The 57671-nt window shown below is 62.3% G+C and carries 53 protein-coding genes, 1 pseudogene and 1 riboswitch (2 of these 55 cut by a window edge); of the genes and pseudogenes, 39 read left to right on the top strand and 15 right to left on the bottom strand.

The window, feature by feature from the left end; translation table 11 throughout:
• The 12 genes from F0M17_RS16620 to F0M17_RS16565 all read left to right on the top strand — a co-directional run.
• Positions 1-174 carry the final stretch of a hypothetical protein gene (locus tag F0M17_RS16620; protein WP_149597623.1) on the top strand. 210 nt of this gene lie to the left of the window's left edge, so 174 of the gene's 384 nt are visible here — the last part of the coding sequence; its start codon lies off the left edge, out of view; the stop codon is at positions 172-174.
• Between the two features lie 63 nt (positions 175-237).
• Positions 238-1077 carry a hypothetical protein gene (locus tag F0M17_RS16615; RefSeq protein WP_149597622.1) on the top strand — a complete coding sequence of 280 codons (840 nt, stop codon included), beginning with the start codon at positions 238-240 and terminating at the stop codon, positions 1075-1077.
• A gap of 101 nt (positions 1078-1178) precedes the next feature.
• Entirely contained in the window at positions 1179-1526 is a 348-nt protein-coding gene (locus F0M17_RS16610) for a hypothetical protein (protein ID WP_149597621.1), read from the top strand.
• 26 nt (positions 1527-1552) lie between these two features.
• The gene (locus tag F0M17_RS16605) at positions 1553-1927 is read left to right on the top strand and encodes a hypothetical protein (RefSeq protein ID WP_149597620.1); all 375 of its coding nucleotides are present in this window, start codon (positions 1553-1555) and stop codon (positions 1925-1927) included.
• 89 nt (positions 1928-2016) lie between these two features.
• Entirely contained in the window at positions 2017-5631 is a 3615-nt protein-coding gene (locus F0M17_RS16600) for a phage tail tape measure protein (RefSeq protein ID WP_149597619.1), read from the top strand.
• Between the two features lie 27 nt (positions 5632-5658).
• Entirely contained in the window at positions 5659-8205 is a 2547-nt protein-coding gene (locus F0M17_RS16595; RefSeq protein ID WP_149597618.1) for a fibronectin type III domain-containing protein, read from the top strand.
• Positions 8206-8208: 3 nt separating this feature from the next.
• Positions 8209-9309: a hypothetical protein gene (locus tag F0M17_RS16590; protein ID WP_149597617.1), complete on the top strand. Its 1101-nt coding sequence runs from the start codon at positions 8209-8211 to the stop codon at positions 9307-9309.
• A gap of 235 nt (positions 9310-9544) precedes the next feature.
• Complete coding sequence (locus F0M17_RS16585; protein WP_149597616.1) at positions 9545-11680, top strand: right-handed parallel beta-helix repeat-containing protein; 2136 nt, start codon at positions 9545-9547, stop codon at positions 11678-11680.
• A 5-nt stretch (positions 11681-11685) separates the two neighbouring features.
• The gene (locus tag F0M17_RS16580) at positions 11686-12144 is read left to right on the top strand and encodes a hypothetical protein (protein WP_149597615.1); all 459 of its coding nucleotides are present in this window, start codon (positions 11686-11688) and stop codon (positions 12142-12144) included.
• An 83-nt stretch (positions 12145-12227) separates the two neighbouring features.
• A complete protein-coding gene (locus F0M17_RS16575; protein WP_149597614.1) occupies positions 12228-13166 on the top strand; it encodes a peptidoglycan-binding protein in 939 nt (312 codons plus the stop codon).
• An 11-nt stretch (positions 13167-13177) separates the two neighbouring features.
• On the top strand, positions 13178-13441 hold the full coding sequence (locus F0M17_RS16570) for a holin (RefSeq protein ID WP_149597613.1): 264 nt from the start codon (positions 13178-13180) through the stop codon (positions 13439-13441).
• A 211-nt stretch (positions 13442-13652) separates the two neighbouring features.
• Positions 13653-15170 (top strand): acetyl-CoA hydrolase/transferase family protein, encoded by a 1518-nt coding sequence (locus F0M17_RS16565; protein WP_210416670.1) that lies wholly within the window; start codon positions 13653-13655, stop codon positions 15168-15170.
• A gap of 93 nt (positions 15171-15263) precedes the next feature.
• On the opposite strand, the gene F0M17_RS16560 is transcribed toward F0M17_RS16565, so the two are convergent.
• The 4 genes from F0M17_RS16560 to F0M17_RS16540 form a co-directional block, all read right to left on the bottom strand.
• Positions 15264-16322, bottom strand: a complete 1059-nt coding sequence (locus F0M17_RS16560; protein ID WP_149597611.1) for a sorbosone dehydrogenase family protein — start codon at positions 16320-16322, stop codon at positions 15264-15266.
• A 7-nt stretch (positions 16323-16329) separates the two neighbouring features.
• Positions 16330-16920 (bottom strand): dihydrofolate reductase family protein, encoded by a 591-nt coding sequence (locus F0M17_RS16555; RefSeq protein WP_121867705.1) that lies wholly within the window; start codon positions 16918-16920, stop codon positions 16330-16332.
• 491 nt (positions 16921-17411) lie between these two features.
• Positions 17412-17828: a PaaI family thioesterase gene (locus F0M17_RS16545; protein WP_149597610.1), complete on the bottom strand. Its 417-nt coding sequence runs from the start codon at positions 17826-17828 to the stop codon at positions 17412-17414.
• Positions 17829-17843: 15 nt separating this feature from the next.
• Entirely contained in the window at positions 17844-19451 is a 1608-nt protein-coding gene (locus tag F0M17_RS16540) for an AMP-binding protein (protein ID WP_149597609.1), read from the bottom strand.
• A 237-nt stretch (positions 19452-19688) separates the two neighbouring features.
• On the opposite strand from F0M17_RS16540, the gene F0M17_RS16535 reads away from it, so the two are divergent.
• The 7 genes from F0M17_RS16535 (at position 19689) to F0M17_RS16505 (ending at position 28389) form a co-directional block, all read left to right on the top strand.
• Positions 19689-20861 carry a helix-turn-helix domain-containing protein gene (locus F0M17_RS16535; RefSeq protein WP_246857094.1) on the top strand — a complete coding sequence of 391 codons (1173 nt, stop codon included), beginning with the start codon at positions 19689-19691 and terminating at the stop codon, positions 20859-20861.
• A gap of 112 nt (positions 20862-20973) precedes the next feature.
• A complete protein-coding gene (locus F0M17_RS16530) occupies positions 20974-22770 on the top strand; it encodes an NAD(P)-binding domain-containing protein (protein ID WP_371737253.1) in 1797 nt (598 codons plus the stop codon).
• Between the two features lie 287 nt (positions 22771-23057).
• A riboswitch (SAM riboswitch) is annotated at positions 23058-23175 on the top strand.
• Positions 23176-23269: 94 nt separating this feature from the next.
• A complete protein-coding gene (locus F0M17_RS16525; protein WP_073707159.1) occupies positions 23270-23770 on the top strand; it encodes a flavin reductase family protein in 501 nt (166 codons plus the stop codon).
• A gap of 856 nt (positions 23771-24626) precedes the next feature.
• Entirely contained in the window at positions 24627-25982 is a 1356-nt protein-coding gene (gene dnaB / locus F0M17_RS16520) for a replicative DNA helicase (protein ID WP_038992790.1), read from the top strand.
• Positions 25983-26043: 61 nt separating this feature from the next.
• A complete protein-coding gene (locus F0M17_RS16515) occupies positions 26044-26781 on the top strand; it encodes a ZIP family metal transporter (protein ID WP_149597608.1) in 738 nt (245 codons plus the stop codon).
• A gap of 23 nt (positions 26782-26804) precedes the next feature.
• Positions 26805-28187, top strand: coding sequence for an MFS transporter (locus tag F0M17_RS16510; protein WP_149597607.1), 1383 nt, complete (start codon positions 26805-26807; stop codon positions 28185-28187).
• A complete protein-coding gene (locus F0M17_RS16505) occupies positions 28168-28389 on the top strand; it encodes a hypothetical protein (RefSeq protein WP_210416669.1) in 222 nt (73 codons plus the stop codon). The genes F0M17_RS16510 and F0M17_RS16505 overlap by 20 nt, the downstream gene beginning before the upstream one ends.
• A 10-nt stretch (positions 28390-28399) precedes the next feature.
• Here F0M17_RS16505 and F0M17_RS16500 read toward each other — a convergent pair whose 3' ends face one another.
• On the bottom strand, positions 28400-28732 hold the full coding sequence (locus F0M17_RS16500; RefSeq protein ID WP_121867700.1) for a GNAT family N-acetyltransferase: 333 nt from the start codon (positions 28730-28732) through the stop codon (positions 28400-28402).
• 17 nt (positions 28733-28749) lie between these two features.
• The gene (locus tag F0M17_RS16495; RefSeq protein ID WP_149597606.1) at positions 28750-29751 is read right to left on the bottom strand and encodes a pirin family protein; all 1002 of its coding nucleotides are present in this window, start codon (positions 29749-29751) and stop codon (positions 28750-28752) included.
• 169 nt (positions 29752-29920) lie between these two features.
• Between F0M17_RS16495 and F0M17_RS16490 the strand changes: the two genes are divergently transcribed.
• The 3 genes from F0M17_RS16490 (at position 29921) to F0M17_RS16480 (ending at position 31220) form a co-directional block, all read left to right on the top strand.
• Entirely contained in the window at positions 29921-30382 is a 462-nt protein-coding gene (locus F0M17_RS16490; protein WP_073707156.1) for a MarR family winged helix-turn-helix transcriptional regulator, read from the top strand.
• Positions 30383-30467: 85 nt separating this feature from the next.
• Positions 30468-30725 carry a hypothetical protein gene (locus tag F0M17_RS16485; protein WP_052253948.1) on the top strand — a complete coding sequence of 86 codons (258 nt, stop codon included), beginning with the start codon at positions 30468-30470 and terminating at the stop codon, positions 30723-30725.
• Between the two features lie 45 nt (positions 30726-30770).
• The gene (locus F0M17_RS16480; RefSeq protein WP_038992801.1) at positions 30771-31220 is read left to right on the top strand and encodes an SRPBCC domain-containing protein; all 450 of its coding nucleotides are present in this window, start codon (positions 30771-30773) and stop codon (positions 31218-31220) included.
• Positions 31221-31223: 3 nt separating this feature from the next.
• Here the strand turns inward: F0M17_RS16480 and F0M17_RS16475 are convergent, their stop codons facing one another.
• The gene (locus F0M17_RS16475) at positions 31224-31607 is read right to left on the bottom strand and encodes a nuclear transport factor 2 family protein (RefSeq protein ID WP_073707155.1); all 384 of its coding nucleotides are present in this window, start codon (positions 31605-31607) and stop codon (positions 31224-31226) included.
• Between the two features lie 29 nt (positions 31608-31636).
• The gene (locus tag F0M17_RS16470; RefSeq protein WP_038992802.1) at positions 31637-32401 is read right to left on the bottom strand and encodes an SDR family oxidoreductase; all 765 of its coding nucleotides are present in this window, start codon (positions 32399-32401) and stop codon (positions 31637-31639) included.
• A 199-nt stretch (positions 32402-32600) separates the two neighbouring features.
• Between F0M17_RS16470 and F0M17_RS16465 the strand changes: the two genes are divergently transcribed.
• Both F0M17_RS16465 and F0M17_RS16460 read left to right on the top strand, forming a co-directional pair.
• On the top strand, positions 32601-33617 hold the full coding sequence (locus F0M17_RS16465; protein WP_149597605.1) for an AEC family transporter: 1017 nt from the start codon (positions 32601-32603) through the stop codon (positions 33615-33617).
• A gap of 106 nt (positions 33618-33723) precedes the next feature.
• Positions 33724-34059: a LuxR family transcriptional regulator gene (locus tag F0M17_RS16460; RefSeq protein WP_038992804.1), complete on the top strand. Its 336-nt coding sequence runs from the start codon at positions 33724-33726 to the stop codon at positions 34057-34059.
• Between the two features lie 68 nt (positions 34060-34127).
• Here the strand turns inward: F0M17_RS16460 and F0M17_RS16455 are convergent, their stop codons facing one another.
• Positions 34128-36401: an ABC transporter permease gene (locus tag F0M17_RS16455; RefSeq protein ID WP_210416668.1), complete on the bottom strand. Its 2274-nt coding sequence runs from the start codon at positions 36399-36401 to the stop codon at positions 34128-34130.
• 172 nt (positions 36402-36573) lie between these two features.
• Here F0M17_RS16455 and F0M17_RS16450 point away from each other — a divergent pair, with 172 nt between their 5' ends.
• Positions 36574-37227 (top strand): TetR/AcrR family transcriptional regulator, encoded by a 654-nt coding sequence (locus tag F0M17_RS16450; RefSeq protein WP_168202053.1) that lies wholly within the window; start codon positions 36574-36576, stop codon positions 37225-37227.
• Positions 37228-37335: 108 nt separating this feature from the next.
• Here the strand turns inward: F0M17_RS16450 and F0M17_RS16445 are convergent, their stop codons facing one another.
• Entirely contained in the window at positions 37336-37530 is a 195-nt protein-coding gene (locus tag F0M17_RS16445) for a hypothetical protein (RefSeq protein ID WP_066142901.1), read from the bottom strand.
• A gap of 322 nt (positions 37531-37852) precedes the next feature.
• On the opposite strand from F0M17_RS16445, the gene uraD reads away from it, so the two are divergent.
• The 4 genes from uraD to F0M17_RS16425 all read left to right on the top strand — a co-directional run bounded on the left by uraD (position 37853) and on the right by F0M17_RS16425 (position 41312).
• A complete protein-coding gene (gene uraD, locus F0M17_RS16440; RefSeq protein WP_066142904.1) occupies positions 37853-38347 on the top strand; it encodes a 2-oxo-4-hydroxy-4-carboxy-5-ureidoimidazoline decarboxylase in 495 nt (164 codons plus the stop codon).
• A 69-nt stretch (positions 38348-38416) separates the two neighbouring features.
• Complete coding sequence (gene uraH / locus F0M17_RS16435; protein WP_038993376.1) at positions 38417-38773, top strand: hydroxyisourate hydrolase; 357 nt, start codon at positions 38417-38419, stop codon at positions 38771-38773.
• 4 nt (positions 38774-38777) lie between these two features.
• On the top strand, positions 38778-39701 hold the full coding sequence (gene pucL, locus F0M17_RS16430) for a factor-independent urate hydroxylase (protein WP_038992811.1): 924 nt from the start codon (positions 38778-38780) through the stop codon (positions 39699-39701).
• Between the two features lie 75 nt (positions 39702-39776).
• Positions 39777-41312, top strand: coding sequence for a nucleobase:cation symporter-2 family protein (locus tag F0M17_RS16425; RefSeq protein ID WP_066142908.1), 1536 nt, complete (start codon positions 39777-39779; stop codon positions 41310-41312).
• A 173-nt stretch (positions 41313-41485) separates the two neighbouring features.
• Here the strand turns inward: F0M17_RS16425 and F0M17_RS16420 are convergent, their stop codons facing one another.
• On the bottom strand, positions 41486-41917 hold the full coding sequence (locus F0M17_RS16420) for a hypothetical protein (RefSeq protein WP_149597603.1): 432 nt from the start codon (positions 41915-41917) through the stop codon (positions 41486-41488).
• Between the two features lie 306 nt (positions 41918-42223).
• On the opposite strand from F0M17_RS16420, the pseudogene F0M17_RS16415 reads away from it, so the two are divergent.
• A pseudogene (locus tag F0M17_RS16415) lies at positions 42224-43397 on the top strand (IS3 family transposase).
• A gap of 284 nt (positions 43398-43681) precedes the next feature.
• On the opposite strand, the gene F0M17_RS16410 reads toward F0M17_RS16415, so the two are convergent.
• The 3 genes from F0M17_RS16410 to F0M17_RS16400 all read right to left on the bottom strand — a co-directional run bounded on the left by F0M17_RS16410 (position 43682) and on the right by F0M17_RS16400 (position 46383).
• Positions 43682-44104, bottom strand: a complete 423-nt coding sequence (locus tag F0M17_RS16410) for a zinc-binding dehydrogenase (RefSeq protein WP_210416667.1) — start codon at positions 44102-44104, stop codon at positions 43682-43684.
• A 428-nt stretch (positions 44105-44532) separates the two neighbouring features.
• Positions 44533-45345 carry a DUF4184 family protein gene (locus F0M17_RS17870; protein ID WP_168202051.1) on the bottom strand — a complete coding sequence of 271 codons (813 nt, stop codon included), beginning with the start codon at positions 45343-45345 and terminating at the stop codon, positions 44533-44535.
• 612 nt (positions 45346-45957) lie between these two features.
• Positions 45958-46383, bottom strand: coding sequence for a MarR family winged helix-turn-helix transcriptional regulator (locus F0M17_RS16400; protein WP_053799505.1), 426 nt, complete (start codon positions 46381-46383; stop codon positions 45958-45960).
• 58 nt (positions 46384-46441) lie between these two features.
• Between F0M17_RS16400 and F0M17_RS16395 the strand changes: the two genes are divergently transcribed.
• Positions 46442-46813, top strand: coding sequence for a VOC family protein (locus F0M17_RS16395; RefSeq protein ID WP_053799095.1), 372 nt, complete (start codon positions 46442-46444; stop codon positions 46811-46813).
• Between the two features lie 602 nt (positions 46814-47415).
• On the opposite strand, the gene F0M17_RS16390 is transcribed toward F0M17_RS16395, so the two are convergent.
• A complete protein-coding gene (locus F0M17_RS16390; protein ID WP_210416666.1) occupies positions 47416-48225 on the bottom strand; it encodes an NADP-dependent oxidoreductase in 810 nt (269 codons plus the stop codon).
• A gap of 428 nt (positions 48226-48653) precedes the next feature.
• Between F0M17_RS16390 and F0M17_RS16385 the strand changes: the two genes are divergently transcribed.
• From F0M17_RS16385 to mmsA, 8 genes are all read left to right on the top strand, one after another.
• Complete coding sequence (locus F0M17_RS16385) at positions 48654-49031, top strand: helix-turn-helix domain-containing protein (RefSeq protein ID WP_210416665.1); 378 nt, start codon at positions 48654-48656, stop codon at positions 49029-49031.
• 488 nt (positions 49032-49519) lie between these two features.
• Complete coding sequence (locus tag F0M17_RS16380; RefSeq protein ID WP_149597600.1) at positions 49520-49843, top strand: TIGR02391 family protein; 324 nt, start codon at positions 49520-49522, stop codon at positions 49841-49843.
• A gap of 308 nt (positions 49844-50151) precedes the next feature.
• Positions 50152-51153 carry a substrate-binding domain-containing protein gene (locus tag F0M17_RS16375; protein WP_246857093.1) on the top strand — a complete coding sequence of 334 codons (1002 nt, stop codon included), beginning with the start codon at positions 50152-50154 and terminating at the stop codon, positions 51151-51153.
• A gap of 165 nt (positions 51154-51318) precedes the next feature.
• A complete protein-coding gene (locus F0M17_RS16370; RefSeq protein ID WP_149597598.1) occupies positions 51319-52932 on the top strand; it encodes a xylulokinase in 1614 nt (537 codons plus the stop codon).
• Positions 52933-52957: 25 nt separating this feature from the next.
• On the top strand, positions 52958-53674 hold the full coding sequence (locus tag F0M17_RS16365; protein ID WP_149597597.1) for an L-ribulose-5-phosphate 4-epimerase: 717 nt from the start codon (positions 52958-52960) through the stop codon (positions 53672-53674).
• Positions 53675-53681: 7 nt separating this feature from the next.
• Entirely contained in the window at positions 53682-55193 is a 1512-nt protein-coding gene (gene araA / locus F0M17_RS16360) for an L-arabinose isomerase (RefSeq protein WP_149597596.1), read from the top strand.
• Between the two features lie 176 nt (positions 55194-55369).
• Complete coding sequence (chvE, locus tag F0M17_RS16355; protein ID WP_052253952.1) at positions 55370-56539, top strand: multiple monosaccharide ABC transporter substrate-binding protein; 1170 nt, start codon at positions 55370-55372, stop codon at positions 56537-56539.
• Between the two features lie 93 nt (positions 56540-56632).
• On the top strand, positions 56633-57671 hold the 5' portion of the coding sequence (gene mmsA, locus F0M17_RS16350) for a multiple monosaccharide ABC transporter ATP-binding protein (protein WP_038992820.1). The gene runs 500 nt beyond the window's last position; only the first 1039 of its 1539 coding nucleotides appear in the window; the start codon lies at positions 56633-56635; its stop codon lies beyond the right edge, outside the window.

Below are 57671 nucleotides of genomic sequence, written 5' to 3'. Positions count from 1 at the left end.
CTCGACCTGATGGATGAGGCGGACCGGCGCATGATGGCGCTGGCAGGCTCGGGCTTCGAATCCAGGTTCGTGGACGATGTCCGCCTGCTCTTCCACCCGTCGGTGGAGCCGTACGCGAACACCGGGCTGCACCAGGCCACGGCCACGTACACCATCGACATCCGGCCCCAGTAATCACATCGTTCGACAGCAGTCGTCACAAGGCGACTGCTTGTTTCATATGGAAGGAGATCCGACATGGATCTGAAAGACAAGCTGGACGCGAGTTCAACCAACCTGCGCAAGTGGCCGGACCAGATCATGATGATCTTCGCTCCGGACGCTGTGCTCCCCGAAGCCTGGTTCGACGAGAGCTTCCTGCCGGTCATCCCGGCCGGAGGCAAGGACATGGGTTTCATCACCACCGACGGCATCCAGCACGAGGAGTCGCTGAGCTCCGCGAATACCTCGGTGCTCCAGCGCCTGCGCCCGCAGCGCAGCGACCTGGAAGGCATCGAGGAATCGCTGACGGTCGCATTCTCCGAGGACAATGCCTGGGTCCAGTGCCTCGTGAACTTCGTGCCGTTCGAAGACTGGCCTGAGACGAAGGACGGACCGTGGCAGATCAACCGCGGCAACGTCACCCAGCTGCCGGAGTACCGGATGGTGCTCCTCGCACAAGACGGCGTGGGTTCGGCCGCGCGCTACCGCGTGATCGTCGGCTACCGCATCAAGGTCAGCACCAAGGCCGCTCGCACCATGAGCCGCACCGCGGACGAGACCCACGGCGTAACGCTGGCGTTGCTGGAAGACGAGCTGCTCAAGAGCACCTCGGACGAGTTCCAGAACGGCCCGGCGTACCTGCCGACCGATGCGACAGCCGTGGCTTCTCTGATCGCCGACGGTGTCGGCTCGGTGACCATCACCAAGACCGGCAGCGGGTACACCGTGGCCCCATCGGTGGAGTTCACCGGCGGCGCCGGGTCGGGCGCTACCGCGACCGCGGTCATCGAGGGCGGCAAGGTGACCGAAGTGAACGTCACCGCGCCGGGCACCGGGTACACCAGCCCGCCGGCCGTGGCGTTCACCCGCGCCTAACTGAACTGGTCTGGGCGGTGCTGCTGAGGGGACGCACAGCACCGCTCGGACCCTAAACCATCCTGTCCCGTCGCCCCCATTTGAAAGAAAGAGGAATTCTCATGTCTAAGAGCATCCGTATGGATCAGTTCGTGAAGCAGCTCGACGAGGTCGGAGTCGGAGAACTCCAGAAGGTCGAGGTGTCCAAGGACTCCGCGGTATGGATCAAGCTCAACGTGGGCATCGACAGCGCTGACATCAAGGCGTTCCACGACAAGGTGATGGCTGCAGACACTTCCGAGGAAGCAGCGCTGGAGATCCTGAACCACCATCCGAGCATCAGCGCCGAAGACCAGCTCAAGACCTACCTGGACGCCGGATACACCACCGACCAGCTGGTAGCGGTATGGGCCGCGGCCGGCGCCTCGATGCGAGATGAAATGGGAAAAGTTCGGCCGAAGAGGTCCTAGGCCTTATCGGGGAGCACCCGGAAGCGGTGGAAGCCGCGCTCATGCAGGCGTATCCAGGACACGGGAACCCGGTCATCAATGCGCTGAAGGGGAAGATCAGCACCCGCCAGCTGCGGGTCATGATCGAGCATTTGCCCAGGCCGAACGCAGTGACCCGGGAAATCGCTGGGGATCACTGGCACGACGTGGAGTGGATGCTCTGGGATGTCAGCACGCAACTTCGGTTGCTGCGCACGAACTTCTACAACGCGAATCGCGGTAGCGAAGCGCCTGCGGAGAAGTTCGAGCCGTTGCCGAATCCCAAGACATTCAAGCAGCAGACGACTGAGGCGCGGACTCCTGAGAAGGTCGCCTCCGACAGAGCGCACTTCCGTGCGGTATTGAACCGCAATCAAAGCTGACTGGCCGCCACGACCTGCGCACGGGGTTCCCCAAAGACCCGGTGCAGGCCGTGGCGGTGGGTCTTTAACGAACAGTGAGGTGGCGCGACGTGGCCGACGAGCTATGGATTGACGTTCTGCCGTCCATGAAGGGGTTCCAGCCGAAGCTGGCCAAGGAGACCGGCGCGGCGGCGAAGAGCGCCGGGCAGAAAGCCGGCAAGGAATACTCGGCCGCGTTCTCCTCCGGCGCCGACGGCGCCACCTCGGCCAGCGTGGCCGAACTGGAAACAGCGCAGAAGCAGGCCGCCGGGCTCGTCTCCAAGCTCTCGCAGGACGTGAGCAAGGCGCGCCAGGCTCAGCAGAAGTCAGCGGCCGCGGTCATCGACGCCGAGGTGAAGCTGGCCGCCGCCGTGGAGAAGTCCGGCGCGGACTCCGATCAGGCGCGGGCCGCCGCGCTTCGCCTGGATGCCGCGCGCGGCAAGGCGGAGGACGACACCAGGAAGTTTGCGAACTCCGAGGAAGCACTCAAGCAGGCGCACAACGCTTCGGAAGAAGCCGCCAAGCAGCTGGAGAAAGCCCAGAAGGGGCTGGGCGAGGAGATCGCCGAGCAACCGAAGAAGTGGGGCAAGTTCGGCGATGCGATCAGCACCGTGGGCGGCCGCTTCGAGGACTTCTCAGGAAGCGTCGGCGGCACCGTCACGCAGATCGCTGGCGCGGTCGGCGGCGCGGCGCTGCTCACCGAAGCCTTCGGCACCGCTTTGGAGGGCGACACCGCGGTGGACCGCATCAGTGCGGCGCTCGGTGCGACTCCGGAGCAGGCCGAGGTCTACGGCGCGGCTACGGGCGAGCTGTACAAGAACGGCTTCGGCGAATCCATGGAAGACGTCGGCAACTCGGTGGACGCCGTGGTCTCATCGATGGCGGGCATGCGCGACGCATCGCAGGCCGACATCGAGAAGATCACCGGCTACGCCATGAACTTGGCCGGCGCGTTCGATGTGGACGTGGCCGAGTCGGCGACCACCGCCGGATCCATGATCAAGAACGGTCTTACATCCGACGCGACCGGAGCCTTCGACCTGATTACCGGCGCCATGCAGCAGATCCCGCAGAGCCTGCGTGGGGAAGTCCTGCCGGTCATGGACGAGTATGGCAAGCACTTCGCCGCCCTCGGCATCGACGGCGAGACCGCCATGGGCATGATCGTCGCGTCTTCTGCCGACGGGGCCATCGGCATGGACAAGATGGGTGACGCACTCAAGGAATTCACGATCCGCGCGACCGATATGTCCAAGGGCACGAGCGCAGTGTACGACTCGCTGGGCCTCGACATGCAGGACATGACCACCAAGCTTCTGGCTGGCGGGGAAACCGCTGAGGGTGCCATGGCTCAGATCGTGCACGGGCTGCAGGGGATCAAGGACCCCGGCGAGCAGGCCGCGGCGTCGCTCGCCCTGTTCGGCACCCCGCTGGAAGACCTCGGCACCGACCAGATCCCGAACTTCCTGGGCATGGTGGACCCGATGGGCGACGCCTTCGGATCGCTGGAAGGCAAGGCGGAGTCGATGGGGCAGACCCTCAACGATAACGCCGGCACCAGCATCGAGACGATCACCCGCTCATTCATGGGCCTGATTACCGACGGCATCGTGCCGGCGCTCGGCCCGCTGCAGTCCGTCATGGACTGGGCCACCAACACCCCGGGTGTGCTCGAAGGTGTGGGTATCGCCCTCGGTGTCGTGGCGCTCGCCTGGGGCTATCTGACCCTCGCGGCCTCGCCGTGGCTGGCCATCGCTCTGGGTATCGGCGCAGCCATCGCCGGGCTGGTGCTGGTCATCATGAACTGGGGCACCATCATGGACTGGCTCAAGGCGAACGTGCTGGAACCCTTCCTGAACTGGATCGCCCCGGCGTGGGATGCGGTCATGGCCGGCATGGGCTGGGCCTGGACGAACATCCTCAAGCCTGCCTGGGACGGGATCGCGAAGGCCGCCGACTGGCTGTACCGAACGATCCTGCAGCCGGTGTTCAAATGGATCGGCGAGGCCTGGACCAACTGGACGAACAACGCGAAGTGGGCGTGGGAGAACATCCTGAAGCCAGCCTGGAACGCTGTCGCCGCCGGTGGCAAGTGGCTCTGGGACAACGCGCTGAAACCGGCCTTCGGGTGGATCAAGAGCGGCTGGGAAACTATGATTTCCGGCATTGGTTGGGCTTGGACGAATATCCTCAAGCCGATCTGGGACGGGGTCAGCGCCGGCGCGAAGTGGCTCTACAACCACGGCATCAAGCCTGCCATGGGCTGGATCAGCGACAAGTGGAACGCCATGGTCGACGGCATCGGACGCATCTGGGACAAGTACGGCAAGCCGGTGTTCTCCGCCATCAGCAGCCTGGTCAAGGGAGACTTCGTGTCTGCTTTCGAGCACGGCAAGAAAGCGGTCAAGAACATCTGGGAAGGCGTGGCGAACATCGTTCGCAAGCCGATCAACTTCGTGATCAACACCGTGTACAACGACGGGCTCAAGTCGATGTTCAACGGGATCGCGGAGAAGCTCGGCCTGTCCTGGCGGCTGCCGGACGTGGACGGCCTGCCGGCGTTCGCCAAGGGCGGTTACCACAAGGGCGGTTGGGCGCTGGTTGGTGAGGAAGGTCCGGAGCTGGTGAACTTCAGCTCCCCGGGCCGGGTCTACACCGCGGCCCAGACTCAGGACATGCTGGCCGGTCGGGAGCAGGCGCCGGACGGTTCGTTGCAGATGCTGGCCGGTGCCAAGCCAGCCGAGGCCATGCTGCCCGCCGGGGGGTTCTGGGGCGACGTCTGGGGCGGTGTCACCAAGGCGGTGGGCACCGCGAAGGACTGGGTCGTCGGCAAGATTGCCGAAGGGGTCCGAGCCCTCACCAACCCGCTCAAGGACTCCATCAGCTCGTTCCTGCCTGGGGCGGGAATCAACGAGTTGATCCGCGGCGGTGCCCACAAGGTCATCGACGACATGGTCGGGTGGGCTGTCGGCGCCGACGACAAGAAGGCGTTGGAGCAGGCGGCCGCCTCGGGCGGCGCGGTCTACGACGGGCCTCTGGGCGCGTTCCACCGCCCGTCCAAGGGTCCGTTCACCTCGATGTACGGTCCGCGCTGGGGTGGCTTCCACACCGGTGTCGATATTGCAGGCGGCGGTCCGACCTACGCGGCACTGCCTGGTGTGGTGCAGCGCGTCGGCTGGAACACAGTGCCGGGCAAGACCGGCATCGGCATTTACCTGAACCACGGCCCGGGCTTGTGGACGTACTACGGGCACAACCCGGTAGGCGGCCCGCAGGTGAAGGTCGGCGACCAGGTGAAGGCCGGCCAGCATATCGGCTACCAGGGCGCGACCGGCAACGTGACCGGCGTGCACACCCACTTCGAGGTGCACGAGGGCCGCGTCAACGGCACGGTCAACCCGATGAAGTACATGAAGTACGACAACGGAGGGTACCTGCAGCCGGGCGTGACTCCGACACTGAACGCGACGGGGAAGCCCGAACCGGTGCTGACCTCGAACCAGTGGTCGGTAGCGGAGCGTGCCATCAAGATGGCCTCGCAGGGTGCCCAGCTTCCCGAGAAGCTGACACTCGTGGTCGACGGGTACGAGTTCACCGCTTATGTGTCTGATGTGGCGGATGGGCGGATGCGCCAGGCGAAGCGTGAAGCCAGGCGTGGCAACCGGCAGATGACCGGGCAACGGTAGATAACAACGATTTGAGGAGGTACCCCGATGGCGATTACTTGGGGAAGCTACCAGAACAACAGTTCGGGCAACGGCATGCGCCTGGGCTACGAGTTCTCGCAGTCACCATCGACTGTCAGCTCGGGAACCTCCTCTGTTACCGTTACCGTCGACATTTGGGTGCAGACCAAAGCATCGGTTTCGGACTCCACCAACAACCTGTCAATTAGCGGTTCGTGGTCTTCGTCCGGGGCTGTGAGCATCAGCCACGGCTCCGGCGGCGGCACAACCAAGGTACGCACCCTGTCGCGGACGGTGTCGACTTCCTATAGCGGGAACGTGTACACGAGCTTCACTGCGGAACTGTCGGGGATCAACGCGATCCCCGGCACCGCGTCGGTGTCCGGGCAGCACACGACCGCCCGCCGCCCGTACCAGAAGCCATCAGCACCATCGAACGTCAGCCTGTCGCTGTACGGAAGCGGTGGGCGTGTTACGTGGACTCGCAGGCCATCCAGTTCGGCACCGTACGACAGCATCGAGCTGAACTACCAACGCAACGACGGCGTGTGGCAGGACTCCGCGACCCTGTCTGGTGGTGCGTCCTCGTACATCACCGGGGCTTTTGCGAGGAATGCCGACTACCAGTACCGTGTCCGCGCCCGCAACAGCAGCGGAGTGTCCTCCTGGGCATACTCGAACACGGTGCACACGCCACCGGATCCTCCGGCGGCACCGTCGAACGCGACGGTGACCCGCTCCTCGGACACCCGGCATGTGGTGTCCTGGACTAGGGGCAGCAGCTCTACTGCTTCCCCGATTACGCAGCAGGAGATCCGGCGTTGGGACATCGCTTCCGGCGCGTACAAGACCATCGCCACCGTGTCCGGATCCGTGTCGAGCTTCACCGACTCGACCACGGTCGCGAATCAGCAGTACCGGTACGCGGTCCGTTCGAAGAACTCTTCCGGGTCCAGTAGCTTCGCCTACACCCCGTATATCGCCACGACCCCTGCACCGCCGACGAACCTTGTTGCTAAGCGTCAAGGTGCCGATGTGGTGCTCACCTGGTCTTTGGCGGGGGTGCGTAAGCACCAGGGCGTGGAAGTGTGGATCACCGCTGACGGCGTGGACGGAACGAGCCGTGACGTACTGTTCGTTGCGGGGACAACTTCATGGACTCATGCCAGCCCTGACCCGACGAAAACATACCAGTACCGGCTGAAGACTGGCGTGTGGGCTACAGCTTCGACGGAGACTGGCCCGGACTTGTGGTCTGCGTTTTCTGCACGGTCGAACGTGGTGCAGCTCCTCGCCCCACCGAACGCCCCGACAGGCTTGGTGCCGTCGGCGACGGCTGTGGACGGCATGGACAGCATCGCGTTCAACTGGGTGCACAACTCGGTGGATACGACCTCGCAGACCGCTTACGAAGTGCAGTACCGTGTGGACGGCGGAGCGTGGGTGGGGACGGGGAAGGTCCTGTCCGCCAACGAGTTCAAACTGTTCGCGTTGGACACGTTCACCAACGGGACCACATTGGAGTGGCAGGTCCGCACGTGGGGCGACCACGCGAACCCGTCGCCGTGGTCGCAGCTCGCTGTGGTCACGGTGTCGGCACGCCCGTCCGCGACGATCATCTACCCTGACGGTTCGGCGGGCATACCGGAAATCCTGTCGTCCACGCTGGCCGTGGAGTGGGGATACTTCGACCCGGAAACGACCACGCAGACTGGTGTCCGGTTGCGTCTTGACGATGCGAACGGCGCCCAGGTGTGGGCACGTACTCTGTCGATGGCTTCAACATCCTACGAAATCCCCTATGTCCTCGCTGATGGCGGCACCTATACGGTGTCTGTGTCGGTGAAGGACGCTGCGGGGTTGTGGTCCTATGAAGCTGCACAGGAATTCAACGTCAACTATGCGAAACCGCCAACTCCTGCAATTGAAGCCGTGTGGGATCTGGATTTGGGTGGTGTTGTCGTGAGCATCGAGCACCCTGCGCCTTCGGAGACTGAGGCGGAAGCGGTGTCTGCGGACCTGCAGCACAGTGCTGACGGGGAGGACTGGACCACGATTGCAGACGGTTTGGACCCTTCAACGTCGACGGTGGATTTCATCCCGGTTCTGGACACAGTGAACTACTACCGGGTGATCAGCTATTCGGCGTTGCCGTCGTCTCTGGAATCCACGCCGGTGCCCGTCATGATCGAGTCCAAAGGCTGGGTGTTCGTCAACGGAGGCCCGGACTGGTCAGTGATCTGCCGGATCCGCGACAACGTCGAAACCAGCCAAACCCCAACCAGGGCGAAAACGCTGAACCACTTCGCAGGCCGACAATACCCGGTCATGACCTCCGGCGAAGCGCGCACCAAAGCCGTCACGGTCTCCGGTCGAACTTCCGGCGGCGGGTCAACAGATACCGAGTGGCAAGCCCTGTACGACGACGGGGAACCAATTTGCTACCGGGAACCTGGTCCAGCTTTCGGCGGGTCCGGAGACCGGTTCATCGCCGCATTCCAGCAATACGCCCGGTCAAGACGGCAGATATTCGAAGAAGTCAGCATGACGTTCGAGCAAGTAGAGGAGGTATAGGTTATGCCCGCCCAGATCTACGCACTGGACATTTCCGGCCGGCGCACCAGACCAGCGGACCCGCTGTCCGGGCACCGGCAGGAATCGTGGCGGGTCAACCTCCTCAACAACAACGACGTCCTGCTGACCCAGCTGGTCGGGGTCGTGGGCGGCGAATTCACGTTCAATGTGAACGCAGCCATCCGCGGCTCCGGCAGCATCGAATACTCGGGAACGCCGCTCGACTGGAACCAGCACCGAGTCCAGCCGATATACCGGACCGAGGCTGGCGGGGCAGCAGTGGAGTGGCCGCTGGGAGTATTCCTGGTGGCCACCCCGTCCAGCGAATACAAGGACGGCGACCGTACGGTATCGCTGGAAATGTACGACAAGACGAAAATCCTCGAAGACGACCTCATCCCGGCCTCCTACCAAGTGGCCAAAGGGTCCAACGTCATCACCGCGGTGCGTGCCGTCCTTGCCCTATCGGGGCAAACAAGGACAGCGTTCGAGGAGTCAACGCAGACGCTGGCTACGGCGATGGTTTGGCCGGCCGGCACCTCCCGGCTGCGGATCATCAATGACCTGCTCGAATCCGTGAATTATTTCTCGATCTGGGTGGACGGTGACGGGGTGTTCCGAACTAGCCCGTACCTGTCGCCTGCAGATCGGGGCATGTCGTGGGAGTTCGAGGACAACGAAAAGTCGATCTACTCTCCGGAGTTCACCCATGATTTCGACACGTTCGACGTGCCGAACCGGGTCATCGTTACTGGGCAGTCCGACGGCGACACCGCGGCCCCGGTTGCTGTGGCAGAAGACAACGGCACTGGGCCTTTCTCTATCGCGACCCGCGGGCGGGTCATCAGCCGGTACGAGGAAGGGCAAGAGGCATCCAGCCAGGCGACGCTGCAGGCGATCGCCGAACGGCTGCTGCAGACCGGCCAGCAAGTCGGTTCCACGTTCAGCATCCAGCACGCGCCGATCCCGATTGATTTGAACAGTGTGGTGGCATTCCGGCGCGGCGTGGAAGCGATTGATGTGGCCACGACGTTGCAGACGATCAGCTACAGCATGGACACCGGAGCCTTGTGCTCCACGACGCTGAGGGAGTTCATCCAATGATCAACAACCCTTTCGTGAATGACAGCCCACCGGCTAAGTCCCCGCCGATCACCCGGTGGGTTGACGCAACAGTCACCAGTACTACACCGCTCACGGTGCAACTCGACGGGTTCGAAGAGGAACCTCAAGAACCAACCAAACCCCCGCTTGTCGGGGGTCTTTTAGTTAACGACCGGGTCCTCTGCCTGATGCAGGGCAGGCAGCTCGTCATTCTCGGAAGATACGGAGGCTAGCCATGGCCATGGCCCATTTTGATGTGTCCCTCGCCTACGACCAGGTAGTCAAGCGTGCAGTGCCAGGACAAGTCGCCCGTGTATCCCACCCGGACACGGACCTGCCTTTCGAAGACATCCTTGACTTGGACGGCAACCCGATCGCGGCGCTGGTGTCGAACTCGCAGGGGTATGTGCAGCCTTTCCAGATCCTTGACGGACCAGCCCACGTGAAGCTCACCGTCGGCTCGATCACCTACTACCTAGTGGACTTGAACGCGGTAGGCGCTGCCGCCACTGCCGCGCAGGAAGCAGCAGCCGCAGCGGAGCTGGCGGCAAGCCTTGTCGAAGCCCCCGCAGATGACGTGATTTCCACGCTCGTGGGCAATGATGCTTCGCAGACTGCCACGGCTGGCGATGCACGCTGGTTGCCGCAGGCGGAGGTCGATGCCACTTTTGCGGCCCTCGTAGGCTTGAATGGATCCGACACGCAAAACGCTGCCGACGCACGCTACACCAAGCGTGGAGAGCTGACGGTAAATGTCAGGGACTTCGGTGTCATCGGTGACGGTACGGATGAGACCGCCAAGTTCCAGGCGGCCTTTGACTACGTTGGTTCACTCGGCGGCGGTGAAGTTTTCGTCCCCCTACCGACTTTTGGGCAACCCTACAGAGTAGGTAAATTCTACTTCCCCCGGAACTTCCGGCTCCGCTCCGCACCGGGCGTCGTGTATAAGCGCATAGGCCTCTCCTGGGGAGGCATCAATAAGCCTGCCGACATCGGGGTATCCCCGCTGTCCAACTCCAATGATCCATACTCCGGCCATGGAAACATTGAAATTGTTGGCGGTGAATGGGACGGCGCAGTCTTAGACGAAGCCTACGTCCCAACTGGATTCAACTGCTTCATGTTTCTGGCTGCCAGGAACATCCTGATCGACAATGTCAATGTCAAAGACGTGGTGACAAACCACGGCCTAGACATCAACGGCATAGACGGCCTTCAAATTCGCAGAAGCAAGTTCCGCGGATACATCGACGGAACCACCGACCAGTCCAGGAACTACACTGAAGCAATCCAAATCGGGCCCATGAACGACACCGTCGAAACGGGAGGATCTTGGGTTCTTGATGCGAACGGCGCAGCCAGCCGCAATATCACCATTGACGGTAAATGCTACTTCGGTGCTTCGGGTACAGCAGGAACCCAAGCATGGCCAACCGGTGTAGGTAATCATAGTGCGATCAATCGTTCCCGAGGCCTACTTACCGGCGGCATCAGCATCACCGACTGCGACTTCGTAGGATGCACGTATATCGCAATCACCGTTTACACATGGGACAACTGCGACATCTACAAGAACCGGTTCGCTGGATGCCAGTTCGGAATCCGTGCTAATAACTTCACTGGCGCGAAGGCGTGGAACACCACAACCAAGACATGGGACACGGCACCAACCCGTGAGAACCCAACCGATCTGAAGATCACCGAAAACAGTTTTACCGACACGTCCGATACCGACATATCCATACTTGGTACGGGCGTATCTGGTGTAGATGGGGCATGGGGGTGGATTAGCAACGTCCAGATCGTCGGCAATACAAGGGTGCGCAATCTGCCTGGACGTTCAACAGGGCCGTTCATCCGTGCGCTGATCTGCAACACGATCCTGATTGAGCGGAACATCGGTGGACACAGCAGCAGGGGGGTTGAGGTTGCAGGTTCTCAAGGGGTCCAAGTGAGGGGCAACTGCATTACCAATACCCTCAACTATGGAATTATCGTCGATAACGCTAACGCTGTCCCGGAATTCCCAGCTGCCGATGCGCATGTTGAAAACAATAAGGTCATGGATGCAGGGTCGCACGGTATCGGTGTAAACGCTGTCCTAGGATTCGAGATCATCTCGAACAAGGTAAAAAACCCTGCACGTGTTTCGAGCGGCGTTGGCATCCTGTTCTCTGGTTCAGATGCAGGACTTGTCAGCACTAACAGCGTCACTGCTTCCTCGCTGCCATTCAGCATAACTGGCATTGGAGGTTCCAACTCGACTAATACCCGAGTCACCTTGGACAACCGGATCGAGGGCGTCAACACGCGCCTCGCCTCGCTCACCGGAGCGGGCACGTCCTACGGCAACATCGAGTACACGGTGTAGCGGAAATGGACTGGACAACGATTATCGTGCAGGGCCTGATTACGATCACCGCCCTGGGAACAGCCTGGTTGACACTGCGCAGCAAGATCGCGGAGCTGGGTAAGACCGCTTCTGAGGCAGCGCATAAGGCGGAGGAGGCGGCGACGGCTTCGCATAAGACGGAGCAGTCGATCAACAACCGGGACTCTCCGGCATCTGACCGGTGGGACGAGATCCATGATGATGTGAAAAGCGTCAAGGAAACTCTCGCCGAGCAAGGCAGGGACATCCGTGGCCTGCAGGACACGGCACATCTGACCCGGCAGAGCATCGGACGGCTGAGCGCTGACGACCGGCTGGGACGAAGGGAGACAGAGCTGTTGCGGAAGGACTTCGGAGAACACCTTGAACAAGCCGCCGAACGGGACCGGTTGATCCGGGAACTGCACAAGCAGTACGTGGATCCCCCCGCCGAACACGAGTAGCCCAACCCATCTGAAACCACTATTCCGCACGGCCTCGCCCCACCCTGGGGCGGGGCCCTTCCCATACCCGAAAGGCACCCCTCATGGCTGTCAAACTCACCCGGCTCGGCTGGGACGTACTCACCGCCAAAGACAAACGACTCGTGAACTTCCCATGGGTCACAGGCAAGGTCCGCAACGGCGACCACTACATCGTCCTTGATTACCTGGCACGCCGCTTCCATGAAGAAGTCGAACCCATCGTCCGATCCAAATCCTGGGGCTGGGCTGCACGCTCGGTGCGCGGCCTGCTCGGCATCCCGTCCGAGCACAACGCCGGCGTAGCAATCGACACGAACGCCCCGGACCACTGGCTCGGACTGAAGGGCACCTTCACCAACGCGCAGGAACGCAAGATCCGTGCCATCGTCGCCGACTGCGGCGGCGCCGTCCGATGGGGCGGAGACTACGCCGGCCGCAAGGACGAGATGCACTTCGAGCTGAAGGGCGGAAACGTCCTCATGAAGAAGATCGCCGACCAGATCCGTGCCGGCCAGGACCTGCACAACCCGCCACCAGCCAAGATCGAACCTGTGGCATCCAAGCCGGATCCGGTCTGGGACGGCCTGAGCGTCGAAGACACCAAGGCGGTGCAGCGGTACCTGCGCAGCATCGACAAGTACGACGGCGAGATCGACGGCAAATACCAGTCAATGACGAAGGCTGGTGTGAAGTCGTTCCAGACCGATGCGATCGTCTACGGTGGCGCGAAGTTCAAGGCCGACGGCGAATGGGGTCCGCTGACCCAGCGCTGGTTCGAGTGGGTGCGTGACGTGCTGCAGCCCGCTGTTGTCCGGTGGAAGGCTTCGAAGCGGTTGGGTCGGATGCTCGCCGATGGCCACTACGGCAAGCTCACTAACCGGCATGTTGCCGCGGTGCAGAAGTCGAACCGCAAGCGGTACAACCCGCGTAAGTACAAGATCGACGGCCAGGCAGGCGAAGTGTTCTGCGAGGCCTTCGACATCCCAGCTTTCAAATGGTAAAGGAGGAGATCATGTTGTGGACTAAGGAATTTTGGAAGGGTGTCGCCGAGCGTGGCATCAAGACTGGTGCGCAGTTCGCGTTGCTCACCCTTGGTGTCGGCGTGACCGCTGGCACTGTCGATGGTGAGGCCGCTCAGGTGATCAACGCGTTCGCCGTGGATTTCGTGACTCTCGGTGGTGCGTTCCTCGGTGGTGTTCTGGTGTCGGTGCTGACTTCGCTGGTGTTCTCCGGCAACGTGCCGAACAAGAGCATGGCCAAGCATCTGGCTGATTAGACCCCCAGAGCGCAGGCTGGGTGACGACCTGCGCAACGCTGGACCCCCGGAAGCGGCCGTTAGCCGGGAGCCTGGCATAAACGTAAATCGCCCGATCATTTTCCTGGTACCAGGAAAATGATCGGGCGATTTTTCTGCGTCAGACGATGCCAACTGTAGAGTTGAAAGCATCAGAGTCGATAAACAACCATGAGAGAGTTGGTTTAGCGTTTTGCACGAACGTATTCACCACCGGGCCTTTGCTGATCGCTTGATGAGCGCCGAGCAGGCTGCCGAGTTCATCAAGCCGGGCATGACCGTAGCCATGAGCGGCTTTACCGGTGCTGGATACCCGAAGGCAGTGCCCGGGGCACTGGCCGCGCAGATGGAGCGCCAGCACGCTGCCGGCAAGGACTTCAAGATCAACGTGCTGACCGGCGCTTCCACCGCCCCTGAACTGGATGGCGTGCTGGCCAAGGCCGAGGGCATGAACCTGCGCCTGCCGTACATGTCCGACCCCGAGCTGCGCCGCCGGATCAACGACGGCAACATGGAATACATGGACATCCACCTGTCCCATGTGGCACAGCACGCCTGGTTCGGCTTCTACGGCAAGATCGATCTGGCCATCGTCGAGGTTGTCGGCGTCACTGCCGAGGGAGCGTTGATCCCTTCCAGCTCGGTAGGCAACAACAAGACCTGGCTGGAAATGGCCGACAAGGTCATTATCGAGGTCAACAGCCAGCAGTCAGCGGCCATGGAAGGCATGCACGACGTCTACTACGGCACCGCGCTCCCACCGCACCGCAAGCCGATCGACCTGAGAACCGTGCGCGACCGCATCGGACAGCAGTACATGGACGTCGACGTGAACAAGATCGTCGCCGTCGTGGAAACCGACGCACCTGACCGCCTGAGCCCCTTCGCGCCAGTGGACGAGACCAGCGAGAAGATCGCGGATCTCCTGCTGACCTTCCTTGATTCCGAGATCCGCGCCGGACGCCTGTCCGAGAAGCTGCTGCCTCTGCAGTCGGGCGTGGGCAATATCGCCAACGCCGTGCTGGCCGGCCTGTCCCGCGGCGGCTACAAGGGCCTGACCGCCTACACCGAGGTCATCCAGGACGGCATGCTGGAGCTGATCAAGGACGGCACCATCGAGTTCGCCTCCGCCACCAGCTTCTCGCTGTCCTCGGAGGGCATCGAGGAATTCAACCGCAACGTCGACCACTACCGCAAGCGCATCCTGCTGCGCGCCCAGGAGATCTCGAACCACCCGGAGATTATCCGCCGCCTGGGCTGCATTGCGCTGAACGGCATGATCGAAGCCGACATCTACGGCAACGTGAACTCCACCAACGTGCTCGGCTCGCACGTGATGAACGGCATCGGCGGTTCGGGCGACTTCGCCCGCAACGGCTACCTGTCGGTGTTCATGTCCCCATCCACCGCCAAGGGCGGCAAGATCTCCGGCATCGTTCCGATGGCCTCCCACGTGGATCACACTGAGCACGACACCATGATCCTGATTACGGAGCAGGGCCTGGCCGACCTGCGCGGGCATTCGCCCAAGCAGCGTGCGCAGACTGTCATCGACAATTGCGCCCACCCGGAGTACCGCCCGATGCTGCAGGACTACTTCGACCGTGCCTGCAAGGAGAGCTACGGCAAGCACACCCCGCACCTGCTGGGCGAGGCGCTGTCCTGGCATGAGCGCTTCCGGCAGACCGGAGACATGCGCCCGGCCAACTAGGCTGGACTGGATCAGATGGCGGAGGGCCAGCACCATGGTTCCGGCCCTCCGTCATTTCCATGGGATCCGGCCGCAGGGACGGCTTGGCGGAGATTATCCAGTGGGTGACTGCGGAACGAGCTTGATGCCCAGGATCTGGTCATCCTGCGGGGTCGGGTTGCCGCGGCCGTCGGTATTGCTGGTCAAGACCAGCAGGTCTCCATTCTCGGACAGCAAGGCATCGCGCAGCCTCCCATGCTCGCCCACCAGCAGTTCTGATTGGCTATCGGGTGAATCCAGGCTGACGCTGCGCAGGAGCGCTCCGCGCAGGTTTGCCAGGTACAAGGTATCGTCGACAATCGCGATGCCGCTGGGGCTCGCCTCGGACGGCGCCCACTGCGCGATCGGATCAGTGTACTGATCCGTTGTGCCGCCGGATCCCTCGACCAGCGGCCAGCCGTAATTGCCTCCGGCCTCGATGATGTTCAACTCGTCCCAGGTGTTCTGCCCGAACTCGCTGGCATACATGGTCCCGTCCGAGCTCCACGCCATGCCCTGCACATTGCGGTGCCCGTAGCTGTAGACATAGGTTCCTGAGAATGGATTATCGTCCGGGATGCTGCCATCCGGTGCCATGCGCAGTATCTTGCCGCCCAATTGCTGGAGGTCCTGGGCCTGCTGGGGGTCCGCCGCGTCCCCGACGGAGGCATAGAGCATGCCATCGGGCCCGACTGCGAGCCGCCCGCCATTGTGGATGCTCGCCGACGGCAAGGCGGAGAGCAGCGTGCGCGGTGCCGAGAGCGAAAGGCTTCCCGTGGTGCCCTGCACGGTGAACTGCTGGATGCGGTTGCCTGATTCCGTGGTGGAGTAGGCGTACAGCTGATCGGGGGCGAGGAAGGCCAAGCCGAGCAACCCGCCTTCGCCCTGGGCTGCCACGCCATCGACCCGAGCGACTTCCTGATGCTGCCCGGAATCCAGGATTTCCACGATGCGTCCCGAATCCCGTTCGCTGACCAGCAAGCTGCCTTGGGCGTAGACCATTGACCAGGGGGCTTCCAGACCGGTGGCCAGGGGAGCGGGCGTGCTGGCAGGCTGGTCGCTGGCGGTCGGTGCAGCGCACCCATTGAGCAGGAGCATGCCAACCAGCGTCCAAGGAAAGAGGATGCGAGGCATGGTGCTGCTAGCTGTGTGCTGGTTGATGGCGCGTCGGACGATAGGTCAACTCCTGGATCCGGCCGTCCAGCAGCTTGGAATCGACAAGTTCCAGGTCATAGTCGTCCACCCCGCCAAGTACAGGAGCTGAGCCGCTGTGCCCGGTCAGCACGGGGAAGATGGTCACCTGGATGAAATCGACCAGGCCTGCCGCGAGCAGGGAATGGTTCATGGCGAGAGAACCGTGGGAGCGCAGCGGCACATCTGAGGTTTCCTTCAGCCGCGCGACGACTTCCAGTGCATCAGCGCGCTCCAGTGTGGGGTTGGGCCAGTTCAGAGGCTCTTCCAAGGTGGTGGAGATGACGGTGGCGGGCTTGTCGTGCAAGGCTACGCCCCACGCGTCTTCCACCTCGGGATTCATTTCGATTTCTTCCCAGAAGCGGCTGAAGAGGCGGAAGGTGTTGGCTCCGAAGACTACTCGGCATGCTGGCGTATACAGTTCGAGCCGATGGGCCAGCAGTTCCGGCCCTTGCTTTCCCCAATAGCCGCCCCAATCGCTTCCGGCACTGCCGAAGCCATCAAGGCTGCTGAACACATCGAAGGTATAGGTCGCGCTCATGGCGAACCTCCTGGAGCTCGGGCGTTAGATGCCACCTACCGTACGCAGGTGCTCGCAGAGGGAAAAGCAGTGACGCGGGATTCTCAGGGAACCGTTATGGACCCTGGACCACGGTGACCACGACGGATAGCAGTTGCACAACCAGCAGGCCGAAAGCCAGCGAGATGAGGGCCCATCCAAAGCTCTTCTTCAACGCAGCCACGATGCCTCCCAATAAGCCAAAGGCAGTGGGCAGGAGGAACATCCAGAGTGGTTTTGCCGTCCCCGTGTCTGCCCAGTCAATGAGGGCCAGGGCAGAAGCAAGCGCCAATCCCATCATTACCCAAGTCCATAGCGGACATTTGCCGACGAGTATATTTGCGGAGACCTTCAATTGCGCACCTTCTTCCCGCCTTTGGCAGTACTGCATCTGTGCATTGCGGGCGCACTACATGAAATGCACGCTCACTGTGCTGGCCATGATGCGCATCTTATGAATCTTCTGCTTGACGTCAGTCCTTGGGCAAGTCCACATTCTGGGTACGAAGCTGGCCACGGGAGAGCTGCTTGCCGGTGGCTTCATCGGTGATGATGACCTCCCAGAGCTGCTGGGTGCGCCCTTGGAACAGCGCGGTGGCGACCACCTGGACCCGCGCCCCGGTGGAGGGGCGCAGGAAGTCAGTGGCATTGTGCACTCCAACGGCGAATTGCCCGCGTTCGGCCACCGCATAGCTGGCGCCAACCGACCCTGCACTCTCGATCATCGAGGCGTACACGCCTCCATGGACCACGCCCCACGGAGTGTGGTGGTTCTCGTCCAACTGCGCGTGGGCACGTACTTCAGTGGCAGTGATTTCATCGAATTCCAATCCGATGCTTGCGCTGAATCGGCTGGTCTTGTCAGGAATCCGTGGTGCTGGCTTATCCAATTACTGGTCCTTGAGCTAGTTCGTCGTGCTGTCTTCAAGCGCCTGGGCGCGCAGAACATTCTTCTGCACCTTACCAGTGGAGGTGCGCGGCAGATCCTGCGGGAAGACGATGGTGCGCGGCACCTTGAATCCGGCCAGCTTTTCGCGGGCGAAGCCAATCAGGGTTTCGGCATCCAGGGTGGATCCGCTGGTGCGGATGACATAAGCCACCGGGCGCTCGCCCCATTTCTCGTCGGCGACGCCGATGACTGCAAGGTCCAGCACTTCTGGGTGCGATGCGAGGGCCTGTTCCACCTCGATGGTGGAGATGTTCTCGCCGCCGGAAATGATGATGTCCTTGGCCCGGTCGCGCACCTGGATGTAGCCGTCCGGGTGCATGACGCCGAGGTCGCCGGTGTGGAACCAGCCGCCATGGAAAGCTTGGGCGGTGGCGGCGTCGTCGCGGTAGTAGCCGATCATGACGTTATTGCCGCGCAGCACGATTTCGCCCATGGTCTGCCCGTCCGCCGGGACATCGTCCATGTTCTCGTCGACAATGCGCGCGGACTCGGCGGTGATCATGCCAACGCCCTGGCGGGCGAGCTTCGCTGCCCGGGCCGGCCCATCGAGCTCATCCCACTCATCCTGGTATTCGCACACCGTGTACGGCCCATAGACTTCGGTCAGGCCGTACACGTGGACTACTTCGATGCCCAGATTCTGCAGCTTGGAGATGATGGCCGGGGATGGCGGAGCGCCAGCGGTGGTGATCCGCAATGGCGCATCAAGCTGGTGGGCGCGGGTGGAGTCGGCGATGATGGAGCAAACGGTCGGGGCGCCGCACAGGTGCGTGGTCCCCAGATTCTCGATGGCGTCCCAGACCGCATCCTCGCGCACGCCGCGCAGGCACAGGTGGGTTCCTCCTGCTGCGGTAACGGCCCATGGGGTGCACCATCCATTGCAGTGGAACATCGGCAGGGTCCACAGGTAGCGGGTCTTGGCGGTGAAGCCCTGGTGGTGCGCTTCGCCCAAGGAATTCAGGTAGCTGCCGCGGTGCGAGTAGAGCACGCCCTTCGGCTTGCCGGTGGTGCCTGACGTGTAGTTGAGGGTGATCGGCGCCCGCTCGTCGGCTATGGCATAGGGAAGCTTCTCATCCGAGGTTTCTGCGAGCAGCTCGTCCAAGGTGGCGTCCACTTGCACTTCGGGACGCGGTCCGGAGTACTGGTCATCGGTGATTTCGATGAGCGCCTCCAGCGTCGGGTTCTCCCGGCGCAGGGTCTTCGTATTCTCCAGCAGCTCGGTGTCGGCAAGCATCAGCTTGGTAGCCGAATGATCAATGATGTACTGCAGCTCGTGGGCCGAAAGGCGGGTATTCAGGGCAATGAGGACGCCGCCAGCCAGCGGTACGGCGTAATGCGCCATGAGCATTTCGGGAGTATTCGGTGCCAGCACGGCCACGCGGTCGCCCGGTTCAATGCGCGCCTTCAGCGCCTGGGAAAACCGGTGCACGCGTGCTTCGAGTTCCGCGTAGGTGTAGCTGCGAGTTCCATGGATGACGGCGGTCTTCTTCGGATAGGCCTCGGTTGTGCGCTCAAGGAAACGCAGCGGGGTCAGTTCTGAATGGTTTGCACGGGTCATGACCATGGGGTGACGTCCTTTGTTCTCTGTTACTGTTCCGCTGCAGCCGGGTTCGCCGGCTCGGAATATGGAGTGGATCACACTGATTCATATCGTGGCATGAAACTGCAGTTCTATCTACGAAACGAAGTTTCATTTCGTTGAATGGATGCATTGCAGCGCCGAGTGCACAGCAGTGGCGCTGGCATGCAGGAAAGGACTGCAAGTCTTCCCCTAGACCAGGATGCATGCCATTCTCTAAGCATGACACCTGTCCGCACTCCTGCTGCCCAGAGCCTGCAAGCTGCGCTCGGCGCCGGTGTGGATCCACTGGGTTACGCCCGGCAATTGCTGCCCTTGCATCGCGCCTGGTCCGAGGGCGCGCGCATCCGGAGCGAGGTGCGTCCGGTCATTGCGCGCTCCTGGAAGCGGGCTCCGGGCCGCGGTGGAGAATCCAGGTTGCTGCCGGAGGAAGAGCTGGCTGCTCGCCGGCGGGGCAACCAGGAAATGTCGATTCTCGGCCAACTGCTGGGCGACCGGCTCCTGCCCCTGGCAGGGCAGGCAGAAAACCAGCTGGTCATCACCGACGAGGAAGGCTACATCCTCTCGGTGCGCGGCCCGCGCGCCGTGCGCCGGCAAAGTGACGGTATCGGCTTCATTCCTGGAGCGCGCTGGCGGGAGGCGGATGTGGGAACCAATGGCATCGGCACGGTTATGGTCGACCGGATTCCCATTCAGGTCTTCGGCCCGGAGCATGCCCGCGAGGAGCAGCATGCCTGGGTGTGCACCTCGGCGCCGATCGTCAACCCGGCCACCGGCGCCTTGGCGGCCACGGTGACTCTGGCTGGGTCCTTCCGTACCGCGCATCCGCACACCCTCGCGCTGGTTTCCGCGACCGCGCGGGAGGCCGAGGGTGAGCTACTGCGGCTGCACCAGCTGGAGCTGGACGAGCTGCGCAGTGCCGTGGATGGCCCGGGCGGACGCTACGTGCTGGTGGATGGGCATCTTGCCGTGGCCGCCAGCCGAGGATTCGACTGCCCGGCACGCCTCCCTGTGCCTGGGGGGCTGCAGGAGGGCAACGTCTGGGTACGCGGTCTGGGCGCCATGCACGCCGCACCGGTCCCCGGGGGATGGTTACTGCGTCCCGTTGCGGAGCGGGTAGTGCTGGAACTGTGCTCCGGCCCGGTGCCTAAGGTGGTGATCAGCGTGGGCTCGGAACGCACCGAAGTGCCACTGGGGTGGCGGCATTGGCAGATCCTGGAGCTTCTAGCCCGTCGGCACCAGGGTGTCGATGCGGACGGGCTCGCTGAGCTGTGGCCTAGGCCCGTGAGTGCGGTGACGGTGCGCGCCGAGGTGTCACGGCTGCGTGCCAAGCTCGGCGGAATCATCGCCGCGCGCCCATACCGGCTGACCGTGCCGGTGGTCTTCTCCTGCTGACATCGCGCAACCTTTTGCAACCCTTTCTTCTTGTGATCCACGTCATAATCTGGATTCCACGCGGCAGGGCACCTGACGCACCAATTAGACGGTTCCAGAAAGAAATGAAGTGATGACGATGGCCGAGAACTCCCCGGAAACCCAGGCACGATCATGGCTGGCGAAGCTGCAGCAGGCGTTGTCGGCCAGTGATTCCGCCGCCGCAGTGCAAATGTTCGGCGAGGAATCCTACTGGCGCGACCTGACCTCGCTGACTTGGAACCTGCATACCGCGGAGGGGCGCGACGGCATCCAGTCCATGCTGCTGGGCATCGATGCCGGGGCCTGGCCGCGCAACCTGCAGGTGACCAGCGCCACGGAAGCCGAGGGCGTCATCGAGGCCTGGTTCACCTTCGAGAACGATGCGGTGCAGGGCAAGGGCCTGTTCCGGTTGCGCGACGGGTTGGGCTGGACAATGCTGTCCACCGCGCAAGGACTGCGCGACTTCCCCGAGCCTTCCGGGGCGCGCCGCGAATTGGGGGCGGACCACGGGGCGGACATGGTCTCGGAGAACTGGCTGGACCGGCGGAAGAAGGCCCAGGAATCCTTGGGAATCACTGAGCAGCCCTATGTCCTGGTCATCGGCGGCGGCCAGGGCGGCATCGGCCTGGGTGCGCGGCTGAAGCGCATGGGCGTGCCCGCGCTGATCATCGACAAGCATCCCAAGCCCGGCGACCAGTGGCGTTCGCGCTACCACTCCCTGGCCCTGCACGACCCGGTCTGGTACGACCACATGCCGTATATCGAGTTCCCCGACCACTGGCCGGTGTTCACCCCGAAGGACAAGATGGGGGACTGGCTGGAGTGCTACACAAAGCTCATGGAGCTGGACTACTGGTCCCTGACTGAGGCGGTGGGCGCACGCAAGGACTCCGAAGGCGAGGGCTGGATCGTCGACGTCATCCGCGACGGCCAGCCGCTGACCCTGCGCCCCGCCCATCTGGTCCTGGCCACCGGCATGTCAGGCATCCCGAACCTGCCGCAGTACCCGGGGCAGGACATCTTCGCCGGCGAGCAGAACCACTCTTCGACCCATCCTGGCGGAGAGGCCTACCGGGGCAAGAACGTGGTGGTGATCGGGTCGAACAATTCAGCCCACGACATCTGCGCCGACCTGGTGAACAACAGAGCGAAGCCGGTCATGGTGCAGCGCTCCAGCACCCATATCGTGCGTTCCGAATCGCTGATGAAGACCGTGCTCGGCCCGCTGTACTCGGAGGAGGCGCTGGCCAACGGGATCGACCACAATACCGCGGACTTGATCTTCGCCTCGATCCCGTACAAGGTTCTGCCCGAGTTCCACAAGCCGGCCTTCGCCCAGATCCGCGAGGATGACGCTCAGTTCTACCAGTCGCTGACCGATGCCGGGTTCGATCTGGACTTCGGGGACGACGACTCGGGCCTGTTCCTGAAGTACCTGCGCCGCGGTTCGGGCTACTACATCAACATCGGCGCCTCGGAGCTGGTGGCCGATGGTTCCATCGCCCTGGCCAAGGGAGAAGTCTCGCACCTGACCGAGCATTCCGTGGTACTGGCCGACGGCACCGAGCTGCCCGCCGATGCGGTGGTCTACGCGACCGGTTACGGCTCCATGAATGGCTGGGCCGCGCAGCTGATATCCCAGGAGGTCGCCGACGAGGTGGGCAAGTGCTGGGGACTGGGGTCGGGCACCACCAAGGATCCCGGACCGTGGGAGGGGGAGCTGCGCAACATGTGGAAGCCGACCAGGGTCAAGAACCTGTGGTTCCACGGCGGCAACCTGCACCAGTCGCGCCACTACTCCAAGTACCTCGGGCTGCAGCTCAAGGCCCGCTACGAGGGGCTGGGCACCCCGGTGTACGCACTCGCCGAAAGCTTCCACCGGCTCTGAAGCGCGGAAGTACCTGGGGTTTCCCGGCCCTCCTGGACCGTGATTGGTCCGGGCGGGCCGAGGCTCGTTGCCAACCGGCAGAACAGGTACTGGGGGCCGAACCGGGCAGGGATTCCGTTGCAAGCCGGTTCCTCAGCATTAAGGCGAACAGGACATGATGTGTGGCGAACAAATGAACGATTGCGACCAGAAATGACCGCAGTTCACCGAATGAATACCGGAGTATTTCGATTTAAGAAGTGAATTGTTTGACGCTGCTTCGTAATCACCCATATTGTTTTAAGCAGAATCAAGAGCATCAGCTATAAGCCCTGGCTTGCTGATCGGCAACCCTCTCAACGGTAGTGGGGTGCTCCAGGTGAGGATTCGGTTCCACGCAAAAACGTGCTGGAACAAGTACCGCACACGGCGCGGAACTCCAACTCTGGCGGCTTCGAGAAGCAAGAAGCTCCGGCGTGCGGACTACTGCGCGGTGGGCAAGACCCGAAGGAATCGAGCCATGTCATTGAATCTTGAACTTGACCCGTTGACCCTGCGCAAGGTTTTCGCTCAGCATCCGTCAGGCGTAGCCGCCCTCTGTGCAGAACTGGATGGCGAGAAGACCGGCATTGTGGCTTCGTCATTTACCGTGGGTGTTTCCCTCGAGCCAGCACTGGTGATGTTCGCCGTGCAGAAATCATCGAATACGTGGCCAAAACTGCGCAACGCTGGCCGCATCGGCGTTTCGGTGCTCAGCGAACGCAATGAAGGAGTGTGTGCTCAGATCGCGTCGAAGAACGGCGACCGATTCCGCGGGATCGACACCTATTCCTCGGAGCAGGGCGCACTGTTCATTAACGAGTCCACGCTGTGGCTGGAAACCTCGATTTACAACGAGGTCGAAGCGGGGGATCACTGGGTGATCTTGATGGAAGTCCACGGGCACCGCATCTCGAAGCACTCACCGCAGATCTTCCACGATTCGCGCTTCCATTCACTGCCGGTTCCCGAGCTCGTCTAAGCCCTTCTGAACTTCCAAAGCTTCGGCCAGATCAACGTATTGATCTGGCCGAAGCTTTTTTGATTTCGAGGCCTGCAGAATCACTTTATACTTGCGCCAATCTGAAAACTAGGCGCGATGCCTCTTGATCTCCGGGCGCACCGGCCGCAACCCTGGACTACATGCAGCCCATGCACTGCGGGCAAGTTCGACGTGTAATTGCACTTCCACTGCAGCTGATTGCGGAGGTAAATCGGCGGCAGTGCGCCAAGAGCCCAGTTACGGCTTCAAATTCACGCAACGCCACGTCGGCGACATCAAGTTATCCACGGCCCTGAGCGGTGAAATTCTTGTCGGTTGTGAACTACTTCGGGCTCGGAGCCTTGATAGCGAACATTAATCCGTGGTGACTAAGGGTTTTGCAAAATTAACAGTATCCACAGTGTTATCCACAAAACTGTGGATGAAGTGTGGGGAAATGTGAACAAAGGAGCAAAAACCCCGGAAACTGGGCGGTTGTGGGTGTTGATAACCTCGATGTGGTTGGCGTGACCTTCAATGAATTAACTTTCTTTCCACAAGTGTGAAAATGCAAACAGCCTAGTCAATCGGTGTTACCGGTGTGTAGAGTGGGGTAATCCACAGGGTTCTCCCCAGACTGTGAACAGGGGAGTCCACAGGTAGCGGTGTGTTATCCACATATTCTGTGGATAATGAGGTTTACGCCTGTTAATAACAGCCCTAGTGTTGGCTTCGGGAGAGAAATATCCACAGGCGCTTTACAGCTAAATGTCCGTATCGACTGACATGATGAAGCGTTGCCATGAGGGCAAGGAGAATTTTCCCAGCGGGTCAATAGGGGATGGAAGTGTCTGCAATGAGTGCTGAGCCGGTTTACGAAGGACGGGAATCCGACGCAGGGCGTAAGCCGCCACAGGATATCGAGGCCGAAATGTCGGTGCTCGGCGGCATGATGCTTTCCAAGGATGCGATTGCCGACGTCGTTGAATCCATCCGCGGCACCGACTTCTACCGTCCCTCCCACGAATCCATCTACGAGGCAATCGTTGACCTCTACGGCCGCGGCGAGCCAGCCGATGCGGTCACCGTAGCCGACTTGCTGACCAAGCGCGGCGAAATCTCGCGCGTGGGTGGCGCTGCCTACCTGCACAACCTCATCCAGCAGGTTCCCACTGCGGCGAATGCCGGGTACTACGCAGAAATCGTGCGCGAACGCGCAGTGCTGCGCCGGCTGGTTGACGCCGGTACGCGCATCGTCCAGATGGGCTACTCGCCGGATGGCGAGGTCGACGCAATCGTCAACGAAGCCCAGGCCGAGGTGTACAAGGTTGCCGAGAACCGCAGCAGCGAGGACTATGTGCGCCTCTCGGACATCATCGAAGACACGGTCGACGAGATCGAGAACGCGGCCAACGCGGGCGACGGCATCACCGGTGTGCCCACCGGCTTCTACGAATTCGACGAGCTGACCCAGGGCCTGAAGGGCGGCCAGATGATCATCATCGCTGCCCGTCCCGCCGTCGGCAAGTCGACCTTCGCGCTGGACTTCGCCCGTTCGGCTGCCATCAAGCACAACATGGCCACCGTGTTCTTCTCCCTGGAAATGGGCCGCAACGAAATTGCGATGCGCCTGCTCTCGGCCGAAGCGTCTATCCAGCTGCAGGACCTGCGCAAGGGCTCGGTGGAAGATGCGCAGTGGACCAAGATCGCCACGACCATGGGCCGGCTCAACGAAGCCCCGCTGTTCATCGACGATTCGCCGAACATGTCCATGATGGAAATCCGCGCCAAGTGCCGCCGGCTCAAGCAGCGCAACGAGCTGCGCATGATCATCCTCGACTACCTGCAGCTGATGAGTTCGGGCAAGCGCGTGGAATCGCGCCAGCAGGAAGTCTCGGAGTTCTCGCGTAACCTCAAGCTGCTCGCCAAGGAACTCGACGTGCCGCTGATCGCGCTATCGCAGCTGAACCGTGGTTCGGAGCAGCGCACCGACAAGCGGCCCATGGTCTCGGACCTGCGTGAATCGGGTTCGATCGAGCAGGACGCCGACATGGTCATCCTGCTGCACCGCGACGACGTGTACGACAAGGAAAACCGTCCGGGCGAGGCCGACGTGATCATCGCGAAGCACCGTGCAGGTCCGACCAAGACCATCACCGTGGCCTTCCAGGGCCACTATTCGCGTTTCAATAACATGTCCAACGAGGGTTAGTCCCAGTCAGAACTCATATGGCACCTACTAACCCGGCTCATTGCTGGCTATAGTGGGTGCCATGTTCGCTTCGTTGCAGGCTTTGCTTTGGGGCACCGTGGCCGGGTCCGCCCTGCTGCTGGGGTCCGGTGCTGCCTGGTGGCTGAAGATCCCCAAGGTCTGGGTCAGCGCCATCATGGCCTTCGGCGCCGGGGTCCTGATCAGCGCCCTGGCCTTCGAGCTGGTGCTCGAAGCCTATGGCACCGGTGGCCTTGGTGCGACGCTGGGCGGTGTCATTGTGGGCGCTGCCTTGTATTTCGTTGCGAACCGGCTGCTGGACTGGCGGACCGGAAAGAGGCAGGCGCAGCGCGCAGGCGAGCAGGATTCGTCCGGATCCGCGCTCGCGGTCGGCGCGCTCATCGACGGCATTCCAGAATCCGTGGCCCTGGGACTGACCGTTGTTGCCAGCGCAAGCATTAATCCGGCAATGCTGATCGCCATTTTCATCTCCAATGTCCCCGAGGGCCTGGCGAGCACCGCCCAGATGAAAGCGTCCGGGAAGAAGGGATCCTCAATCGCGTTGCTCTGGGGCGCCATCGCCATTTCCTGCGGCATCGCGGCCTTCCTCGGAGCCCTGCTGCTGGAATCCATGCCCGGCGAGGTGCTGGCTTTCGCCACCGCCGTCGCTGCCGGAGGCATCTTGACGATGATCGCCGACACCATGGTTCCCGAAGCCTACAAGGTGGAGCACGACTACACCGGATTGCTGGTGACCTTGGGCTTCCTCGCGGCGTTCAGCCTGCACGTGATCGGCGGCTAGGCGAAACCTGAGATCATGGTTGCATGCCCCTGAACCGCAGCAGCCAATCAACCGAGCGTGCCGAGTCCACCATCTATGCTCCGCAGTATCTTGCCACCACCCTTGGCATGTTCGTGCTCGTCTTCTTGGTCGCCTTCGAATCCATGGCCGTGACGACGGTGATGCCGCTGGTCAGCGAGCTGCTGGACGGTGAACGCTACTTCGCGCTGGCCTTTGCCGCACCGATCGCCAGCGGCATGCTGGGGATGGTGGCCGCCGGAGAAGTCACCGACCGGTGGGGGCCGAAGCACCCGCTGTTCATCGCCGTTGCCGTATTCTGCGTTGGGCTGCTGATCTGCGGTTCGGCCGAGAACATGCAGACGCTGATTGCCGGGCGCGTCTTGCAGGGAATCGGCGGTGGCGCGATCACCGTCGCCATCTACGTGCTCATTGCCCGGGCGTACCCTGGGCACCTGCACTCGAAGATCTTCGCCCTGTTCGCTACCGCCTGGGTGATCCCGGCGATGATCGGCCCCTGGATGGCAGGCCTGATCGCGGTGCACCTCGGCTGGCGTTGGGTGTTCTCCGGCGTGGCGGTGCTGGTGGTTCTCGCGTTTTGCGGGGTCGTGCCGGCGCTGAAATCGCTGAGCTCGACGCGCAATCCTGACCTGGGGCCGATTTCCGCCAAGCGGCTGGTGCTGGCTGGGCTGACCGGGATGGCAGTTATCTGCATGAATCTGCTCGGCAATGCGCAGGGCCGCTGGTCCCTGCTCGGTCTGGTCCTGGCGCTGGCGGTAGCCCTGGCCGCGGTTCGCCCGCTGCTGCCCAAGGGCACATTCAGCTTGGCCCGGGGACTGCCGTCCACCATCATGACCCGCATCTTCGTGGCCGGTGCCTTCTTCGGCGTGGAAGTCTACCTGCCCTACCTGCTGCGCGAGGATTACCACTTGGGCCCCGACCGGGCCGGCCTGATCCTGACGGCTTCGGCACTGTGCTGGTCGGTGGGCTCATGGCTGCAGGGAAAGCTGGGGGAGAAGGTGGAATCCTCCACCTGCATCACCGTGGGTGCCATTGCTGGCTGCATAGCGATTTCAACGGCATTGGCTACCGCGGTCTTCCATCCGCCGGTGCTCGTGCTGGTCTGCGGATGGGCTGTGGGCGGCTTCGGCATGGGCATGATCTTCCCGAGGCAAAACGTGAACATGCTGGCCCTGTCCGCCAAGGACGAGCAGGGATTCAACTCATCGGCAATGACCGTGGCCGACTCCCTGGGCAATGCCGGGGTCACCGCCATCGGTGGGGTCATCTTCGCAATGGCCGCCACCGGCATGGGGTTCATCTCGGTATTCAGCTTCAGCCTCTTGCTGGTGCTCGTCCTGATCGCGATCTCGCCGCGCACCAAAGCTGTTGCGCGGCCGGCAGCCTGACTACGCTGGGGTCATGGGCACCGAGCTTCCGAAAACCAGCAACCCCGCGGCCAGGGCCTTCGAGCAGGCCGGCATCACCAGCCTCGAGCAGGCGGGGCAGGCCGGCGCCGCGGCGCTGCTCGCACTGCACGGCGTGGGTCCGAAAGCCATCCGCCTCCTGAGCGAAGAGCTGGCCGCGCGAGGCCTGGAGATGAATCCTTGAACTGCCCGGCTCAGCCGCGCGGCAGGATCTCCAGATGGTGCTTTTCCGGTTCCACCAGATGCTTCGCGTACTCGGTGTGCTTGGCAACGTAGGCCTTCACGTACGGGCAGACCGGAACGATTCTGGCGCCGCTGGCGATGGTGTTCTCCAGCGCGAATTTCACCATGATGCCGGCCAGCCCTTGCCCGCCATATTCCTCATCCACGGTGGTGTGGAAGAAAATCCGCTCGACTCCTTCTGAACCGTCGAAATCGCGGTAGTGCGCCGCGCCGATCATCTTCCCGTCATCATCGAGGGCGAAACGCTGGCGCTCGGGCAGGAAAACTGGCTTGATATCGCTCATGGAAAGCTCCTTGGTGGCTAGGCGGGGTTCACCCGCGGGCGAAGGCGAACCGTGGGAAGGGCAGGGGCTGGCAGGGCTGCCGGGGTATCAGGCGGGAAAGGCCCGAAGCGGTCCTCGGAGGCGTCCCTGGGCTCCGCCCCGATTTCGGCTTGCCACTGCGCGCGGAAGGCGAGGACTTCCTCATGGGTGCGGCCCACGAAGTTCCACCACATCAGGATGTCTTCCTTCAGCGGTTCACCGCCGATGAGCAGCGCCAGCACCGGCTGGTCGCCGGACCTCAGGTGCAGAGTCTTGCACCCGGCCTGCACGAATCCCAGATCGCGCGGGGCGAGCTCATGGCCGTTGACTTCGAGGCTGCCGGAGTCCAAGAGGATCCCGTGCTCATGGTGCTCGGGAACCACGACGTGGATTTCGGTATTCGGCTCGAGGCGCAATTCCGCGCCGCCGAGCTCGGTGTGGGTCTTCACCGGGGAGGCGGAAGATTGCCCAGCTACCGCGTAGGTTCCCAGGAATACCGATAGCGACCAGCCCTCGGCGGTCAGCGGTTCCGGGCGGTAGTTCTCGAAGGTATGCTCCATGTCCCGCGCATGATCGGGCAGCGCGGTCCATAGCTGGGCGCCGTGGAGGATGGTGGTGTCCTCGGTGAGGATCTCCGAATGGCTGATTCCGTGGCCGGCGGTCATCAGGTTGACCTCGCCCGGGCGCACGGTTGCCTTGAAGCCGGCAGAATCCATGTGGTTGATCTCGCCGGTGAAGAGCCAGGAGACGGTCTGCAATCCGGTATGCGGGTGCCGGGGCACGTTCATCCCGCCGGTGACCTTGACGTCGTCCGGACCGTAATGGTCAAGGAAGCACCAGGCGCCAATCAGGCTGCGCTGCTTTTGCGGCAGCGTGCGGAAGACAGTCATGGCCCGCGGGCCGCCCAGCGGCACTTCGCGTGGCTCGAGGATTTCAACCTCTGCCCCGGAGCGCAGTGCATGGCAGTCGATCTCCTGCGGACTCTGCTCAAGATTGCTCATAGGCCAAGGCTATTCACTGCCGCCCGTTTTGACTACTCGCTCCGCTATTTTCCATATCGCCGGAAGCCATGCCATTCCACTGTGCGCGCTTGGGCCCGGTCGCGAAATTTTCGGCCGGGGTACGATCGATGCAGTGGTATTAGGCATCTTTCAAGGAGCTTGCAGCAACGTGGACAGTGCAATTCTTCGCGACGAAGATCTTCTCAAGCTGGAAAAGCAGGTCTGCTTCGGCCTGGCCGTAGCCTCGCGCTCGGTGATCTCGGCATACAAGCCCGTGCTGGATCCGCTGGGACTGACTCATCCGCAGTACCTGGTGATGCTGGCCCTCTGGGATCTGGGACCGATCAGCGCCAGTACCCTCAGCGGGCACCTGCATCTGGATCCGGGAACGCTCTCGCCGCTGGTCAAGCGGCTGGAAACCGCCGGGCTGGTAGCCAAGACGAAGAACCCGGACGATGAGCGGGCAGTGGTCATCCAGCCCACGGAGAAGGGCGCAGCGCTGCGTGCCGAAGCGGTGAAGGTGCCCCGAGAGATGATGGCCCGGCTTGCCCTCTCGGAGAAGGATGTCCTGGAACTGCGCAGCATCCTGGACCGCATGATCGCCGCTGGTGCGAACGCTCCGAAGAGCTAGGCCCAATTTAGTTGGTGCACCAACTAATGACGTATGATTGATGTGCCAGCACTTGCACGTCAGATGACCGAAGAGGACGACGATCATGGATGAATCACCCCTGCCGATCATTTCCGATACCACCGGACTGAGCGTCGGCTACCGCATCTTCTGGCGCCTGAAGTACCTGGGATTGTCGATCTTCGGTCCCGCCGAGCGCCGCGTCCTGGCCAGCCCGCGCGAACGCATCAAATGGGATCGCGCCATGAAGGTCATGCGCGCCCATGAAGCCGCCGGAACCCTGCCGGATGAGCAAACGCTGTACACCGTGAGCCGCATGGAGCCCCGCCGCCCGCAAGGCTAGCCCGCGCAGCTGAGCCCGAAAGCGGGCCGCGATAGAATTGAACCCATGGAATCGATGACTGAGCTTGTAGTCGCCCGGCAGTTTTCCGCACCGAAGAACGCCGTCTGGGCTGCCTTTGTCGAACCGGAAATCATCGCCCAATGGTGGGGGCCGGAGGGCTGGCTGGTCGAGGAAGATTCCGTCGTCTTCGAAGCCAAGGTCGGCGGCCGGCATGAGCTGAACATGGTGCAGGCAGGGAACCCGGAAGCCAGGGTGCCGCTCAAGGCGGTGCTGACCGCCTTCGACGAGTACGAGTGCCTGGCCAGCGCCGACGGCCCGCACGAAATGACCTTGGACCTGGTAATCGAGACCCGCATCGAATTCAAGGAATTCGCCGGCCAGACCATGCTCACGCTGACCCAAACCCCCTTGCCGCATGAGGTGATCGAGTCCAGCACCCAGGCATGGCACTCGGCTTTCGCGAAGCTCGAAGCGCTGCTGGCAGAATACTTCTAGGCCCTACTGCGCAGCAGCGGAAGAAGCGGCGAAATAGCTGCGCACGCCGACCAGCTTCGCTGCCTTGCCGGCCGAGGCGAACCGCAGCACGTGGCTGAAGGGAGTTTCCCTGCCGCCACTGGTGAAGATCCCGTCCGCGCTGCCTTCCTTGCCGTGGGTGAGGATGCTCAGGAAGAGCACCCTGCTGGTCTCGGGGCGAGCTTGGACCCACTGTTCCACCGCGTCGCGTCCATGCAGGGCCTGCTCGCCCGGGAACTCCCACACCACATCCTCGGCAAGCCACTGGCGCAGTTCTGCCAGGTCCTTGCCGTGCAGCGCAGCCAGCAGCCCCATGATGATCTGATGGCGCGGGGCGTTGCCGCAGGTCGCCGGGGTCTCAATTTCCATGCCCGGTCCTCCTCGATGATGCCCGCGGCCTAGCCTCGCCCGATGTAGGGCATGCCGCCAGCGGTGATGGTGAATTGGTTGATGGACGTGCCCAATGGAACCCCGGCGATGTACGCAACGGCTTCAGCGGCTTCGGCCAGCGGGAAGGTCGGCTCGACGAGCCGATGTCCGCTGGGCTGCAAGGCTCCCTCGGTGGCGCCGAAATCATCGAGCAGGTCGCTGGCGGTGTTGCCGATATCGATCTGGGTGGCCCTGATCCGGTGCTCGCGCCCATCGAGTTCAAGGCATTTGGTCAGGCCGGCGATGCCGTGCTTGGTGACGGTATAGGCAACGGAGTTCACGCGCGGCACCTGCGCCGAAATCGACCCGTTGTTGATGATGCGTCCCCCGCCGTGCGCCTTGAAGTGGGTGAACGCCGCCCGGGCGGCGTTGATGGCTCCGGTGAGGTTGATCCGGCACACCTCATCCCACTGGGCAGGGTCCAGCTCGTCGATGGCTGCCGGGGGACCGAAGATCCCTGCATTATTGAACAGCACGTCGACCGATCCGAAACGCTCGGCGGCTGCGGCAAACAGCTGATCCACGGCCTGCGGATCACTGACATCGGTGGGGACCACCAGGGCGGAGCCATGTCCTTGCGCCGTCTCGTGCAGCTTCTGCGCGGTGCGCCCGGCGAGCACCACATTCCATCCCTGCTCCAGCAGCAGGCGGGCGGTGGTGCGGCCGATGCCTGATCCTGCACCGGTGATGACGATGGTGCGCGGGGCGTGCGGGGCGTTAGATGCTTGGGACATCAATTCTCCTTGCGGAAATCTCAACGGCATTAGGGTGAGGCGCGTGGTCCCATCCTAGGAATTCGGGCCACGAAACCCCAGTTTTCTTCTGCATGTTGCGTCGCATCCCCGGCCGCGTTTCCCGGATCAGCCTGGCCGGCTACTAACCTTGAAGTGGCCGGTTCGCGCAATCAGGGCCGAATATCCCCGAAGGAGTCTTGTGTTCCTCGACGTGCTTTATGGCGTGCTGCCGCTGTTCTTCGTCATGCTCATCGGCTACGCCGCCAGCCATGCTCCCAAGTTCCCGGCCAGCGTGGAACCAGCACTGAACGTATTCGTCTTCTACGTCGCCCTGCCGGCCCTGCTCTACAAGGTGGTGGCCCGGGCGGACATCAGCGACGGCGTGCCGTTCGCATTCCTGTGGATCAGCATCGTCTCGGCACTCGTGTTCGCGCTGATCAGCTGGCTGGCTTTCCGCTATCTGCTGCGCGCAGACCGGGCGCGGGCGCTCGCCGGCATGCTGGCCACCAGCTTTGGCAACGTCTCGTATCTGGGCATCCCGATCGTCCTGGGCGTGATGGGAACCGAAGCCGGTTTCGCGGCGGGCATGGGGCAACTGGTCCACAACATCATCTTCATGGTCGGGTTCCCCATCCTCGCCCAAATCGTCCTGCCCCACGCAGGCGGAGGAGAGCACAAGGCCAGTGCTGCGCGCATTGCCCGAACCGTGCGCAACGCCCTGGTCTGCAGCCCGGTCACCTGGGCGATGCTCGTCGGCGGGGCGATAGCAATGTTCGCAGTGCCGGTGCCGCAGCCGGTGGACGACACCATCGACCTGGTGGCCGCCGCGGCTGCTCCGGGCGCGCTCTTCGTCATCGGCATGTCGCTGAAGCGGACCATTGACCGAGCACGTTCCAGGCGCCGGGCGCCGGCGGCCGCGGACGGTACCGCGCCAGCAGCCCGTTGGGCGAAAATTTCCATCGCCACCATGGTCGTGGGCAAGCTCGTGGCATTCCCCGTGCTGGTGGTGGCCATGCTGCTTGCCTTCGCCCCTGAGCTGGACCGCATCTGGTTCAATTCGGCGGTGCTCATGGCGGCCATGCCGGTGAGCGCGACCGCCTACATCATGGCGCAAAACGACACCGGGGATGGCGAACCGACCGCGGTAGCCATCGTCATCACCTGCGTCCTGTCGGTCATAGCATTGCCGGTGCTGGCGCAGCTGGCGCTGAAGTAGCCTTCCGCGCAGTCCTTGACCTTTGCCCCGACCGGGGACAGGCTGGTAGCACCACATGCCAACCGGCGAGGAGCTTCCAGCCGCAGAGATGAGATGCAGGGATTAAATGAAGAAGTTTTCGCTGACCGCCATCGCCCGGGCCCAGCTGCGCGATGCCGAGAACGCCGGCAATGGCCGCGCCGCCAGCACGGTGTTCGGAGGCCATGAGCATACGCTGCGCCAAACTGTCATCGGGATCAAGGCCGGCACCGAGCTGCAGGAGCATGCGAATCCCGGCGAAGCGACACTGCTGGTCCTCGACGGAAGGGTCACCGTCTCATCGATGGGCAACCAGTGGGAGGGGCGCAGCCAGGATCTGATCGTGCTGCCCGAAGGGCGGCTGAAAATCAGCGCTACCGAGGATTCCAGCGTGCTGCTCACGGTGGCCAAGACCGATCGCTAGGCGGAAGCGAACTGCGGGCTAGTCCACATCAATGGACTGGTCCGCATTTGCCGGGGGAGGAGGACTGGCTAGACACTGACCGCGTCCTTCTCCCGGTCTTCGTTGGCGCTTGCGCCGGCCGCGGCCTGCGCGTCAGCCAGTTCCCCGGCTTCGGCATCGATGCCATTGGCCGATGCAGCGGCTTCGCTCGCCTTGGCGTCGCGCTGGCGGCCCTGCAGGGCCGCGAGCTCTTCGGCGGACACCGGGTGGGCTTCGGCATGCACCGGCTTGAGCTGGTCGATGACCAGGGTCAGCGCCAGGCTGGCCAGGGCCCAGATGCCCAGGACCACCAGATGGGACGAGAGGCCGGCCCCGTCGAAGTAGATGATCGCGCGGATCGCTTCAACGGCCGCAGGCATCGGCAAGATGTCGTGCAGGATGGCGAAGATGCGCGGTTCCATGTAGATGGACAGTGCGCCGTTGGAGGCCGGGACGCCCAGGAACATCACGACCAGCATGGTCGGGAGCAGGCAGACCATGCCCATCAGGCGGTTGAATACCGTGGTCAGCATGGCGACCGAGAAGATCGCCAGCACGCCGGTGCCGAACAGCTGCCAGAAGTGGCCTTCGACAGCACCGGTGAACGGTCCGGCGATCAGGTAGAGCACGGCTGACATGAAGGCCGAGTACACCGCCACCAGCGGGATCAGCTTCTGCAGCGGGCGCAGGTGCGGTGCCGCGGTGGAAGCAACCATGATGACCATGAAGCCTGCCATCACCCAACCCATGCCCAGATACATGACCACGGTGCCCATATTGTCGTGCTCCGGAAGCTGCGCCAGTTCCCGGTGGTCCACGGACATGTCCTGGGCCTGGCTGATCTGGGTGAATACCTGCACAACTACCTGCGAGGCGGCGTTGCCGGAAGCCTGGGCGGTGTAAATGGTTGCCTCGGGATCCTGCTCCGACGGCAGCACGAACGCTCCGGTCAGCTCCTGCGATTCGACCAGATAGCGGGCGTCGCCGGCGTTGTCCATGACGGTGAAGACGAACTGGTCCTCCATGGACTCCTTCAGCGAATCCACCGTCTGCTGGGCCTGCTCCATGGAGGTACCCACGACCGCTACCGGCATCTCGCGCGGAGCTGGGGTCTGCATGGCGCCAAGCATGGAGCTGAGCATGATGGCGATCATGGCGAAAGGCACCGCGCCCAGGGTGATGTAGCGCCAGGCCTTGTTCTTCGGGCGCGGGCCGCCATGCAGGGAAGGGACATTGATCTGGGTCGGGATATCGCTCTTGCCCTTGGCGGTGCGCAGCGCATCGATCAGGGCGACCAGCAGCAGCGCTGCCACGGCCCCGCCGGCAAGGATCAGGATATGCACGCCCGCGCCGTCTCCATCGAAGTACAGCACCGAACGCATGGCTTCGCCCAGGGCCGGCATCGGCAGGAACTGGTGCAGGAACGGGAAGATCTTCGGCAGCATGTAGACCGACATTCCCATGTTGGAGGCCGGCTGGCCCAGCACCATGAACAGGAACATGCCCGGGATGACAGCCATGGCACCGAAGATGCGGGTCAGCAGCAGCTGGCCTGCGCCCACGGCGAAGACACCCAGGGCCAAGGTGCCCCACGCTGGCAGGATGGTGGCTGCGGGGAGCACGCCGAGGATCGGGCCGCCGACCAGGATGCCCAGTCCCGAGAGGAGGATCGACCATCCGCCCAGCAGCGGCAGCGCCCTGCGGCGCCGCAGCAGCTCGGGGGAGTTGGAGCAGGCCAGGGACCACGGCATGTAGCCGGCGGTGATCATCGCGGTGGCCAGCAGCATGGCGCCCATGCCCATGGAATCATCCGCCGGGAGCGGCTTCAGGTCCTCTGCCGCCAGCTTCAGCCCGTCTTCCAGGATCACCGGCGTGAGCACTGCCTTGATGGCCGAGGATGCTGAGACGCCTGCAGCGCTTGCGGTGTACATGGTGGCGGTCTTGCCGTCGAGGTCAACGGCGGCGGTCACTTCGCGGTCATAGACCAGCTCGCGGGCTTCGCGCGGCGAATCGACAATGCGCAGGTCGACTGCATCCCCGTTGCCAGCTTCGAGCGTGCGGACGAAGTCCTCTGCCTTCTCAGTGCTGGTGGCGGAAATGGCCACCGGCATGTTCTTGGCTTCCTGCTGGTGCATGGCGCCGAGGTAGCCCCAGATCATCATGCCCACGATCATCAATGGCATGATGAAGACTGCGACAGTCCTGCCGATTTTCTCGGCCTTGGCGCGTTTGGCGGCCGTTTCCTGCTCGGAGAGCGGCTGCTTCTCGTGCTTGGCCCTGCGGGAGGGCGGCGGGTTTTCAGTGACTGCGGCGTCGTTGCTCAACTACGCATGCTCCTTGGATTCTCGGTCAGCGGCGGGATGCTTGGCACCCCGGCAAGATTATTAGTTGAATACTGGCAACCAATTTACGCCACATGGCGTAAAACTATCTATGATTGTGCCGAGGTTCACTACCTGGGCAACTGGTGCGTAATGCGAGCGAAGGGTGGAGACGGTGAGTCGACATGGCGAAAAGGCGCGGGAGATTCTGCTTGATGCGGCAGAAGAACTTTTCGCGCGCTATGGAATCGACGCCGTATCGAATCGGAAAATTGCCGAACATGCCGGCACGGCCAACCACTCGGCGATCAAGTACCATTTCGGGAGCCGGCAGGATTTGCTGGAAGCCATGCTGCAGCGGGCGATGGATGGCATGCGCCGCTGCCGCGCGTCGCTCCCGTCGGCGGCAGGCGGGCCCGAGGCAAGCCTGCGCGAACTGGTTACCGTGCAGGCGCTTCCCTGGGTGTATTCCTTCGACGCGTTGGATCACCCTTCCTGGCGGGCGCAATTCCTCTATCAGGCCCGCCTGCATCCGGAGCTGCCATCGATCGTCGGCGACAGCCTGCGTGCAGAGGTGCTGGACGCCGCGGCCCAGGGCCGGGCGATCAGGGAGTTCGAGGGCATTCCTGAAGTGGTGGTCAAGTCGCGTGCATTGATTCTCGGTCCGATGTTCCTGGGGTTGTGCGCGCAGTACGAGCGCACGGTCAACGACGGCAGGCAGCGGGGGAACTGGGAATCGGTGGGCTACTTCCTGGTCGATTCCATGGTGGGCATGCTGGCGGCGCCAAGCACTGCGCCAGCCGACTTCATGGCGTTCGGCGATGACTAGCGGAAGCTGGTGCGTGGCCGCTCTCCGGATCGGAAAGCTGAATTAAAAAACGCAGAGGCCAGGTCCCGACGCCTCAGGGGTTGGCCTCTGCGTGGTCTTGAGGAGCGCCTAGCGCCCTTGGTGCTGGCCGAACAGGCGGCTGAACAGCGAGGGGACCTCGCGGGTGATCCGCGGCTGGCGGGCGATATCGGGATCCAGGCCTTCGATAGGCTGGAACAGCCCGGTGCGCAACGCGTCGGTGGTGGCAACGAGGCGCTGGCCCTCCGGTGAGCAGTTGATCTTGCCAGTGTTGATAGCGGTCATTGCGACCCTCCTTCGCGATTCTCTATTTCCATAATATGGAAATTATGTTTTGCCTTGCGAAACCATTATGTGCACCATGGTGGATTGTTGGCAATAGCTGGGCGCAAAATTTTCTATCCGCAATGCGGAAAACTTTCATAAATCACACTTGTTAAAGATTTTCCGGCTTTGACTTGACGGCGACGCTGTGAGGTGGATTACAGTGGTGGCACAAGGTTCCACGAAACCAGCATCGAGTCGAAGCCGAAGTCTCCTTCGGTGGTAAGGGTGTTCAGCCAAGGTCCGTGGAAAGAACGACCGTTTGAAAAGAGCTGATCACCCGATGCGACTAGACGTATTCAATCAATTGCCCGCAGCCGAGGCGGCAGATGTCCTGCGCCCCTGCGTGGATGTCGACCGCTGGATCGATGCACTTGTTTCCGCCCGTCCTTTCAACAGCTTCGATGAGCTTTCCAGCTATGCGCTGCAGGACGTCGCCCCCTTCAACCGCGAGGAAATCGCCGCCGCCTTGGCGCACCACCCGCGCATCGGCGAACAAGCGCAGGGCAGCAGCAAGGAAGCCGACCTCTCGCGTGGCGAACAGGCAGGCCTGGACTTTGATGGCGATGTCACCTCACGCCTGGCCGCGGCCAACAAGGCCTACGAGCAGCGCTTCAACCGGGTCTTCCTCATCCGCGCCGCTGGCCGCAGCTCCGAAGAAATCCTCGCCGAATGCGAACGCCGGCTGGCCAATGGCGAGCAGGAAGAACTTCTTGAGGTTGCCGAGCAGCTGCGCCAGATCGCGCTGCTGCGGCTGCAGAACGCGGTGGACAACTAAGCCAATGCCCGGGGTGCACACCCCGCGCATTTACCGACCCCTTATCCCTCCGACAGCCAGGAGATGAACATGGCAGATGGCAACGGCGAACGCAGCCACATCACCACCCACATACTCGACACCGGGACCGGGAGGCCTGCCTCCGGTGTCAAGGCCACGCTGGAAGCCAAGACGGCATCCGGCTGGCAAGAAATCGGTTCAGGTTCCACGGATGCCGATGGCCGCATCAAGAACCTCGGACCGGTACAGGTTGAAGCCGGCCGCTACCGGATTTCCTTTGAAACCGGCGGCTACTTCGGGAAGCAGGGAACGGAAAGCTTCTTCCCCGCGGTAAGCATCGATTTCTTCGTCAATGACGTCGACGAGCACTACCACGTACCTCTTCTTATCAGCCCGTTTGCATATTCCACGTACCGAGGGAGTTAGAACCATGACTACCGAAATCACCGCCCCGGCAGACACCAAGATCGTGCTGGGCTCCAACCAGTACGGCAAGGCCGAAGTCCGCCTGGTCAAGATCACCCGCGACACGGTTCGCCACCAGATCCAGGATCTGAACGTCACCAGCCAGCTGCACGGCGACTTCACCGCCGCGCACCAGGATGGCGACAATGGCCGCGTTGTCGCCACCGACACCCAGAAGAACACCGTCTATGGCTTGGCCCGCAACGGTGTGGGTGCCATCGAGGAGTTCCTGGTGCAGCTTGGCGAGCACTTCACCGGGGAATTCGATTGGATCACCGGTGGCCGCTGGGCAGCCCAGCAGTTCTTCTGGGACCGCATCAACGACCACGACCACGCCTTCTCGCAGAACAAGTCCGAGGTCCGCACCGCCGTGCTGGAAATCGGCGCCGACGGCAAGAAGTCGATCGTTGCAGGCCTGGAAGACCTCACCGTGCTGAAGTCCACGGGCAGCGAATTCCACGGCTTCCCGCGGGACAAATACACGACACTGAAGGAAACCACCGACCGCATCCTGGCCACCGACGTGACCGCGCGCTGGCGCTACACCGAGCAGGCCATCGCCGAGGGCATCGACTTCGACGCGGTCTACACCTCGGTGCGCCAGCTGCTGCTGACCCGCTTCGCCGACACCCACTCGTACGCGCTGCAGCAGACCATGTTCCAGATGGGGCAGGCAGTGCTCGAAGCTCATCCGGAAATCGCCGAGATCAAGATGTCGCTGCCGAACAAGCACCACTTCCTGGTGGACCTCGAGGTCTTCGGCCAGGACAACCCGAATGAGGTCTTCTTCGCGGCTGACCGCCCGTACGGACTGATCGAAGCGACGATCACCCGAGAAGGCACCGAGGCGAATCACCCGATCTGGGCAAATATTCCGGCATTTATCTAAACGAACAGCGTTGAAGGTGTGCCGGTGCTGGCACACCGGCACACCTTTGGCAGCGACTGACGTAGGAGGTCAGCCTTGAGCGCTACACAAGATGAATCTATCAAAGGCAATCGTCCCGAGGACGCCAAGCTTCCGCTGGGGAAGTCCTTTGCCTATGGCTTGCAGCATGTCCTGACGATGTATGGGGGAATCATCGCCCCGCCGCTGATCATCGGCAATGCCGCAGGGCTGGCTCCGGACGAAATCGGCCTGCTGGTCGCCTGCTGCCTGTTTGTCGGCGGGCTGGCCACCATCCTGCAAACCGTGGGCATCCCGTTCTTCGGTGCGCAGCTGCCGCTGGTCCAGGGCACCTCCTTCGCCTCCGTGGCCACCATGGTGGCCATCGTCAATGGCGGTGGCGGCATCCAGGCGGTCTTCGGCGCGGTGCTCGTCGCTGCGTTGATCGGCTTCCTCATCGCACCGTTCTTCGCCCGCATCATCAGATTCTTCCCGCCGGTAGTGACCGGCGTGGTCATCACGATGATCGGCATCTCGCTGACCCCGGTCGCAGCCAACTGGGCCATGGGCGGGGACGCCAAGGCCGAGGGCTACGGGTCGCTGGCCAACATCGGCCTGGCCGCCGGAACGCTGCTGGTGGTCCTCCTGCTCTCCAAGGTCGGCAATGCGGCGATCTCCCGCATGTCGATCCTGCTGGCCATCGTGCTGGGCACGGTCGCCGCGGCACTGCTGGGCATGGCAGATTTCTCGCAGGTCGGCCACGGCGCCATCTTCGCCTTCCCGCAGCCGCTGGCCTTCGGCATGCCGGTCTTCGAAATCGGCGGCATCATCTCGATGACCATCGTGGTGCTGGTGATCCTCACCGAAACCACCGCCGACATCCTAGCAGTGGGCGAGATTGCCGGCTCGAAGGTGGATTCCAAGCGTATCGCCGACGGCCTGCGCGCCGACATGGCTTCCTCCGCGGTAGCCCCGATCTTCAACACCTTCACCCAGTCGGCCTTCGCGCAGAACGTCGGCTTGGTGGCCATCACCGGAATCACCAGCCGCTTCGTGGTCGCTGCCGGCGGTGGCATCCTCGTGGTGCTCGGCTTGCTGCCGATCCTCGGCCGCGTGGTCGCGGCCATCCCCACCCCGGTGCTCGGCGGTGCTGGCATCGTGCTCTTCGGCACCGTTGCCGCCTCCGGAATCCGGACCCTGTCCAAGGTGAAGTACGACGGCATGAACCTGGTGATTGTCGCCGCCTCGATTGCCTTCGGCTGCATCCCGATCGTGAAGCCCGACTTCTATGCAGGATTCCCCACCTGGTTCGAGACGATCTTCCACTCCGGAATTTCCTCGGCAGCCGTGATGGCCGTGCTGCTGAACCTGCTGTTCAACGAGCTCAAGTTCGGAAACACGAAGAATGCATCAGTCTTCTCGGCAGCTCCGCCGCGGATGGTCAAGACCGAGGAGATCTGCGGACTGCTCGAGGGCGACCACTACGTGGGCGGCAAGCTCATCGACAAGGAAGGCTACGAGATTCCTGTAGTCACGCCCGATGAATTCGAGCAGATCCAGACAGGGGCCATCGAGATGCCTGTACCCAGGCTTGCCGGGAACCCGGAACACTAAGCAGAAACAGGAAGAACCCGAACAGGACAAGAATGACCGCGACGAGATGGACAAGGATCCATCCTGAGCAAGATTAGCGCCCGCAGGCTTTAGAGCCGGCGGGCGTTCGCCCGTGGTGGGCTCAAGACCTCGTTGGATTGGTCCACAGCAGTGCGCCTAGCGCTGGGAACCTCCTACCCCCGAGCCAGTCGACCAGGACTCGGTTCCGGGCGTCCTGCATTGAGTTTCTTCTCAACGGCGCGTATCGCCGACTGCGTGCACCAGGCGGTGACCGCCGCAGCCGAGGCGTCGAGTGCAGCGGCTGGCAGCAGGTAGGCTGCGTTTTCCGCGCCGATGAGCAGGGCCATCAGGATGCCTGCAGGAATGCAGAGGAGTGCCGCCGTTGCGGTGGCTGTTGGAACCAGCCGCTGCATGACGCCTGCGGAGCTTCGATGATGACGGAAGGCGAGCACTGCATAGACCCCGCCAGCAACCAGCAGCCCGTGCAGCGCCCCGAAGGGCAGGCCGTACATGAATGTGATGGTCGCATAGCCTGCAGGCCCAGGGAGTTCGAGAGCGGTGACGCATATGGCGGCCACCAGGATGCCGGCTGCTGTTCCGCGCACCAAGAGTGGAAACAGGAGTTCCGAGGGATGCGTCAGGTGAAGGCGGTTCATAGGCCCAGATTAGGCCATCGCATGGCGTTGATCTGCATTCGCCGACCAGATCCTGCCATCTTCAGCCAATGGCAGGCTCTATCTCTAATGGCACCATTGCAGAATCCATATTGCTCCGCCGGCTCACCTACATCGCCAGCCTGTGTTGGGATGGGACCACCTCCATTTAGTTGACACAGGGTCTGCTGAAGGTTTGGTTGACACTTCGACCGCATAACCCAGCTATGGTTATGCTCAAACGAAGGAACAAAAACCATGCCAAGAATCTTCACCGAAGAATTCAAGAAGGACGCCGTCGCTCTCGTAGAGTCGGGGATTTCTCAGAAGCAAGTCGCTGCGGATCTGGGCGTCTCAAAGACAGCCCTGCAAACGTGGGTCCGTGATGCCCGCTACCAATCCCACGGAATGACCCCAGCCACTGATGCTGACGAACGCAAGGAAATGTCCCAAGCGCTCAAACGCATCCGCGAATTAGAAATGGAGAACGAGGTGCTGCGCAAGGCCGCAGCCTACCTTTCCCAGTCGCATATTCGTTCCCCAAAATAATGGGCCCGCTCGTCCAAGAATTAGCCGCTCGAACAGGCAGGAAACATATTCGAAGTGCCAGTGGCGTGTCGGGTTTTGGGGTTCAGCACCCAGGCGTACTACAAGTGGCTGAAGAACCCTGTCTCTGCCCGGGAAATCGAAGAGCAGGAGCTGATCGGCAAGCTGCATGAGCTTCACGAGGAAGATCCAGAAGGCGGGTACCGTGTGCTGGCCGATGATCTGGAAGACGCCGGATACCAAGTTTCCGAGCGCAGGGTCTGGCGGTTATGTCGCAAGGCAGGGATCCGTTCAGTGATCGGCAAACGCCAGCGTAAGTACTCACCAGCTGGTCCATCGGTGCATGATGACCTGGTGCAGCGGAACTTCACCGCCGAGCAGCCTAACCAGCTGTGGCTGACCGATAACACCCTCGCACCATACGAGCGAAGGAAAGCTGTACCTGTGCGCGATCAAGGACGTGTTCAGCAACAGAATCGTGGGGTACTCGATGGATTCGCGGATGAAGGCCCACCTGGCCGTCAACGCCGTGGAAATGGCTGTAGCGCACCGTGGCCACCCGCGCGGAGTCAAGGTCCACAGTGACCGCGGCAGCCAGTTCCGGTCCAGGAAATTCACTCAAACGCTGGAACGTCACGGGCTGGTCGGTTCGATGGGCCGGGTCGGGGCAGCCGGTGACAATGCGGCCATGGAGTCGTTCTTCAATCTGTTGCAAAAGAATGTGCTGGACCGGCGCTGGTGGACGACCCGTCAGGAGCTGAGATTGGCGATCATGACCTGGCTGGAGGGGAAGTATCACCGCAAGCGCAAGCAACGACGTTTGGGGAAACTGACCCCGGTTCAGTTCGAGGCTAGAATGATCGAGTCTGTCGCTCTGACAGCATAAACCTTGGTGTCAACCAAACCTTCAGCAGACCCTGAGCACCGGTGCGTAGCGGGTCCAGGGCGATCGGGCTTCGGCAGCGATCTGGTCGTACCGGTGCGGTGGTATCCGGGCGTCTGGGCGAGGACTGGATGTCAGAGCAGCGGGCCCCGGCCTCGGTGCTTTGACGGCGTCACGAACCGCCCGGGATATTCGCGTGGGTGTCAATTCGTTCGTTGGGGTCCATGGATGTCCCGGGCCCCGGGGTTGCTCGCCGTGGTGGTGGGGATGGGCATCGGCCTCCTGAGTCAGGGGATGAGGACGAGCCGTCCGCGCAGGCTGCCTTCAGCCAACCTGGCGTGGGCTGCCGTTACCTCCTCGAGCGGGTAGGTCTGTGCGACGCGGGCCCTAATTTCACCTTGGTCGGCGAGGCGGGAAAGCTCGGCGAGCTGGGCGCCGTCGGCCCGCACGTCGAGCGCATCGACACGGACGCCGCGTTCCGAATCCGGTTCCTGTCCCGGCCACAAGCCGACGTAGGAGCCACCGTCCTGGACTGCGGCGATCGCCTCGTTCCCCAGGCCTGCGGCGTCGAGCACACCGTCGAAGCCGGCAGGTGCAAGGTTCGCCCCGCGGGTCAGGAAGTGGTTGGCGCCGCGAGAGACGAGGAACGGTATGTCGCCGGCGGAGGCCAGCACGGTGACCTCCAGGCCCTGTCGGTGGGCCAACTCCACTGTGTGCCCCCCGACCCCGCCGGCCGCGCCAGCGGACGCCCATTTCTTCCAGGCCCGGGCCTGGGCATGCAATCAGTCTCAAGGGATCAGGATGCAGTGCATGCTGAAGAGATTGGCACTTACGCAGTGAAAGAGCTGCCTAGCAGATCGAACGCTTAGCGGTGACGAATGCTTCTTCGCCTGGCGCAATCAGTACAATCCGTTACGGGACAAGACGCGCGGTTAATGAACGATGAGGTAAGCCTCGTCGCAGAGTTCCTCTGCATGGGCATAGTGCTTGCGGTGGCTGTATTCTCAAGGGAGATCCTGTCAGGTTGCTTGCGCAAGTGACTATGGAAGTATCGATGCGGACTGGATCGTTGGCTTGAATTTTTGCGCCTGTATAATTCCGCGGTCAAGAATAATATGCAAAAAATCGATGTCACCGATTACTCCAGAGCTGTTTGGACCTTCGCTCGATTCATAATCTTCAGAGCGAGGCGTACTGCATGCCATATGACTGCATAGATTACGAGTAAGACGGATGCCGAGGATATCCCGCTTTTTACAAATACAGTGATTACCGATGCCCACTCGAGAGAGGATTCACCCGTAAGGGTTTGAGCGATACTCCTCACTGATAATGCGATACTCACCAGAACGATCGATGAGGCTATGAGGATGCGCGTCATGAGTGTTTTGGGCGCAACCCGCATTTTGCTCGACGATCGCTCCGCTGATTTCAGCCGTCGTGCGCCCCAGAACGCCAGAAAGAAAACGCCGAGAATGCTACTCGCATGTTGCAAGAAGCGGTTGACGGGAATATCGAAGATCATGGGTGCTTGCAACACTTGGATTCGGCTTACGAGCCAACTATCTCCGTGCGTAAAAGAGTCCCACACCACGTGAGTAAGAATCCCCAATATTACAGAAACAAGCGTCCATAGCACGTGGTGCGTGAGGGGGCGCATCTCAGAAGTTCCATGTTCGCTCCGGCCAGCTAGATACTTGAGAGGTCGCTTGAGGAACCGCAGGAGTAGAAAGATCAATAGCGCGATTGGCGCGGTGGCTGTGATCATTCCTGCTAGTGAATGGGTGTAAGTTGCGTTCACGAATGGTTCGTACCAGTCTTCGGCCGCAACAGGAATCCTCATAAAGTAAGGAAAATCTGGTGCAACTGCCCCCGCGACGAGGGCTGCTGGAACAAATGGATACCTCAGCAAAGGGAGTATCGCTGCTGGATGTGCGAATGTGGCTGGCAAGTGAGCTCTCTTATGAAAATGATGACAGAATGGAGCCGAAAATTGACAGTGCTTCGCCCTGGCGGGCAAAGTAAGCTAATCCTTTTCGGCAATGCTAGGAATATTCACTATAGAGCCGGGGCGCAAGCCCTGATAGCTCGATCCCCGTCCGCTGCAACCGTATCCACTGAGGGGTGGACATTGTTGTCACGACCATCAGCACGGCTTCGATTCGGGCTAGAGATCTAATACCGTTGGTCGTTTCGTCTTCAGCGAAATCTGAGGCGTGGATTCCCGAGACCTGGTGAAGAAAAACCGCGGGAGTATGACGCGCTCCCATAGTTTGAGAACTGGATCCGAGTAATCCACGCAGATCCACGATAGGTGTCGTCTCCTCTCTTGAAATGAACGTATGGGAAGTCGAACTTCCGGTTGGCGGTTCTCCTGAACTTCAGCCCATAGCCCATAGACGGGATTCGCAACGAGCTCACGGTGCAATACGTAATAAACCAGTCCCACGCCCTTGGCCACACCGGCCTGCATCCACTAGGCACTACCCGCTGCGGAACTTCAAGCGCTGCCCCATGGTGATGATTCGTTGCTGCTTTCGCGAAGCCTGATTTGCCTGCAAACTCAAGCTCTGAGCGCATTGATGCATAGGTTCAGCCCATAGCCGAGTGACTCTAAATCCGAAGGTTCGAGTCCCGAGAGCATTCGCTGCTCAACTTTGTCCACTTCGGCTTGTGCAGCGGAAAGAAGCGTCGCACCCGCCTCTGTGAGCGCAGCGGGCAACGCACGGCCGCCCGCCGATGGCTTGGAGCGTTCAACCAGCCCGCGTTCTAGCAGTTGCTGCAACATTGTGCCCATTGATTGGCGCGTCATGAACGTGGCTCGAGCCAACTCTGCAGCGGAGATGCCCGGATCGCGAAGAAGGCTGTGCAGGCATGAGTACTGTGACACGCTGAGGTCCATTGGACGCAACGCGTCTTCCATGTGAATGCGAAGTAATGACTGTGCTTGCTTAATCAGATACCCGACCTGAGGTTGATGTTTGCTCATGTAAGAATTCTGACATAGAATTTTCATGTAAGAAAACTGACATATAAGGAGAATCATCATGTCCGTCACAGGCCCCGATTTCATTGCCCTGCAGGTACGTGACCTTGAGAGGGCCGCAGCCTTCTACGAGAACACAGTGGGCCTGACCCGCGCACCATTCTCGCCCCCGCACGCCGTCGTCTTCGACACCCAGCCAGCCTTCGCTGTCCGCGATCCTGAGCCTGGTGCGGATCTCGATTCCGGAAAGCCAGGACTTGGCGTCGCGATCTGGCTCCATGACCCTGAGGCAGTTGCTATGCATCGCGCACTGGTGAGCGCGGATGCAACCATCTTGCGTGAACCATTTGAAGGACCCTTTGGGACGACCTTCGCCTTTCAGGATCCCGACGGTTACACAGTTACTATTCATGACCGCGCCACACGCGGCTAGCCCAACATAAAGCGGCACAGTCCCCATGTGGCAAGCGGTTGCTTGCAACGACGCTCTCGGCCGGCAGGTTCGCCCGTGGATTCGTTCAGCGCAGCCTGCGCACATTAGTTGACAACGTCCCGTAAGCCGCTCGACTTACGGGACGTTGTGAACTATTGACTTGATTGTTTCAGGAACTTCGAACCCTCAATTTTTCGGATGTACAGATATTCGCCCGAAAAAATGCCCCGTGAAGTTACGGCGCGCTTTGACGCCATCCGACGCAACCGCATCGCCAGAAGATTGATGCGCCAACTTCAGGGGCTCTGGACACAGAGAATGCCGAATCACAAACGGTAGGTTGCAAGACGTCTCACCGCACGCCACTCCCTGGCAAAAAATCCGCAGAATCTCAACGGTCCAAAATTCTCACAACTATGTATCGCAACCAATGGCGTAAAATCATGTCTGCACCATTAGTTGCGAGACACTTCTTGAAGGACCGATGACTAAGCTGATCGGCTACGCCCGCGTATCCACCAATTCGTTCGTTGGGGTCCATGGATGTCCCGGGCCCCGGGGTTGCTCGCCGTGGTGGTGGGGATGGGCATCGGCCTCCTGAGTCAGGGGATGAGGACGAGCCGTCCGCGCAGGCTGCCTTCAGCCAACCTGGCGTGGGCTGCCGTTACCTCCTCGAGCGGGTAGGTCTGTGCGACGCGGGCCCTAATTTCACCTTGGTCGGCGAGGCGGGAAAGCTCGGCGAGCTGGGCGCCGTCGGCCCGCACGTCGAGCGCATCGACACGGACGCCGCGTTCCGAATCCGGTTCCTGTCCCGGCCACAAGCCGACGTAGGAGCCACCGTCCTGGACTGCGGCGATCGCCTCGTTCCCCAGGCCTGCGGCGTCGAGCACACCGTCGAAGCCGGCAGGTGCAAGGTTCGCCCCGCGGGTCAGGAAGTGGTTGGCGCCGCGAGAGACGAGGAACGGTATGTCGCCGGCGGAGGCCAGCACGGTGACCTCCAGGCCCTGTCGGTGGGCCAACTCCACTGTGTGCCCCCCGACCCCGCCGGCCGCTCCCGTGACGAGCAGGCTTTGCCCCGGCCGCACCGCCAGCAGGCCCAGGGCCTGCGCTGCGGACAGCGCGTTCAGGGGCAGCGCCGCGGCATGGACATCGTCGAGGGAGGCAGGGGCCGGGGCGATGGCTTCTGCGTCAAGCACGACGTAATCGGCATGTGTGCCCAGCGGCTCATTGTGGCCCGTGGCCAGGCCTATGACCCGGTTCCCGACAGGCCAGTTGACCCCGGCCCCCACGGCATCAATCGTGCCGGCAACATCCCAGCCGAGGCCGATCCGTTCCCCCTCACCGCCGAAGACCCCCGAACGCATGGCAGCGTCCACCGGATTCAGCGCAGCCGCGCTGACCTTGATCCTCACCTGCCCGGGTCCCGGTACAGGTACCGGGACCTCTGTGATCTCGACTGCCTCGGGTCCACCGAAGTGGGAAACTGTTGCGGCGCGCATGAACATGGCCTTCCTATGGTTTGGGTGTGGGCGGTCGTTTCTGCCGCATCGGCTGAACCTTCCGCTGTTGGGTGCGTGCGAAGCCGAACGTCAAACGTGACGGCCCGGGGTGATGGTCTCGGCCGTGCAGGTCCTGTCGGTCTCGGCCAAATGATTGAAAACGAAGATGGCCATTCTTTTCAAGAGCCTTGGTCGGATGGCCCTAAACCGGTTTCTTACACATGGTGCGTAACTCCATAATGGGACGGTATTGAATTCGATACAAAAGGCACACGCGTGTGCGTAACAGGAAGGGCAGGTGCGCCATGGAATCCGACCCGAGCATCCGGCAGGCTGGGGCAATGTCCGGGCCGTGTTCCCGCTGGCCGGCGGAACACGGGGAAACCATCCGGCAGATCATCGAGCGGGCGGGCAACAAGTGGGCCGTGCTCGTGGTCAGTTCGCTTCAGGGCGGGCCCCTGCGCTACACCGACTTGCTTCACTCCATCCCGGGTCTCTCCCAGCGAATGCTCACCCACACCCTCCACCAGCTGCGGCGTGACGGTCTCATCACCAGAACCGCCTATCCCGAGGTGCCCCCACGGGTGGTGTATGCACTGACTGATCTGGGCACCACCCTGCTCATCGCCATCACCACTCTGATCGACTGGGCCGGAACCCACCACGACGAGATCCAGGACAACCGCACCCGATTCGACACGGCAGAGGCCATCATCTGACGCCCCGTGCCGGCCGGAAACCAAAAGCATGCAGGGCAAGGCCGATCGGGGGCAAGAGGGCACTTCCTTATCTACCACCGGAGTCCGCGTCCGCCCGCGCTCCATGGACCCGTCGGGATACAGACAACCCGCCGCGGAGCCGGCATCACCGGACCAACCCGTCACCTATTATCGGCTGTAGGCCGACCTGAGGCACCGGCCGCTGCCCTGAAGAGCTAACAGGATCGCCTCCAAAGCAGGAATGCCAGGGCTGGCTCGCGCCAGGTGCTCACGACCAACCAGCCACAGCCGGGTCCGAGACAGCGCAAGAGTACAGTCCATTTGAATAACGGCTGATACCAGTACTAAGCCCGGGACCGGGCCCGGACCGAACATCTCCAGATACACCGAGAATTCCGGGGGAAGCCCTCAACGGGCCAGACGGCAACTCTCAAGTCGAGGGCTAAACGCGCAATTCTGATCCACTACTACTCAGACCCCAGGCTGTAATGGAGGCAGCTAAAACTATCAATCACGAAGCACAAAAGAAGCTTGGACGCAGGGATCTTTCGGAGCGCAAGCTCTTTAACGACGCATTCAGCACTAACCCGGCCAAGCCAGGCGCGTCAAAGCTTCGACTCGCTAAAAAAGACGGCGGGGACACATACGCGAACCTACACCAGGGCGCACGGGCATTCGCCGAAGGACTCTATGCGGGCATCCGCAATCCAGGCATGCATCAACCGCAGGAAAACCATGGCGGGCAACAGCAACTAGCCCTTCAGCAGACCCTACTTACTTTTTATATGTGTGATGTCTCAAGACACCGGTGACACTTCTGTCTCAAGACATCGGTAACAGATCAGACCGGATCACTCTGTCTGTCAGGCTGATGTGAGACCACTGATTCATAGCAAGTAAACCTTCCCCCTCCGGAAAAGCTGGGGGAGAACCCCCGCAATCTAGAAGATAAGTTCCCGGGAAAAGATACATGCCCACAACGTCATATACCTCCTCGATGGGTACATAAGGCCCCGGATTACCCTGCATGGCAGTAGCCAAACCGCTGGTTTTTGAAATAATGACCGTTGTGAACATTGCTCAGCCCGGTGAAGGGCACCCGAATAAAAGGCCTCCGTCAATGGCGGATGTAGCGGCCATGGCAGGGGTGTCGCACCAGACTGTGTCGCGAGTGCTCAACAACCACCCCAATGTCCGGTCCGGAACGCGTGACCAGGTCATGGAAGCAATCCGCAAACTCGGGTATCGCCGCAATCGAGCTGCCCGTGCTTTGGCGACATCGCACTCCAGCACCATTGGGATTCTGACCATCGGCAGCGAGTTCTTCGGACCGCAGTCAACCGTGCTGGCCATCGAAGCAGCAGCCCGCGCGCAAGGCTACTTCGTCAGCGTGACCGCATTGGATCGCTACGACGCTCACAGGGCAACCGAAGCCTTGAACCACCTGGTTGACCAAGGGGTTGACGGCGTGGTGATGGTCGCGCCGTTCGAAAAGGTCATTGACGCCCTGGATGATGCGGCGCTCAAGATCCCAGTGGTGGTTGTCGCCGCCCGCACCAGCGTTCCGGTCTCGGATCCGGCTCGCTACGTCTACGTTGACCAGCGCGAAGGCGCACGCCTGGCTACCGGACACCTCCTGGCTTTAGGCCATCGCAAAATTGCCCATGTCTCCGGTCCAACCGGCTGGTTCGACGCCACCGAGCGGCAAATCGGCTGGCAGGAAAAAATGCTCGAAGCCAAGGCACCGATTATAGAAGTGCCCGCCGAATCATGGCTGGCGCCCAGCGGGTACGAGGCGGGCAAGAGACTGGTTGACTCGGTGCGCGTCGGGGAAGTGACGGCAGTCTTCGCCGCGAATGACTATCTCGCCACTGGCATCCTGCGCGCCTTCTGGGAAGCCGGGCTGGATGTGCCAACCGATGTCTCGGTGATCGGTTTCGACGATCTGCAGATTTCGAATTTCCTCATCCCATCGCTGACCACTGTCCGGCAGCCATTCAGGGACGTCGGGCATGCGGCACTCACGGAATTGCTCGAAGGCGACACCGCCGATAAATCTCCAAAGGTGATCGCTCCAACGCTGGTCATGCGGGCGAGCACGGCCCCGCCGAAGTCCCAGTAATTCTGTTCTAGTTGGCAGTATCTCGAAATCGGGTGTTGCGCATCACGAAATGTTAGCGCTAACATTACTTCGAAGTTCCTGCCGGCAATTTTCCGAATGCCCTCGGAGTGCTGCTGGCGATGCAAAGACGCTGCCCACCAAGCTGGGCCTCAGGACGGAGAGTTCATGGCCACCGCACCCCAGGATGCAACAGCAGCCCAGCTCATAACCAGCGGCCAAACCGTGCTCGGCGTCGAACTGGGCTCCACCAACATCAAGGCCAGCCTGATCGGCCCGGACTTCCAGCAGCTGGCCAGCGGAAGCCACCAGTGGGACAACCAGTTCGAAGACCAGCTGTGGACCTACTCGCTGGATGCCATCCGCACCGGCCTGCAGCAGTGCTTCGCCGCCGTGCTTGCCGACTGCCGCCAGCGCTACGGCGTTGCGCCCAGCAGCTTCGCCTCGATGGGCGTCTCGGCCATGATGCACGGCTACCTGGCCTTTGGCCAGGACGGCGAACTGCTGGTTCCCTTCCGCACCTGGCGCAACACCAACACACGGGTGGCCGCCGAGCGGCTGACCGGTGCCTTCCGTGTCAACATCCCGCTGCGCTGGTCCGTTGCCCACTACTTCCAGGCCATGATCGATGGCGAGGAGCATGTGCCGCAGGTCCGGCACTTGACCACCTTGGCTGGCTATGTCCACACGCTGCTCACCGGCGAGAAGGTGCTGGGGATCGGTGATGCCTCGGGCATGTTCCCCATCGACATCGCGACCGGCACCTACGACGCCGCGATGCTCGACGCCTTCGACGAGATCTCAGCGTCCTACCAGGCCACATGCACCCTGGCCGAGCTGCTGCCGGCAGTCCTGCCAGCCGGCGCGGCGGCAGGAAACCTGAGCGAAGCCGGCGCCCGCCTGCTCGATCCCACCGGCCAGCTGCAGCCCGGCACCCCGTTCTGCCCGCCCGAAGGCGATGCCGGAACCGGTATGGTGGCCACCAACTCGGTGGCCGTGCGCACCGGCAACGTCTCGGCCGGCACCTCGATCTTCGCGATGCTGGTGCTGGAGCGGCCGCTGGCCGGAGTGCACCACGAAATCGATGTGGTCACCACCCCGGCCGGCGACAGCGTCGCCATGGTCCACTGCAATAACGGCGCAAGCGAGATCGGCGTCTGGGCCGGCGTGTTCGGCGAGTTCGCCAAGGCACTGGGCGTGGATGCCTCCAGCGACCGTATCTTCGAGGCGCTGCTCGGCTCGGCGCTGGACGGCCAGGCCGATGGGGCGGGCCTGCTGGCCTATAACAACCTGTCCGGCGAGCCGGTCACCGGCCTGGAGCAAGGGCGGCCGCTGGTCATCCGCACCCCGGACTCCGCATTGACCCTGGCCAACCTGATGCGCGCCCAGGTCTACGGCATGTTCGCCACCCTGAGCCTGGGCATGAAGGTGCTGGCCGCGCAGGGCGTGCAGGTGGAAAAGCTCAATGCCCATGGCGGCATCTTCCGCACCGCCGGGGTGGCCCAGCGCTTCCTGGCCGCCGCGCTGGACACCGAAGTGAGCGTCTCGGAAACTGCCGGCCACGGCGGGCCGTGGGGCATCGCGGTGCTGGCAAGCTTCCGCCAGTTCATCGAAGCCAACCCGCAGGCCAGCTTGGATTCCTATCTGGAGGAGCTGGTCTTCGCCGAGGCCAAGACCAAGGGCGCGGCCCCATTGCCTGAAGATGTGGTCGGCTACAACGCCTGGCTGCAGAACTATGAATCCGGATTGGCCATCCAGCGTGCGGCCATCGCCGCCCTTTAAGTTCCCAGCAGAAAGCCAAGAAAACATGAGTGAGCTCAAGTCGCTGGCGGATTATCCGCAATCGATGCAAGACGAGGTGGCCGCGGTCCGGCAGGCAGTTGCCAGCCTGCACGCCGAATTGCCGCGCTACGAGCTGGTGGTCTGGACCGCAGGCAACGTCTCCCAGCGCGTGCGCCATCCGCAGATCATCGATGGCAGCGCAGATCTGTTCGTGATCAAGCCGTCGGGGGTTTCCTATGACGACTTGACCCCTGAATCGATGGTGGTGTGCACCATCGACGGCAAGCTGCTTGAGGGCGAGCATGCGCCGTCCTCGGATACCGCCGCCCATGCCTACACGTATGAGCACATGCCGGAAGTCGGCGGCGTGGTGCACACCCACTCCACCTACGCCACCGCGTGGGCAGCGCGCGGCGAGGAAATCCCCTGCGTGCTGACCATGATGGCCGACGAATTCGGCGGACCAATCCCGGTGGGCCCTTTCGCCATCATCGGCGACGACTCGATCGGCCGCGGCATTGTCTCCACGCTGCGCGAATCCCGCAGCCCCGCGGTGCTCATGGCCAACCACGGGCCATTCACCATCGGCAAGGATGCCCGGGCTGCAGTCAAGGCTGCGGTGATGTGCGAGGAAGTGGCCCGCACTGTGCATATCGCCCAGCAGCTCGGGGACCCGCAGCCCATCGACCCCGCGAAGATCGACTCGCTCTACGAGCGCTACCAGAACGTCTACGGACAGTAAGGACATCATGGCCAAGGCATATAACGACAAGGAAATCTGGTTCTTCACCGGCAGCCAGGACCTGTACGGCGAGGACACCCTGCGCCAGGTGGCGCAGCAGTCCACCGAGGTGGCGCAGGCGCTGGATGCGTCCGCCGATGTCCCGGCGAAGATCATCTGGAAGCCGGTGCTGAAGGACTCCGAGTCGATCCGCCGCGCGATGCTGGAGGCCAACTCGGATGAGAACGTGCTGGGCGTGATCACCTGGATGCACACCTTCAGCCCGGCGAAGATGTGGATCAATGGCCTGAAGGCCCTCCAGAAGCCGCTGCTGCACCTGCACACCCAGGCGAATGTCGAACTGCCCTGGGATTCGATCGACTTCGACTTCATGAACCTGAACCAGGCTGCGCACGGCGACCGCGAATACGCCTACCTGGCCACCCGCCTGGGCGCCGCGCGCACCACGGTGGTCGGCCACGTCTCCAACCCCGCGGTCACCCGCCGCGTGGGCACCTGGATCCGCGGCGCTGCCGGTTTCAACGCCGTGCAGAACCTGAAGCTGGTCCGCTTTGGCGACAACATGCGCAATGTCGCGGTGACCGAGGGCGACAAGACCGAAGCGGAGATCCGCTTCGGCGTCTCGGTGAACACCTGGGCCGTCAACGACCTGGTCGAGGCCGTGAAGGCGGTGGCCGAGGCCGACATCGATGCGCTGGTCGCCGAATACGAGCGCGAATACGACGTGGTTCCCGAACTGCGTGCCGGAGGCTCCCGCCATGGGTCGCTGCGCTATGCCGCCGCCCAGGAAATCGCGCTGGAAGCGTTCCTGTCCAAGGCCGGCGCCATGGCCTTCACCACCAACTTCGAGGATCTCGGCGGGCTCAAGCAGCTGCCGGGCCTGGCCGTGCAGCGCCTGATGGGCAAGGGCTACGGCTTCGGCGCCGAAGGCGACTGGAAGACCGCGGTGCTGGTGCGCGCCGCCAAGGTGATGGGCGAGGGCCTGCCGGGCGGAGCCTCGCTGATGGAGGACTACACCTACGACCTGACCCCCGGCAAGGAGCTGATCCTCGGTGCCCACATGCTCGAGGTCTGCCCGTCGCTGACCACCTCCAAGCCAAGGGTGGAAATCCACCCGTTGGGCATCGGCGGCCGCGAGGATCCGGTGCGCATGGTTTTCAGCGCGGATGCCGCCGAGGGCGCGGTGGTCGTGTCCATGGCCGATATGCGCGAGCGCTTCCGGCTGACCGCCAATGTGGTGGACGTGGTGACCCCGCCAGCTGACCTGCCGAACCTGCCGGTAGCCCGCGCGGTGTGGAGTCCGCGGCCTGATTTCAATATCTCTGCCGAGTCCTGGCTTGCTGCCGGCGGGGCGCACCACACGGTGATGTCCACCGCCGCAGGCATCGAGGCTTTCGAGATCTTCGCGGAGATCGCCGGTGCCGAACTGCTGGTCATCGACGAGGAGACCACACGCCGGAACTTCGCGCAGCAGATCCGCGTCAACCAGAGTTACTACCGCTTGGCGCAGGGCTTCTAGCAGCCAGGCGGGCCCCTTTAATGGGCCCTGCGCGCCCTGTGCTGGGCGCGCAAGGCCACTGGGTAAGGAATCTTAATTTATTTTCATCAGAGGGTGGTCGAAGCCACTGTGTTAGCGCTAACATAGTGTGAGTCCAGTCTCATTCGCAGATATGGCAACCTTTCAAGGAGGAAAAGATGGCATGGAATAATTGGACCCGCAAAGCCGTGGCGACCATGGGATCGCTCGCACTGGTCGGCGCATTGGCAGCCTGCAGCGGCAGCGGCGCCGGAGGCGGAGCCGGGGCTGGCGGCGGGGAATCGACCGCCCCCGAGGACATCCAGGTGGGCGTCGCAATGCCAACCGAGACGTCCGAACGCTGGATTGCCGACGGTGAAGCGGTCAAGTCCCAGCTGGAAGAAGCCGGCTTCGAAGTCGACCTGCAGTTCGCGAATGACGACATCCCCACCCAGCAGCAGCAGATCGACCAGATGATCACCAAGGGCAGCGACATCCTGGTGGTCGCCTCCATCGACGGTACCGCGCTGTCCACCCAGCTGCAGGCCGCGGCGGACCAGAACATCCCGATCATCTCCTACGACCGCCTGATCAACGGCACCGAGAACGTCGACTTCTACGTCACCTTCGACAACTACAACGTCGGCGTCCAGCAGGCCACCTCGCTGCTGGCCGGCATGGGCCTGGCCGATGACCAGGGCAAGCGCACCGACAAGAAGGGCAAGTTCAACATCGAGCTCTTCGCCGGTTCGATCGACGACAACAACGCGCACTTCTTCTGGAAGGGCGCCATGGACACCCTCAAGCCATACCTCGACGACGGCACGCTGACGGTCAAGTCCGGCCAGACCAAGATCGAGCAGGCAGCCACCCTGCGCTGGAGCCAGGAAGAAGCCCAATCGCGCATGGAAGACCTGATCACCGCCCACTACCAGGGCGGCAAGACCAAGATCGACGGCATCCTCTCGCCATTCGACGGCATTTCCCGCGGCATCATCACCGCGCTGTCCAACGCCGGCTACGGCAAGTCCATCAAGGACGGCCTGCCGATCATCTCCGGCCAGGACGCCGAAATCGCCTCGGTGAAGCTGATCGATGACGGCGTGCAGTACGCAACCATCTTCAAGGACACCCGCAAGCTGGCCACCCAGGCTGTCGAGGCAGTGAAAGCCTACGCCGGCGGCGGCGAGCCGGAAGCCAACGACACCGAAAGCTACGACAACGGCAAGAAGGTCGTTCCCTCGTACCTGCTGAATTCGGACATCGTGGTCAAGGACAACATCACCTCGCTGCTGGTCGACTCCGGGTACTACACCGCCGAGGAAGTCAAGGCCGGACAGGCCAAGTAGCCGCGCAGGCAGCAACCGCGGTGGCGGGAGGGCAACCTGCGCTCCCGCCGCCGCGGTTCACCGCTCACAGCACACACCAAGGACGTCTGCACTATGGACACCACGATCCTGCACATGCAGGACATCACCAAGACTTTTCCCGGAGTCAAGGCGCTGGACGGCGTCAACCTATCGGTTCGCAAGGGCGAAATCCACGCCATCTGCGGAGAGAACGGCGCCGGAAAATCCACCCTCATGAAGGTGCTCTCCGGGGTCTACCCGCACGGCAGCTACGAGGGCAAGATCATTTTCGAGGGCGAGGAGCTCAAGGCCTCGAACATCAAGGATTCCGAGGCCCAGGGCATCGTGATCATCCACCAGGAGCTGGCCCTGGTGCCCTACCTCTCGGTGGCGGAGAACATCTTCCTCGGCAACGAGACCTCCCGCGGCGGTTTCATCGACTGGAACGAAACCAACCATCGCGCCGCCGACCTGCTGGCCCGCGTGGGCCTGCACGAGCAGCCGGTCACCCCGGTCGGCCAGCTCGGTGTCGGCAAGCAGCAGCTGGTGGAAATCGCCAAGGCGCTGAGCAAGAACGTGAAGCTGCTGATCCTGGACGAACCGACCGCCGCGCTGAACGACGACGACTCCGAGCACCTGCTGAACCTGCTGCGCGAACTGCGCGAGCAGGGCATCACCTCGATCATCATCTCGCACAAGCTCGGCGAGATCGAGGACATCGCCAACACCACCACCATCATCCGCGACGGCCAGTCCATCGAGGCCCTGGACATGGCCGACCCCGCCTCCAACCAGAACCGCATCATCCGCGGCATGGTCGGCCGCGAGCTCTCCGCCCGCTACCCGCAGCGCGAGCCGCAGATCGGCGACGTGGTCTTCGAGGTGCGCGACTGGTCGGTCCAGCATCCGGTCCAGCAGGACCGCACCGTGGTGGAGCACGCAAGCCTCGACGTGCGCGCCGGCGAAATCGTCGGCATTGCCGGGCTCATGGGCGCCGGGCGCACTGAACTGGCGATGAGCATCTTCGGCCACAGCTACGGCCGGAACATCACCGGCACCGTGCTGATGGGCGGCAAGCCGGTGGACACCTCCACGGTGGGCAAGGCCATTGGCGCCGGCATCGCCTACGTCT

This window comes from Glutamicibacter sp. ZJUTW, from assembly GCF_008370855.1.
In the GTDB taxonomy this organism is placed as follows: Bacteria; Actinomycetota; Actinomycetes; order Actinomycetales; family Micrococcaceae; genus Glutamicibacter; species Glutamicibacter nicotianae.
Note: the sequence above shows the minus strand (reverse complement) of the source record. Positions and strands in the feature narration are given on the sequence as shown.

Bases quoted from the DNA above. Each gene is read 5' to 3' on its own strand.
- F0M17_RS16615 (WP_149597622.1), top strand. From the start codon at position 238: ATGGATCTGAAAGACAAGCTGGACGCGAGTTCAACCAACCTGCGCAAG.
- F0M17_RS16610 (WP_149597621.1), top strand. From the start codon at position 1,179: ATGTCTAAGAGCATCCGTATGGATCAGTTCGTGAAGCAGCTCGACGAG.
- F0M17_RS16595 (WP_149597618.1), top strand. From the start codon at position 5,659: ATGGCGATTACTTGGGGAAGCTACCAGAACAACAGTTCGGGCAACGGC.
- F0M17_RS16590 (WP_149597617.1), top strand. From the start codon at position 8,209: ATGCCCGCCCAGATCTACGCACTGGACATTTCCGGCCGGCGCACCAGA.
- F0M17_RS16585 (WP_149597616.1), top strand. From the start codon at position 9,545: ATGGCCATGGCCCATTTTGATGTGTCCCTCGCCTACGACCAGGTAGTC.
- F0M17_RS16580 (WP_149597615.1), top strand. From the start codon at position 11,686: ATGGACTGGACAACGATTATCGTGCAGGGCCTGATTACGATCACCGCC.
- F0M17_RS16575 (WP_149597614.1), top strand. From the start codon at position 12,228: ATGGCTGTCAAACTCACCCGGCTCGGCTGGGACGTACTCACCGCCAAA.
- F0M17_RS16570 (WP_149597613.1), top strand. From the start codon at position 13,178: ATGTTGTGGACTAAGGAATTTTGGAAGGGTGTCGCCGAGCGTGGCATC.
- F0M17_RS16560 (WP_149597611.1), bottom strand. From the start codon at position 16,322: ATGCCTCGCATCCTCTTTCCTTGGACGCTGGTTGGCATGCTCCTGCTC.
- F0M17_RS16555 (WP_121867705.1), bottom strand. From the start codon at position 16,920: ATGAGCGCGACCTATACCTTCGATGTGTTCAGCAGCCTTGATGGCTTC.
- F0M17_RS16540 (WP_149597609.1), bottom strand. From the start codon at position 19,451: ATGGTCATGACCCGTGCAAACCATTCAGAACTGACCCCGCTGCGTTTC.
- F0M17_RS16535 (WP_246857094.1), top strand. From the start codon at position 19,689: ATGACACCTGTCCGCACTCCTGCTGCCCAGAGCCTGCAAGCTGCGCTC.
- F0M17_RS16530 (WP_371737253.1), top strand. From the start codon at position 20,974: ATGACGATGGCCGAGAACTCCCCGGAAACCCAGGCACGATCATGGCTG.
- F0M17_RS16525 (WP_073707159.1), top strand. From the start codon at position 23,270: ATGTCATTGAATCTTGAACTTGACCCGTTGACCCTGCGCAAGGTTTTC.
- dnaB (WP_038992790.1), top strand. From the start codon at position 24,627: ATGAGTGCTGAGCCGGTTTACGAAGGACGGGAATCCGACGCAGGGCGT.
- F0M17_RS16515 (WP_149597608.1), top strand. From the start codon at position 26,044: ATGTTCGCTTCGTTGCAGGCTTTGCTTTGGGGCACCGTGGCCGGGTCC.
- F0M17_RS16510 (WP_149597607.1), top strand. From the start codon at position 26,805: ATGCCCCTGAACCGCAGCAGCCAATCAACCGAGCGTGCCGAGTCCACC.
- F0M17_RS16500 (WP_121867700.1), bottom strand. From the start codon at position 28,732: ATGAGCGATATCAAGCCAGTTTTCCTGCCCGAGCGCCAGCGTTTCGCC.
- F0M17_RS16495 (WP_149597606.1), bottom strand. From the start codon at position 29,751: ATGAGCAATCTTGAGCAGAGTCCGCAGGAGATCGACTGCCATGCACTG.
- F0M17_RS16485 (WP_052253948.1), top strand. From the start codon at position 30,468: ATGGATGAATCACCCCTGCCGATCATTTCCGATACCACCGGACTGAGC.
- F0M17_RS16480 (WP_038992801.1), top strand. From the start codon at position 30,771: ATGGAATCGATGACTGAGCTTGTAGTCGCCCGGCAGTTTTCCGCACCG.
- F0M17_RS16475 (WP_073707155.1), bottom strand. From the start codon at position 31,607: ATGGAAATTGAGACCCCGGCGACCTGCGGCAACGCCCCGCGCCATCAG.
- F0M17_RS16470 (WP_038992802.1), bottom strand. From the start codon at position 32,401: ATGTCCCAAGCATCTAACGCCCCGCACGCCCCGCGCACCATCGTCATC.
- F0M17_RS16460 (WP_038992804.1), top strand. From the start codon at position 33,724: ATGAAGAAGTTTTCGCTGACCGCCATCGCCCGGGCCCAGCTGCGCGAT.
- F0M17_RS16445 (WP_066142901.1), bottom strand. From the start codon at position 37,530: ATGACCGCTATCAACACTGGCAAGATCAACTGCTCACCGGAGGGCCAG.
- uraD (WP_066142904.1), top strand. From the start codon at position 37,853: ATGCGACTAGACGTATTCAATCAATTGCCCGCAGCCGAGGCGGCAGAT.
- uraH (WP_038993376.1), top strand. From the start codon at position 38,417: ATGGCAGATGGCAACGGCGAACGCAGCCACATCACCACCCACATACTC.
- pucL (WP_038992811.1), top strand. From the start codon at position 38,778: ATGACTACCGAAATCACCGCCCCGGCAGACACCAAGATCGTGCTGGGC.
- F0M17_RS16400 (WP_053799505.1), bottom strand. From the start codon at position 46,383: ATGAGCAAACATCAACCTCAGGTCGGGTATCTGATTAAGCAAGCACAG.
- F0M17_RS16395 (WP_053799095.1), top strand. From the start codon at position 46,442: ATGTCCGTCACAGGCCCCGATTTCATTGCCCTGCAGGTACGTGACCTT.
- F0M17_RS16385 (WP_210416665.1), top strand. From the start codon at position 48,654: ATGTCCGGGCCGTGTTCCCGCTGGCCGGCGGAACACGGGGAAACCATC.
- F0M17_RS16380 (WP_149597600.1), top strand. From the start codon at position 49,520: ATGGAGGCAGCTAAAACTATCAATCACGAAGCACAAAAGAAGCTTGGA.
- F0M17_RS16375 (WP_246857093.1), top strand. From the start codon at position 50,152: ATGGCGGATGTAGCGGCCATGGCAGGGGTGTCGCACCAGACTGTGTCG.
- F0M17_RS16370 (WP_149597598.1), top strand. From the start codon at position 51,319: ATGGCCACCGCACCCCAGGATGCAACAGCAGCCCAGCTCATAACCAGC.
- F0M17_RS16365 (WP_149597597.1), top strand. From the start codon at position 52,958: ATGAGTGAGCTCAAGTCGCTGGCGGATTATCCGCAATCGATGCAAGAC.
- araA (WP_149597596.1), top strand. From the start codon at position 53,682: ATGGCCAAGGCATATAACGACAAGGAAATCTGGTTCTTCACCGGCAGC.
- chvE (WP_052253952.1), top strand. From the start codon at position 55,370: ATGGCATGGAATAATTGGACCCGCAAAGCCGTGGCGACCATGGGATCG.